The sequence below is a fragment of the Bacillus sp. WC2503 genome, assembly GCF_052682895.1.
In genome coordinates, this window is sequence record NZ_JBQYMD010000001.1 from 5,192,501 (window position 1) to 5,250,171 (window position 57,671).

Sequence of the window (57,671 nt, forward strand, 5' to 3'; positions counted from 1 at the left end):
AGGTTAAGGAGAGGGGTTAGCGTAAGCGAAGCTCTGAACTGAAGCCCCAGTAAACGGCGGCCGTAACTATAACGGTCCTAAGGTAGCGAAATTCCTTGTCGGGTAAGTTCCGACCCGCACGAAAGGTGTAACGATTTGGGCACTGTCTCAACCAGAGACTCGGTGAAATTATAGTACCTGTGAAGATGCAGGTTACCCGCGACAGGACGGAAAGACCCCGTGGAGCTTTACTGTAGCCTGATATTGAATTTTGGTACAGTTTGTACAGGATAGGCGGGAGCCATTGAAACCGGAGCGCTAGCTTCGGTGGAGGCGCTGGTGGGATACCGCCCTGACTGTATTGAAATTCTAACCTACGGGTCTTATCGACCCGGGAGACAGTGTCAGGTGGGCAGTTTGACTGGGGCGGTCGCCTCCTAAAGTGTAACGGAGGCGCCCAAAGGTTCCCTCAGAATGGTTGGAAATCATTCGTAGAGTGCAAAGGCATAAGGGAGCTTGACTGCGAGACCTACAAGTCGAGCAGGGACGAAAGTCGGGCTTAGTGATCCGGTGGTTCCGCATGGAAGGGCCATCGCTCAACGGATAAAAGCTACCCCGGGGATAACAGGCTTATCTCCCCCAAGAGTCCACATCGACGGGGAGGTTTGGCACCTCGATGTCGGCTCATCGCATCCTGGGGCTGTAGTCGGTCCCAAGGGTTGGGCTGTTCGCCCATTAAAGCGGTACGCGAGCTGGGTTCAGAACGTCGTGAGACAGTTCGGTCCCTATCCGTCGTGGGCGTAGGAAATTTGAGAGGAGCTGTCCTTAGTACGAGAGGACCGGGATGGACGCACCGCTGGTGTACCAGTTGTTCTGCCAAGGGCATAGCTGGGTAGCTATGTGCGGAAGGGATAAGTGCTGAAAGCATCTAAGCATGAAGCCCCCCTCAAGATGAGATTTCCCATAGCGTAAGCTAGTAAGATCCCTGAAAGATGATCAGGTTGATAGGTTCGAGGTGGAAGCATGGTGACATGTGGAGCTGACGAATACTAATAGATCGAGGACTTAACCATATAATATGTAGCAAATGTTATCTAGTTTTGAGAGAACATAAAAAAACTTGTTGACTTTTAAAGTGAATAAGTTATAATAATGATTGTCTCAAAAGAATAATGTCTGGTAATGATGGCAGAGAGGTCACACCCGTTCCCATACCGAACACGGAAGTTAAGCTCTCTAGCGCCGATGGTAGTTGGGACCTTGTCCCTGTGAGAGTAGGACGTTGCCAGGCAATATTATTCCGCAGTAGCTCAGCGGTAGAGCTATCGGCTGTTAACCGATCGGTCGTAGGTTCGATTCCTACCTGCGGAGCCATTGGAGAGCTGTCCGAGTTGGCCGAAGGAGCACGATTGGAAATCGTGTATACGTCACAAGCGTATCAAGGGTTCGAATCCCTTGCTCTCCGCCATAAGGATTTATAATATTTGGCCCGTTGGTCAAGTGGTTAAGACACCGCCCTTTCACGGCGGTAACACGGGTTCGAATCCCGTACGGGTCACCACTTTGGAGGATTAGCTCAGCTGGGAGAGCACCTGCCTTACAAGCAGGGGGTCGGCGGTTCGATCCCGTCATCCTCCACCATATAAATTTTATATGAATAGTATTATCGCGGGGTGGAGCAGCACGGTAGCTCGTCGGGCTCATAACCCGAAGGTCGCAGGTTCAAATCCTGTCCCCGCAACCAAATGGTCCCGTGGTGTAGTGGTTAACATGCCTGCCTGTCACGCAGGAGATCGCCGGTTCGACCCCGGTCGGGACCGCCATTTTTTTAATAAGGCTCGGTAGCTCAGTCGGTAGAGCAGAGGACTGAAAATCCTCGTGTCGGCGGTTCGATTCCGTCCCGAGCCACCATTTATCTTAATACAATACGCCGGCTTAGCTCAATTGGTAGAGCAACTGACTTGTAATCAGTAGGTTGGGGGTTCAAGTCCTCTAGCCGGCACCATGTAAGTTTCGGAGGGGTAGCGAAGTGGCTAAACGCGGCGGACTGTAAATCCGCTCCTTCGGGTTCGGCAGTTCGAATCTGCCCCCCTCCACCATTTACATAGGGGCATAGTTTAAAGGTAGAACTGAGGTCTCCAAAACCTCCAGTGTGGGTTCGATTCCTACTGCCCCTGCCAAATATATTTACACAACATGGCGGTTGTGGCGAAGTGGTTAACGCACCGGATTGTGGCTCCGGCATTCGTGGGTTCGATTCCCATCAGTCGCCCCATTTTTATTTTAAAAATTACAAATAATCTAATTGATACTTACATATAATTAAGTAAGAATTCGATGGGCTATAGCCAAGCGGTAAGGCAACGGACTTTGACTCCGTCATGCGCTGGTTCGAATCCAGCTAGCCCAGCCATTTTTGCGGAAGTAGTTCAGTGGTAGAATACAACCTTGCCAAGGTTGGGGTCGCGGGTTCGAATCCCGTCTTCCGCTCCAATTAAATTAAATATGGCGGCATAGCCAAGTGGTAAGGCAGAGGTCTGCAAAACCTTTATCACCGGTTCAAATCCGGTTGCCGCCTTTATTATTGTGCCGATGTGGCGGAATTGGCAGACGCGCACGACTCAAAATCGTGTTCCTTCGGGAGTGTCGGTTCGACCCCGACCATCGGTATCACGAACGGCGTAACATCAAGGCTCTACACTAGTTGTGTAGAGTTTTTTTGTGTTTTCATCGCACTACAAAATAAGGACTAATACTATCAAAGCTCATGCTATACAGTTAAAGCAAACTGTGAAACACTAAAGGGATAAAAATGAACATTCATTTTTATCCCTTTAGTGTTTCATTTTATAGAGAATCTCTCCACCCTGGTGACATGAAGTTAAATCCGACACCACCAGTAGATATTAGCACATTATCAACTGTTAACTTTGTAATTTCTAAAAACTTCTTTTCAAACTCTTCTCTGTTGTACTTGTACATAGTTGAGTGGCACGACCACATTTGCGTTGAAGTACTCAACCATTCCCCTAATTCCTTTAATTTAGGGAATGACTCAAATTGAATTGGTTCATCTAATTTCATGAATCTCACTTGATAGATAGTTGGGTTTAGCTTTTCTCCTATCCCTTTAAGACCATGTGCTTTTTTTTCATTTAAATGTGTCATAATTCTCTCCCATCCTTCAAATCTTTGAATTCCAAAATTATTTTCCTGTTTTAATTATACAGCAATAAAAAGTAATTAGGGGGAGGTTGTGGTAATTTTTCCCTTTTCTTTATTGTTTAGCGGGAAATAAAGTAATAAATGAAATATGATAATTTTAATCAAGAGAGAAATGAAAGTAAAAAGTATCAGTTATTTATTGTGATTCCATTTTGGCTTCGTTTCATTTTAATTCATCATGTTTAAAGAAGCTCAAAATTTTTAAAATACTTTAAAATAAAGGATTTTAGGGGGAACACTCTATATAACTATATAAATGTCACCTAGAAAGACTCAAAATCGTGTTCCTTCGGGAGTGTCGGTGCGGCCCGGACAATCGGTATCGACGATGTAAAAAGACTCTAACAGAAATGTTAGAGTCTTTTTTGTTAAATTATATTATGTGATGCTAAAATTCGTAATAAACGTAAAAATTCATGTATAATATAACTTGTCGAAAGAACAAAATGATAATGATTTATATTATGTCTGTAATATGAATCAAAAGTGAACTTTTTATATTTCTTTTAAAAATGTGTTGAATACACATTATATTTCATATTAATATTTTTATGTAGATTTAAAACGAGAAAGAGAGTGGAAAGTATGGGCCGTAAATGGAACAACATTAAAGACAAAAAAGCATCAAAAGATGCAAATACAAGCCGTATATACGCGAAATTTGGACGTGAAATTTATGTGGCAGCAAAACAAGGCGAGCCAGATCCTGAATCAAACCAAACGTTAAGAGTTGTATTAGAGCGTGCGAAAACATACAATGTACCAAGAACAATTATTGATCGTGCAATTGAAAAAGCAAAAGGCGGTTCAGAAGAAAACTATGATGAGCTTCGTTACGAAGGATTTGGACCAAATGGATCTATGGTAATTGTAGATACACTTACAAATAACGTAAACCGTACTGCAGCAGATGTACGAGCTGCATTTAGCAAAAACAGTGGTAACATGGGCGTAAATGGTTCTGTAGCTTACATGTTCGATGCGACAGCTGTTATCGGTCTTGAAGGTAAAACATCAGATGAAGTTCTTGAAATTTTAATGGAAGCAGATGTAGATGCACGTGACATTCTAGAAGAAGAAGATTCTGTTATCGTTTATGCTGAACCTGATCAATTCCACTCAGTACAATCTGCACTTAAAGATGCTGGTATTGAAGAATTTACAGTTGCAGAATTAACAATGCTTGCACAAAATGATGTAGAACTTCCTGAAGATGCTCAAGTACAATTTGAAAAAATGGTTGATGCATTAGAAGATTTAGAAGATGTACAACAAGTTTACCATAACGTAGACTTAGGCGAATAATAAAAAAGGACCCTTTCGTTTAACGAACTGGGTCTTTTTTATTGAAATAATTAAGATGATAAGGTTTTAAAGGTGTTTTGTTATAGTTATGGAATAGGATCATAGATAGTATTTTAAATGATTGTATTTCTAGGAGGTATTTCTATGGAGCATAAAACACCAAAGCATATCGTTGCTGTAGCAGGCTATTTAACAAATGAAAAGAATGAGGTGCTTTTAACAAAAGTACATTGGCGAGCGGATACGTGGGAAATGCCTGGGGGACAGGTAGAAGAAGGAGAAGCACTCGATCAAGCTGTTTGTAGGGAAATAAAAGAGGAAACAGGATTATCGGTGAAGCCTATCGGAATTACAGGGGTCTATTATAATGCTTCTATGCATATTTTAGCTGTTGTGTTTAAAGTGGCATATGTGAGTGGTGATATAAAAATTCAACCTGAAGAAATACAAGAGGCTAAATTTATTGCTTTAAATGAAGAGAACATCGATGAGTATATAACGCGTCCTCATATGAAATCAAGAACAGTTGATGCGATGAGAGCAACGCATTTCATCCCATACGAAACGTGGGAAGTACAGCCATATAACCTTATAGGCAGGTTGTAAGAAAAGGGTAGCTATTTGAGTGTATCTCAAATAGCTACCCTTTTCTTATGTATATTACTTCAGAAAAAGGTCAAAATGATAATAAAGCTAGTATTGATTTCGAGAACATTAGTTCTGTATAATTATGATATATCATATATAATTAGATTACTAGATGTTTAAAAATAGAAATTTATAGATGATATAATAAAAGAATAAAGTGGAATCAAGGAAGTATAACGCTCTTAATTTCTACGCTGCTGTTTGTTATGAATGTTTTAAAATAATGTATATTCAATATTTCAGATGAATAGTAGATAAAAAAAGACTGTGATACAATACATTTTTATACCTTACAATGATGTAAGGTAGGTGTAAGAGAAATCGATGGGATATTTTTTTACAACAAGGTATTCTTAAGTTAAGAGATATATATGCTGTGTGGAAAAGAGGTGTTCAAGATGAAAGAACGAGTATTATCTAGAGTGAACTATCATCAAAAAGTTGCATTAAATCCAATGACTAAATTCTTTTATAAAGCCATTATTTTATTATTATTGTTAAGTTGTACGTTATTATTCGTTGGAAATATAATGATCGAGAAAAGTGATATTAGTAAATTACATGTACCGCCTAAGTTAGAGGTGCCAGAATCATTAACACATGCATTTATCGCGACAGAAGATAAAAGGTTTTATCATCATAATGGTTTAGATTATATAGCAATTATTAGGGCGTCTGTTGAGAATATAAAAGCTGGTGGTGTTGTGCAAGGAGGAAGCACAATTACACAGCAATTATCGAAAAATGCTTTTTTAACGAATGAACGTACATTTTCTCGTAAGTGGAAAGAGATTTTTTATACAAAAAAAATTGAACGTACATTTACGAAGGATGAAATTTTAAAATTGTATGTAAGTAATATTTATTACGGAGAAGGAGCATGGGGAATTGAAAAAGCAGCCAACCTTTACTTCGGTAAAACGGTGAACCAATTAACGTTGGCTGAAAGTGCGATGATGGCTGCTGTAGTGAAAGCACCTGCTTATTACTCACCTGCGCAAAATTATGATAAAGCGGTCGAGAGACGAAATGTAGTTTTGAGATTAATGGAAAAAGAAGGATATATCAATCATGATGAGTATGTGCAAGCAGTTAGTGAGAAATTAGTAATTCGCCATGATATAAAAACAGAGCAGTCGATGTTAAATAATGCGCGTGAAAAAGCAGTAAGTTAAGAGAAGCTCTTGCATAGGAGCTTCTTTTTTTGAATAAATTGTGACAAATTGTGACACAATATCGTCACAATTATTGTGTTTTTGTAATTTATGTGAGCGTGTTCATTGCGTGACGTATATAAGTGTTGATATTATGTGTATTGTGTACAATGCTGTATACAGAATATGAATTTAAAGAGGAATGTATATGAAATCAAATAAACTCATGGCTCTTGGTGTAGTTTTTTCTATCGCAGTATTGATTGTAATCGGAACAATTGCGTATAGCATCATAAATGACAAAAAAGATAAAGGGAATGAGATGTTTGCTTATTCTACGCAACAATCTTTAGGTAAAGATGATGCTCCGGTTAAGGTAGTTGAATTTGGAGACTTCAAATGCCCAGCATGTCGTACTTGGGATGTAACGGTATTACCACGATTAAAAGAAGAATATATTGATAAAGGTAAAGTGCAGTTATATTTTATTAACTTCCCATTTATTGGAAAAGACTCTGATTTAGGCGCAGCAGCTGGTGAAGCAATTTATAAACAAGATAAAGATTCATTCTGGACTTTCTATGATGAGATTTATCAAAGTCAAAAGAAAGATACGGAAGAATGGATTACAGAAGAATTACTTCTTAGCATTGTGAAAGAGAAACTTCCAAAAGTTGATGTAGAACAGTTTAAAAAAGATTTACACAGTAAAGAAATAAAAGAAAAAGTACGTAAAGATTCAGATCGTGCTCAAAAATTAAAAGTTCAAGGTGCTCCTTCAGTATATATAAACGGGAATCTTGCAAATCCTGATTTCGATAGTATGAAGAAGGCGATTGATAAAGAATTGAAAAAGTGATGAGGTCTCTCATCACTTTTTCGACTTTTTTCGATAAAATTCTTGCTTCCGTTTTTTTTACATGCTATACTACTTTACATAAGTTATTCTAATATCTTATATGTATTTCATATTTGCGGGTGTAGTTTAGTGGTAAAACAAGAGCCTTCCAAGCTCTGGTCGAGAGTTCGATTCTCTTCACCCGCTCCAAATTTTATTTAATGTTTTTCTAATAAATTGTGATCAACGCAGTGTTTCGTTTCTGAGATAAACGAGGCATTGCGTTTTTTAATGTTTGAAAAGCGTAATAGTATGCGAAAATAGAAGTAAAGAATAGTATTCCAAAAGTGAATTGCTAATCAATATAGTCGTTACATAAGGGATGGGTTCATCTGAGGAGGCGATTAAGAATGGATTTTGAACAATTAAAGCAAGATGTAATTGCATATAGTAAAACAATTGGTATAGATAAAATAGGCTTTGCGAGTGCTTCCCCATTTGAGGAGCTAAAGCAGCGGTTAATCCAGCAGCAACAATTAAATTATCAATCTGGATTTGAAGAGTCTGATATAGAAAAAAGAACGAATCCACAGCTTTTATTACCAGGTGCGAAATCAATTATTGCGATTGCTTTAGCGTATCCTTCAAAATTAAAAAACGCACCATTAAGTAAACGTGGAGAACGCCGTGGGATTTTTTGTCGTGCCTCTTGGGGACAAGATTACCATCTTGTTTTACGAGATCGTTTGCAAAAGTTAGAGGCATATTTAATTGAAAAGCTTCCAGATATAGAAGTGAAGTCAATGGTTGATACAGGTGAGTTAAGCGATCGTGCTGTATCAGAACGTGCAGGTATCGGATGGAGTGGTAAGAACTGCGCTATTATTACACCTGAATTTGGTTCGTATGTATACTTGGGAGAAATAATTACAAACGTTCCATTTCCACCAGATCAGCCGATAGAAGATCAATGTGGAAGCTGTACAAAATGTATTGATGTTTGTCCTACAGGTGCTTTAATACAGGGTGGGCAGTTAGATTCGAAGAAATGTATTGCCTTTTTAACACAGACGAAAGGGTTCCTACCTGAAGAATATCGCGATAAAATAGGAAATCGTATATATGGATGTGACACATGTCAGACTGTTTGTCCAAAAAATAAAGGAATGGATTTTCATAATCATCCTGAGATGGAGCCAGATCCTGAATTAGTTAAACCGCTCTTAACACCACTTTTAACAATTAGTAATCGTGATTTTAAAGAGAAATATGGGATTATGTCAGGGTCATGGAGAGGTAAAAAGCCATTGCAACGAAATGCGATTTTAGCATTGGCGCATTTTAAAGAAGCATCAGCAATTCCTGATCTAATCGGTGTTATGAAAGATGATCCAAGACCAGTGCTACGCGGAACAGCAGCGTGGGCACTTGGGAAAATTGGTGGAGATGGAGTAGGCGAAGCCATTGAGAAAGCGATGGAACGTGAAAAGGATGAAGAAGTTCTTCATGAAATGAATCGCGGGCTTGCATTGTTAGCGCAGAAAAAAGAGTAGATAATATCTCCCTTTTTCATATTGTAATATGGGAGGGAGATGAAATGGTTGTAAAAGAAAATATTGAAACACAAGTACAACAGTTTTTAGCATATGTAACAGAGAAACGAACAAATGTGGATGGTATTGCTAAAGATTTATTACAACTAGCACAAAGAAAGAAACAATTGTTTCAAAAACGTAGTGCAGATATAGTGAAAGCAACAGCAGATGTTTCTTTCATTAGACAGCTAAATAGTAGTGATTATCAAGAAATTGATTATCAAGTACATTTTAAATATTTAATTAAGCATAAAGAATTATTTTATATCGAAGAGGAACAATTAAAACGAAGAGTTTGTTTAAATAATAGCCGGATAATAGGTGATTATGCTATTGAAGTGCCAGAAGAGATTGGAATAGGTGAGACATTAGAAAGAGAAGTTACGAAAGAGAAATACGGTTCTTATCAGTATAATCGTTTAGAGGCAGTAAAATATGCAGAGCGTTGGTGGGATGATCGAAACCCAGTGTATCGCAATTTTCCTGATAATTGTACAAATTTTATTTCTCAATGTCTTCATACTGGAGAAGTACCAATGAACGGATATCCTAATATTCGTAAAGGTTGGTGGCAAAGGGAGAACCAGTGGAGTTGGAGCTGGGCTGTCGCACACTCTTTTTACTGGTACTTGTCAGGTTCTACAGTTGGCCTGCGAGGAGAAGCTGTAGAAAAGCCGGAAGACCTTATTCTTGGTGATGTCATTGCTTACGATTTCGAAGATGACGGTAGGTGGAATCATACGACGATTGTAGTAGCAAAAGACGCAGATGGTATGCCACTTGTAAATGCACATTCAGCAAATAGCCGGCGGCGTTATTGGAGTTATGAGGACTCTAGTAAATACACACCACAAATGAAATATAAATTCTTTCATATTATTAATGGGTAGAGATTTTTCGTTCAAGTGGTATAATACGTAGTAGACAAAAAACAGAGGTGAATATCGCGTGGGTGTACATGTTGTTTTATATCAACCAGAAATTCCAGCAAATACAGGAAATATTGCACGTACTTGTGCAGCAACTGGAACAGAATTACATTTGATTAGACCGCTTGGGTTTTCAACGGATGACAAAATGTTAAAGCGTGCAGGATTAGATTATTGGCAGCACGTAAAAGTTACGTATTACGATTCAATTGAAGAGTTTTATGAGAAAAATAAAGACGGTGAATTCTTCTATTTAACAAAGTATGGTGAGAAAGCTCATACAGCATTTGATTATAGCAAACGTGAGAAGGATTATTATTTCGTGTTTGGAAGAGAAACAAATGGCTTACCAGCTAATGTAATCGAAGAAAACTTCGATCATTGTTTACGTATTCCAATGACGGATAAAGTACGTTCATTAAATTTATCTAATACAGCAGCAATTTTAATTTATGAAGCGTTTCGTCAACAAAATTATCCAGGATTAGATTTAGAAATCGTTTATTAAAAGTCGCCATTAGGCGGCTTTTTTTTATAAATAAAAATAATATGTAGTCATACATTTTAAAAAAGGTACATATTCATATAGAATGGGATATATGATTAAAAATAGATAAGACGGGTTGAGATAAATATGAAGGAACAATATAACAATCAAAATACCTTTTTAAGTATGATAGATATGGATTTAATAAGACAAGGACTATTACATGCTATTCAAGATTTAGTATTTATTGTGAAAGTTATTGATGATGAGATCTTTAAATATATTTATATAAATAAAATAGGGATGGATTATGCTGGATTAAGTGAAGAATGTTACGGAAAAACATTTGCAGAAGTGTTATCAGGAGAAAAGGTGAAAATATTACAAGAGCAATATACAAAAGTGGTGAGAGAGGCGAGAGCACACACATTTTGTGATGTAATCAGTTTCCCAACTGGTAATTTACATTATGAGTCTTCAGTTAATCCTGTATACGACGAAGAAGGGGTATGTCAATTTATTATTTGTATTACAAGGGATATTACAGCTCAGATTGAGGAGAAAGCAGAGATAGAGGAAAAACAAATGTTATTTAAGTCATTACTAGAATATAATAATGACTCCATTATATCTATAGATTCTATAGGTATAATTACATATGCTAATCCGGCAACGTATGAAATATTTGGATACCGATATGAAGAGTTAAATAATAACTTTATTTTTAACTTTATTATTAAAGAATATGAAAAAGACTTTCAAATTATATTTAAGGAAGCTTTACAGGGGAGAGCAAAACAAATTGTTTCAAAGAAATATGTTCATAAAGAAGGATATGAACTATATATTTCTTTGAGAACGATCCCGATTATTGTGAACGGTGAAATTGTTGGGGTGTATATTGTTACGAGGGATGTTACAAGGCAAGTATTAAATGAGATGAAGACGGAATACTTAGCTTATTATGACCAATTAACAGGTTTAATGAATAGAATTTCATGCACAAACAAGCTAAATGAGTTTTTAAATGAAAATAAAGAGCTTGCACTAGTTTTCATGGATTTGGATGAATTTCATCTTATTAATGATACATTTGGTCATAAAGAAGGAGATAAAGTATTACAAAAAGTTACAGAATGTTTAAGCAATCTAGAAATAGAAGGTATGCATTTATTTAGAGAACATGATGACCAATTTGTTATGTTAATAGAAAATATAACGAAAGAATATGTAGAGGAAGTTGCAAAAAACATATTAGAAAAGATTAGTGAACATTTTGTAATTGAAGAAGAGGACGTGTATTTAAGTGCATCAATTGGAATTGTAATGGCACCAACAGATGGAGCCGATGAAAAAATACTTTTTCAAAGAGTTGATGCTGCTTTGGAAAAAGCAAAGGAAAAAGGAAAAGGGCATTATCATTTTTATTGTAAAGGATTAGATTGTGAACGTGAGAAAAGGTTTGTAATGGAAAATCAGTTACATCGTGCTATAGAGAAAAATGAATTTTTCTTATATTACCAGCCGCAGGTTAATATTGAAACGAAAAAAATAGCTAGTATGGAAGCTTTAATAAGATGGGAGAATAAAGAATTAGGATTTGTCCCTCCCAATCAATTTATTCCACTGGCAGAAAGAACAGGTTTTATTATTAAGCTTGATGAGTGGGTAGTAGATCAAGTGTGTCAGCAAATACGTGAATGGTTAAATAAAGGGTATGAAGTGGTTCCGATTGCAGTTAATATTTCAGCTAGACATTTTCGATCTATTACATTAATAGAGATGATTACACGTGCTTTAAATAAGTACAATGTACCAGCTCATCTATTAGCGATAGAGGTGACAGAAGGAGCCCTTATACATAAAGACATATCAAAGAGAGTGTTGCTACAATTAAAAGAACAAAATTTAAAGATTCATTTAGATGATTTTGGAACAGGGTATTCGTCTTTAAGTTATTTGAAAACATATCCAATTGATACTTTGAAAATTGATCGCTCTTTTATGGAAGGTATACATGTAGATGAACGTGATACGAATATTACGGCTGCAATTATTCATTTAGCTCATACATTAGAATTGAATGTAATTGCAGAAGGAGTAGAAAAAGCAGAACAAATACAGTTTTTGAAGGAAAAAAATGTAGAAATTGTACAAGGTTATTATTATAGTCGCCCTTTATCAAAATATGATGTGGAAAATATGTATTATACATGATGTATAAAGAAAAAAGTGATGTGCTAAAAGCACATCACTTTTTATGTGTACCTGGTTTATCGTTGTAACCAGATGTGAAAATAGCTGTAAGAAATGTGAGTGATACACCTAAAATTAATAATAATTTCATATTAATACTCCCCCTACTTTTTCGATTTACGAATTCTATTTATGAATTGAAATGTATGTAAGGTTCTTAGAAGAAAAGAATTTATTTATAATGAATAGCAGTGTGAAAACTTTAATACCTATATTATACAGAATTTTCTTTGAATTTTGGAGAGAATTTTATAGCACTACTATATATTTCGTTTTGATTTAAAGAATGTTTAAGGACATCCTAGCATACCTTTTATAATAATCCGATTGAACAAGGAGATGGGGGAGGAGCTATAATGGATATTCTAAAAAAGATTGAACAGCATCGAGCAGCAGAAGAACGTTTACAATGGGAAGGTACGTTTGCGGAGTATTTGGAGCTTGTGAAAGAAAGACCATGGGTGGCTCAAACAGCACACTCTCGCATTTACAATATGATAAAAGATGCCGGAATCGAAGAAGTTGATGGTAGAAGAAAATATAATTTCTTTAGTAATCAGCTGTTTGGACTAGAGGATGCACTAGAGCGTCTTGTTGAAGAATATTTTCATCCGTCTGCAAAAAGATTAGATGTTAGAAAACGTATTTTATTATTAATGGGTCCTGTTAGTGGAGGGAAATCAACATTAGTTACGATGTTGAAACGAGGATTAGAAACATACTCACGTACAGATCGTGGAGCGATTTTTGCAATTAAAGGCTGCCCGATGCACGAAGATCCACTGCATTTAATTCCACATCATTTACGGGATGATTTCTTTGATGAGTATGGAGTGAGAATTGAAGGGAATTTATCACCATTAAATGTAATGCGTCTAGAGCAAGAATATGGGTCAAGAATTGAGGATGTAGTTGTAGAGCGTATTTTCTTCTCGGAAGATCGTCGTACAGGGATTGGTACATTTAGCCCGTCTGATCCAAAATCACAAGATATTGCCGATTTAACAGGTAGTCTAGACTTTTCAACAATTGCAGAATATGGTTCAGAATCAGATCCTCGTGCGTATCGATTTGATGGAGAATTAAATAAGGCGAACCGAGGGATGATGGAATTCCAAGAGATGTTAAAATGCGATGAGAAGTTTTTATGGCATTTATTATCGCTTACGCAAGAAGGTAATTTCAAAGCGGGAAGGTTTGCGCTTATTTCAGCAGATGAATTAATTGTAGCGCATACGAACGAAACAGAGTATCGCTCATTTATAGCAAATAAGAAAAATGAAGCATTGCATTCAAGAATTATTGTAATGCCAGTTCCATACAATTTACGAGTGAGTGAAGAGGAACATATTTATGAGAAGATGATTCATGAAAGTGATGTATCGAATGTGCATATTGCACCACACACACTTCGTGTTGCAGCGATGTTTACAATTTTAACTCGCTTAAAAGATCCGAAGCGTCCAGATATTGATTTAAACAAAAAGATGCGTTTATATGATGGTGAAATGGTAGAGGGTTATAATGCGATTGATGTAGAAGAATTGCAACGGGAATACCAAGATGAAGGTATGAGCGGTATTGACCCACGTTATGTTATTAACCGAATTTCTTCTACAATTATTAGAAAAGAAGTACCATCTATTAATGCACTAGACGTACTTCGTTCTTTAAAAGATGGATTAGACCAGCATCCATCCATTAGTAATGAAGATCGTGAGCGCTATATGAACTTCATTTCATTAGCAAGAAAAGAATATGATGAAATTGCTAAGAAAGAAGTACAAAAAGCATTCGTATATTCATACGAAGAATCGGCTAAGACACTTATGGATAATTACTTAGATAACGTTGAAGCATATTGCAATAAATCGAAATTACGTGATCCATTAACAGGTGAAGAAATGAGCCCAGATGAAAAACTAATGCGCTCAATTGAGGAACAAATTGGAATTTCAGAAAACGCGAAGAAAGCATTCCGTGAAGAAATTTTAATTCGCATCTCTGCTTATGCGCGTAAAGGAAAACGTTTCGATTATAACTCGCATGAACGTCTTCGCGAAGCGATTCAGAAGAAGCTATTTGCTGATTTAAAAGATGTCGTGAAAATCACAACATCAACGAAAACACCAGATGAAAATCAGCTTAAGAAAATCAACGATGTTGTTGCACGTTTAATTGATGAGCATGGCTATAATTCTTCTTCGGCAAATGAATTATTACGCTATGTAGGTAGCTTGCTAAATCGATAGTTTGATAACAAAACGCTGTCTCTTGTTTTTTGCGGGACAGCGTTTTATTATCCATTCATATGTGTAAAGTGTCATACCTTGTCCAAATATAATAAATTAAGATGCAATTTCATGAATTTATTGTCAATTATTTTTACAATATGCATATGATAGAGTAACCAACCATTCATACGAAAAAAGCCAACACAATACAATATGTTGCAAAGTGAAAATGTGTGCAACAATGCATTGTGTTTCTTTCTTATCAGAGGCTGAATATTTCTTTCTATTATGTGAGTGGCAAAATTTTGTTTAGGATGCTCGGAGTATTGTATGTAAAACGTTATATATGTTTATGGGGTGATTTTCGATGGGCAGTTACCTTTCAAATATTTTAGCTTGAACATTATAGAACAAAATTTATAGATTGCTGTTCATAGAGAAAGACAATTACAGTAAGGAGGGAAAGGAATGAGCGAAGAAAATCAACCAAATTATACGATTTCACAGGAAAACTGGTCCCTCCATCGCAAAGGATATGACGACCAACAGCGCCATCAAGAAAAAGTACAAGAGGCAATTAAGAATAATTTACCCGATCTTGTAACAGAAGAAAGCATTGTTATGTCTAATGGCAAGGATGTTGTAAAAATACCAATTCGTTCTTTAGATGAATATAAGATTCGGTACAATTATGATAAAAACAAACACGTTGGGCAAGGAACTGGTGATAGCAAAGTTGGTGATGTCGTTGCGAGAGATGGATCAGGTGGTCAAAAGCAAAAAGGCCCAGGAAAAGGTCAAGGTGCAGGAGATGCAGCTGGAGAAGATTATTATGAAGCTGAAGTCTCTATTTTAGAATTAGAGCAAGCGTTTTTCAAAGAGCTAGAGCTTCCTAATTTAAAGAGAAAAGAAATGGATGAAAACCGGATTGAACATATTGAATTTAATGACATTAGAAAAACAGGACTATGGGGAAATATTGATAAGAAACGAACGATGATATCTGCATATAAACGAAATGCAATGCGTGGTAAAGCATCTTTCCATCCAATTCACCAAGAGGATTTAAAGTTCCGTACTTGGAATGAAGTGTTAAAGCCAGATTCAAAAGCTGTTGTATTAGCGATGATGGATACGAGTGGATCGATGGGAATATGGGAGAAGTATATGGCACGTAGCTTCTTTTTCTGGATGACAAGATTTTTACGTACAAAGTATGAAACAGTTGATATTGAATTTATTGCTCATCATACAGAAGCGAAAGTTGTTACAGAAGAAGAATTTTTCTCAAAAGGAGAAAGTGGCGGAACGATATGTTCTTCCGTGTATAAAAAGGCATTAGAGCTTATCGATAATAAATATTCACCAGACCGCTATAATATTTATCCATTCCATTTTTCAGACGGTGATAATTTAACATCAGATAATGCGAGATGTGTAAAGCTTGTTGAGGAGCTGATGAAGAAATGTAATATGTTTGGGTATGGGGAAGTGAATCAGTACAACCGCCATAGTACGCTTATGTCAGCCTATAAAAATATTAAAGATGAGAACTTTAGATATTATATTTTAAAGCAAAAAGCAGACGTATTCCATGCGATGAAGAGCTTTTTTAAAGAAGAATCAGGAGAGAAAATGGCATAATCCCTTTTAAAAGGGATTATTTTTTTAGTTGACAATGATAATGAAAATCATTATCATTTATTCAAGAAATGATTACATTTTGAATTATATATATTGGAGGAGATGTAAAGTTGAAAAAAAATAAAAAAAAACATATAAATGCAATGATTATAGCGGCGGCGTTATCACTTCCATTTGCTGTGTATTCGAAACCTGCTTTAGCGGCGGTAGCAATTGAGGCGAATAAAACGGGACAAGGTTTAGAAGATGGTACATATGACGCTGTTATTAAAGCATATAAAGATAAAACGAATGAAGAGTCTATGGCAGCTGTTTATATAAAGGATCCGAAATTAACAATTGAGAATGGAAAGAAAATTGTAACAGCAACGTTAAGTGATAGCGATTTCTTCCAATACTTGAAAACAGAGGATATTCATACTCCTGGTGTGTTTCATGATGTAAAGGTTATATCAGAAGACAAAAAGAAAAATGGAACGAAGGTTATTCAATTTGAAGTTGGGGAATTGGGAAAAAGATATAATATGAAAATGCATATTTATATTCCAACGATGGCCTATGATAATAAATATCAAGTGCAGTTTGAAGTAAATGCTTTAAATTTAGAAAACAATGCTCCAGAAAAGGAAAATAAAGAGCATAAAGTGGAACAACAAGATGAAAGCGGAAATGTAATATTAGATAAGCAATTACAAAGGCATATTAATAAACATAATTTAAATAGAGAAAATATAAATGATCCAATAACTAAGGAAGATTTATTAAAGATTAAAACATTATCCATTTATTCAGGTGAAGGAATAAATGAAATAGCTGGTTTAGAACATATGACAAATTTAGAGAAGTTGACGTTAAGAGAATCTAATGTAACAGATATATCAGCCATCTCGAAACTGAGAGATTTGAAGTACGTAGATTTAACTTCTAATCCAATTAAAAATATTCATCCAATTGAGCAGTTAGAGAATATTAATATGCTTTTTTTAAGAGATAATAAAATTTCTGATCTTACACCATTAAGTAAAATGAAAAAAATTAAAACATTAGATTTAGTTGGTAATAACATTGAAGACATCCAGCCATTATTTACATTATCAACTATGAAACAGTTATACTTAGCCAATAATCAAATCAGTGATCTTACTGGAATTAACCAATTAAGTAATGTGGAACTATTATGGATAGGGAACAATAAAATTAGTAATGTTGAATCTATTAGTAAAATGAGTAATCTTATTGAACTAGAAATTGCTGATAGTGAAATAAAAGATATATCACCATTATCTAAATTAGGAAAATTACAAGTACTGAATTTAGAAGAGAATTATATCTCTGATATATCACCGCTGAGTAATTTAACAGATTTACATGAGATGAACCTAGGAGCGAATGAAATTGCTGACGTAAGGCCTGTTGAGGAATTGGGTAAGCGAATTTCAATTGATATTCAACGACAAAAAATCTTTTTAGGTGAAGCAAGCGTAGATGAAGAAATACAAATTCCAATATACAATCTTAAAGGGGAGCCACTTCAAAATATCAATTTAAAAAGTGAGGGGGCCATTCTGAATAATGGATTTATAAAATGGAATAGTCCTGGAGAAAAAACATATGAATTTAGATTAGATACAAGCTCTGGTGAAAGTAAAATAAGATTTAATGGGATGGTTGTCCAGAAAATAGTTGAAAAACAAAAAGAAAGTCAAAATGTAATCCTGGATAAACATTTACAACAACATATTAATAAAGAGAATTTAGGTAGAGAGAATTTAAACGCTCCTATAACAAAAGAAGATTTATTACAGATTAAAACATTAGAGATACTTAAAGAAAAAGGAAAAGAGATAAAAGATGTAACAGGTTTAGAGTACATGACGAACTTAGAAAACCTCACTTTAGAAGGAGTAGGCTTGAAAAATATTGAGTTCATCTCAAATTTGAAACAATTAAATATTGTGAATGTATCTCATAATCAAATTGAAGATATAACACCGTTATCTTCATTAAAAAACTTACAGTGGTTAAATCTTGCAGACAATCATATTAAAGATGTAACGGTTATTGGTTCAATGCTGGACTTACTTAGCTTGAATTTAGCAGGGAATGAGATTTGTGATGTAAGACCGCTAATACAATTAGGGCAGTGGTTTTCAATTGATGTCGGGAGACAAACAATCATTTTAGATGAAGCAAAAGTAAATGAAGAAATTCAAGTTCCTGTATATGACTTAGAAGGAGAAGCTATTGACAATATCAAAATGACAGGTGAGGGCGGAACGCTTAATAACGGAGTAATAAAATGGAGTACCCCAGGTGAAAAGGTATATAAATTTGATTTAGATTCTGATGAAATTAGTATAAGTTTTAACGGAACGGTAATCCAAAATATAGTTGAAAAAGAAGAAGTGACAGAACCGGTAAAAGAAGTTGAAGAAACGAAAGAAGAAGTAAAAGAACCGGTAAAAGAAGTTGAAGAAACGAAAGAAGAAGTAAAAGAGCCAGTAAAAGAAGTTGAAGAAACGAAAGAAGAAGTAAAAGAGCCGGTAAAAGAAGTTGAAGAAACGAAAGAAGAAGTAAAAGAGCCGGTAAAAGAAGTTGAAGAAACGAAAGAAGAAGTAAAAGAACCGGTAAAAGAAGTTGAAGGTACAAAAGAAGAAGTGAAAGAACCAGTAAAAGAAGTTGAAGGTACAAAAGAAGAAGTGAAAGAACCAGTAAAAGAAGTTGAAGAAACAAAAGAAGAAGTAAAAGAGCCAGTAAAAGAAGTTGAAGAAACAAAAGAAGAAGTAAAAGAGCCGATAAAAGAAGTTGAAGAAACGAAAGAAGAAGTAAAAGAGCCAGTAAAAGAAGTTGAAGGTACAAAAGAAGAAGTGAAAGAACCAGTAAAAGAAGTTGAAGGTACAAAAGAAGAGGTAAAAGAATCAACAACTGGATTGAATCAAGAGCCAAAAGGGGATAATCAAGTTGGGCCGGTGAAGGTGGTAGGACAAGAGAGTACGCAAGAAAAAGTTTCAAATAAGCAACAAGTTAATAAGCAAGAGGAAAATCAGAAGTCTTTAGCAGCAACTGGTAGTCAAGCTAACACATCGAGTTTACTTTCTGGATTAGCATTTGTTCTTTCAGCATTAAGTATGTTTGTATTTAGAAAGAGAGTATTTAAGAAATAAATAACGTTTTATCTTATTATTACAAAAAATATATAATTATTTGAGAAGACCTTATCATAGCAATTTCATGTTGAAATATGCTTATGATAAGGTCTTTTTGAATAGGGGAAGGATATGGATACGAGGATGTTTTAATCAATAAAATAATGGAGAAGCTGTAGCGAAAATTGTAAGTACTTTTCGTTCATGATACGTTCAAATTGTATCAAGAAATAATATGAAATATTGCATTTTATATCTTTTTATCCGGATAATATGTTAATTTCGTGGATGGAATATATAAATAGGGGGCAATGATATGAACAAGAAATCAAAAATTAATAAAATGATGCTTAGTATTAGTACAATGGCGCTATCGTTAGGGGCAATTCAAACGAATGTATCAGCAGAAGAAAAGGTGCCATATAATGTATTGCATTCGAAACCAGTTGGAATTGAAAAACCAGTAGATGAGATCGGACACGTTTCTAAAGCCGAAGAAACATTATCATTTCAAGAACGTTTAAAAGTAGGAGATTTTTCACAGCGACCAGCATCTATTACGAGGAACTTGGCAGTAAAGCAAGCTAAAGACAGCTATTCAATGGCTGATTTAAACAAAATGAATGATCAAGAGTTAGTTGAAACGTTAGGCAGTATTAAGTGGCATCAAATTACAGACTTATTCCAGTTTAATGAAGATGCAAAAGCCTTTTATAAAGATAACGGAAAAATGCAAGTCATTATAGATGAATTAGCTCATAGAGGTAGTACATTTACGAAAGATGATTCAAAAGGAATTCAAACGTTTACTGAAGTGTTACGTTCAGCTTTTTATCTTGCATTTTATAATAATGAATTAAGCGCTTTAAATGAAAGAAGCTTCCAGGACAAATGCTTACCGGCTTTAAAAGCAATCGCAAAAAATCCAAACTTTAAGCTTGGAACAAATGAGCAAGATACAGTAGTATCTGCATACGGTAAATTAATTAGTAATGCATCAAGTGATGTTGAAACAGTGCAATACGCATCGAATATTTTAAAACAATATAATGATAATTTTAATGCATATGTAGACGATCGTATGAAAGGACAAGCTGTATACGATATGATGCAAGGCATTGATTATGATATACAGTCTTACTTAAATGAGGCCCGTAAAGAAGCGAATGAAACGATGTGGTATGGAAAAGTAGATGGGTTTATTAATGAAATAAATCGTATTGCTCTTCTAAATGAAGTAACGTCAGAAAATAAATGGCTCGTTAATAATGGAATTTATTTTGCTAGCCGTTTAGGGAAGTTTCATAGCAATCCAAATAAAGGACTAGAGGTTGTTACACAAGCGATGCATATGTATCCGCGTTTAAGTGAACCGTATTTTGTTGCGGTAGAACAAATTACAACAAATTATAATGGGAAAGATTATAGCGGGAATACGGTAGATTTAGAGAAAATACGTAAAGAAGGAAAAGAGCAATACTTACCAAAAACGTATACATTCGACGATGGATCAATTGTGTTCAAAACAGGAGATAAAGTATCAGAAGAAAAAATTAAGAGACTATATTGGGCTGCGAAGGAAGTAAAGGCACAGTATCATCGTGTAATTGGAAATGACAAAGCGTTAGAGCCAGGAAATGCGGATGATGTATTAACGATTGTAATTTATAATAGTCCAGATGAATATCAGTTAAATAGACAATTGTATGGATATGAAACAAACAATGGTGGAATTTATATTGAAGAGACAGGTACATTCTTTACATATGAGCGTACACCAGAGCAAAGTATTTATAGTTTAGAAGAGTTATTCCGTCATGAATTTACTCATTACCTGCAAGGAAGATATGAAGTACCAGGTCTATTTGGAAGAGGAGATATGTATCAAAATGAAAGGTTAACTTGGTTCCAAGAAGGAAATGCAGAGTTTTTCGCAGGATCTACTCGTACGAATAACGTTGTACCAAGAAAGAGCATCATTAGCGGATTATCATCTGATCCTGCAAGCCGTTATACAGCAGAGCGCACACTATTTGCTAAATATGGTTCTTGGGATTTCTATAACTACTCGTTCGCATTGCAGTCTTACTTATATACGCATCAGTTTGAAACATTTGATAAAATTCAAGATTTAATTCGTGCGAATGACGTGAAAAATTATGATGCATATCGTGAAAACCTAAGTAAAGATTCTAAGCTAAATAAAGAGTATCAAGAGTATATGCAGCAGTTAATTAATAATCAAGATAAGTACACTGTACCGGAAGTAGCAGATGATTATTTAGCTGAACATGCACCAAAGTCGTTAACAGAAGTGAAGAAAGAAATTAGTGAGACGTTGTCTATGAAAGATGCAAAAATGACAAAACACGAGTCTCAATTCTTTAATACATTTACATTAGAAGGTACGTTTACAGGTAGTGTAACAAAAGGTGAATCAGAAGACTGGAATGCAATGGGTAAAAGAGTAAATGAAGCTTTAGAACAATTGGCGCAAAAAGAATGGAGCGGCTACAAAACGGTTACAGCATATTTCGTCAATTACCGTGTGAATAGTTCCAATGAATTTGAATATGACGTAGTCTTCCATGGTATCGCAAAAGATGACGGAGAAAATAAAGCTCCGACAGTTCATATAAACGGTCCTTATAATGGGCTTGTAAAAGAAGGAATTCAATTCAAAAGTGATGGATCAAACGACGAAGATGGAAAAATCGTTTCTTATTCATGGGAGTTTGGAGACGGAAGAACAAGTACAGAAGTTAATCCAGTACATGCATATGAAAAAGAAGGAACTTATAAAGTAGTGTTAAGAGTAAAAGATGATAAAGGAAAAGAGAGTAGAAGTGAAACAACTGTTACGATTAAAGATGGAAGTTTAACAGAATCTGAACCAAATAATCGTAAAGAGGAAGCAAATCGTATCGGACTAAACACTACTATAAAAGGTAGCCTTATCGGCGGGGATCACACCGATGTTTATACATTTAATGTAGCATCAGCGAAAGATATCGATATTTCTGTTTTAAATGAGTATGGAATTGGGATGACGTGGGTACTTCACCATGAATCAGATATGCAAAATTATGCTGCTTACGGTCAAGCTAATGGAAATCATATAGAAGCAAAATTAAATGCAAAACCAGGTAAGTATTACTTGTATGTATATAAATATGATAATGGCGATGGAACGTACTCATTATCACTAAAATAAGTGCTTTTCCAATGTATGTTTAACTTTACTTTTTGTGGAAAATAGTGTATTATATAGATATATAATATATCGGTTATTTTCTAGGAGGAGCCTGTCACAATAGGTTTCTCCTGTTCTTTTTTAGAGACCTGTCTTACAGGTTTTTCTTTAAAGGGTAAATAACTGAAAATTGAGATTAATAATCTTTGAAAGAGGTGAGGCATACACATAACAAAAAAGGGATTGTTTAAGAAAGGGGGATAAGAAATGTTCTTGTTTGGTTATCCACTTGAAACAATTTATTTATATGGATTTATTATTGCTACTATACTCACTGTTATTTATATTTTCTTTGGAGATATATTTGAATCAATATTTAGTTTTGGGGGCGGATCTGTATCCGTTGTTACTTTACTACTTAGTTTCTTCGCTATGTTATGTGGACTTAGTTATATAGGAGAATATTTATTTTCCTTTAATAGTACTATTATTTTCGCTGGTTCATTTGCTATATCTTTTATCGGTGTTTTCATAATGAAAATATTAATTTTAAAACCGATTGCAGAAGCAGAACAAAATACCGTACAACGTATGGATGAATTCATTGGTTGCAAGGGAGAAGTCATTACGACAATTCCTACAGAAGGATTTGGTGAAGTATTAATCTCCTCCCAATTTGGAAGTAATGCAATCCCAGCTAAAACAATTGGAAAGAAAGATATTTCACAAGGAACTGAAGTTATTATCGAGGGAGTTCAAGATGGTGTTTTGCTTGTACAAAACATCGCTTATTCTTTAAAGAAACCAAAATTATAAGGGGGAATTTACATGACGATTCCATTAATTGTCGGTGGAGTTTTACTCGCAATTTTAATTCTACTCATTTTAGTATTCATTACGAAGTATCGAACAGTTGGTCCAGATGAAGCGTTAATTGTTACAGGGAACTGGCTTGGTGGTGGGAAAAATGTTGTTACCACTGATGATGGAAAGAAGATTAAGATTATTCGCGGTGGCGGTACTTTTGTAGTTCCAATTATGCAAAGAGCAGAGCCTTTAAGTCTATTAAACTACAAATTAGAAGTTGGTACACGTGATACGTATACGAAACAAGGTGTACCAATTACAGTAAATGGTGTTTCTATTATTAAAGTAGGATCGACAATTGAAGAAGTTTCTACAGCAGCTGAACAATATTTAGGAAAAGAAACGGAAGAGTTAAAAATAGAAGCAAAAGAAGTTTTAGAAGGGCATCTCCGTGCTATCTTATCTTCTATGACAGTAGAAGATGCGTATAGTAATAGAGAGCAATTTGCTCAAAAGGTGCATGAAGTAGCTTCTACAGATTTAAAGAAGATGGGTCTTCGCATCGTTTCTTTTACAATTAAAGAAATAATGGACAAAAACGGATACTTAGATGCGCTTGGACAGCCGCAAATTGCAATGGTTAAGCGTGATGCAACAGTTGCAAATGCAGAGCGTGAAAAAGAGGCACGAATTGAAAAAGCTCGTGCTGAGAAAGAAGCAAAAGAAGCAGAATATCAACGTGATGCACAAATCGCTGAAGCTGAAAAACATAAGGAATTAAAAGTGCAGTCCTATAAGAGAGATCAAGAACAAGCTCGTGCAGATGCGGACCTTTCTTACGAATTACAACAAGCGAAAGCGCAACAAGGTGTTACAGAAGAGCAAATGCGCGTTAAAATCATTGAGCGTGAAAAGCAAATTGAATTAGAAGAAAAAGAGATTGCACGTCGTGAAAAGCAATATGATGCAGAAGTGAAGAAAAAAGCAGATGCAGATCGCTATGCTGTCGAACAATCAGCAGAAGCGGAAAAAGTAAAACAAATGAAAAAGGCAGATGCGGATCAATATAAGATTGAAGCAGAAGCAAGAGCACGTGCAGAAGAAGTTCGTGTAGAAGGTTTAGCGAAAGCAGAGATTGAGAAAGCACAAGGTCAAGCGAAAGCGGAAGTACAAAAAGCACAAGGTACAGCAGAGGCAGATGTTATTAGGTTAAAAGGTTTAGCAGAAGCAGAAGCGAAACAAAAAATTGCAGAAGCATTTGAATTATATGGTCAAGCGGCAATTATGGATATGGTTCTTAAAATGCTTCCAAGTTATGCGAAGGAACTTGCAAGTCCGCTTAGTAACATTGATAAAATCACAGTTGTCGATACAGGCGGCGGTGGTAAAAATAGCGGGGCCGGAAAAGTTGCGGGCTATGCGACCGATTTAATGGCAACGATGCAAGAAACTTTAAAAGCTTCTTCTGGAATTGACTTAAAAGAGCTATTAGAAGGATTTGCAGGAAAAGGAGCGGTACAACAATTATCAAGTGATAAACCGGTTGTATCTGTAGTAGAAGATAAGAAAAAAGAAGTAGAAAAAGATAAAGAATAGTAAGGTAGGCAGGACCTCTAGCATGTGCTAGAGGTTCTTCTGTGAATCATAATATTTCGAATAATATACATTTTTATACATTGTTTTAATTATTTAATTTTTATAGAATGAAGTAAGTATGCAATAATCCTTTAAATTTAGAATGATGAGTAAAAAGAAATAGAGAGTCTCGTCAATTTATTTATATCTTATAATTTTTATAAATAGATTAATTGTAATTTATTGCATGTAAAACGGTATGGAGGGGTAGAAATATGTTTCAAAGGAAGTTAAGGAGTAGTAGTTTAAAAACAAAGTTACTTGTGTCATTTATTATCATTTTAATTCTTCCAAGTATTGTAATTGGTTGGACGTCTTATCAGCAGGCGAAAACAAATTTTAATGAAACGATTTTAAACTCGGCGAAAGATAATATAAAAATTTTGGATAATGTAATTAATAAGGAATTGGATAGTAAAAAAGTAGATGCAACTTATTTTACGAAATTATTTACACAATCAAGTTACCAAGCGGATCAAATACAAAATATCCAAAATAAACTAGAAGAATATAATAAGTTACATCCGGAAATGGAAGCTATCTATACTGGGTCTAGCAACGGGCAATTTATTCAATCACCGGCAATTCAAATGCCGGAAGGATATAATCCTACAGAAAGAGATTGGTATAAAGAGGCAGTGAAAAAAAGCGGAGAAGTAATTGTAACTGCTCCATATAAGTCAAAAACGACAGGGAATACTGTTATCACACTGGCAAAACAAAATGAGGATAAAAGTGGCGTTCTTGGGATTGACTTAATTATCAATAATATTGTAACTACTTCCAAGATGGTTAATATCGGTAAGGAAGGTTATGTAGCGATATTTGATCAAGATAAAAATGTAGTCGCACACCCGACACTGAAGCCGGGTGTGAAGTTAGAAGAGAAACTTAGTAAGGAATTTTATAAACAGGAAGCTGGTGATTTTCATTATTCATTAGATGGTGAAGATCGTAACATTACTTTTAAAACGAATAAGAAAACTGGATGGAAAATAGCGGGGATAATGCCTTCAAAAGAAATTATTCAAGCGGCTGAACCTATTTTCTATAAAACGATAACTGTTATTGGGATTTCATTAATGATTGGTGGGGTTTTAATTTACTTCATAATTGCTTCTATTATTAAACCGTTAAAACAACTTGTTCTATCATCTAGGAAAATTAGTGAAGGTGATTTAACAGAATCTATTACAGTTCATTCTAAAGATGAAATCGGGCAGTTAGGAGAAAGTTTTAATGAGATGGCATCATCATTACATAATGTCATTTCCAATATAAATATTTCAGCAAGTCATGTAGCAGCATCTTCAGAAGAATTAACAGCTAGCATGAAGCAGACAAGTGAAGCGACAGAACAAATTACACAAGCTATAGAGCAAGTGTCGAGTGGGGCTGAAATACAAACGAGAGAAGTTGAAGAAGGAGCGACGTTATTAGAAGAAGTTACAGAAGGAGTTCAGCGTGTTGCTGATAGTTCTTCATTAGTATCAACAGCTTCTATGTATACGAAGAAAAAAGCTGAAGATGGTGGGAAGTTAGTTGAGCAAACTGTGAATCAAATGCAATTAATTCATGAGTCAGTTTCAAATTCAGATAAAGTCATTGCTTTATTAGATGATAAGTCGAAACAAATCGGAGCAATTCTGGAAGTGATTCAACATATTGCAGAGCAGACAAATTTATTAGCATTAAATGCTGCAATTGAGGCTGCAAGAGCTGGGGAGCAAGGAAGAGGATTTGCAATTGTAGCGGATGAAGTGCGAAAATTAGCTGAACAATCAGGACAGTCTTCTACGGAAATTGGAAAACTAGTGAAAGAGATTCAATTTGATATAAAAGAAACGGTAAGCTCTATGAATCAAGTTGGAACAGAAGTACAATCAGGTCTTGTAGTTGCAAATGAAACGAAGCAAAGCTTTGCTGAAATATTGAAATCTACAAATGATACAGTTGTGCAAATTGATAGTATGGTAGAAGTAGCGAAACAAATGACGGTAGATGCCAAACAAGTAAGTGCATCTATTAATGAAATTGCAGCTACGATTGAAGAAAATGCAGCAAGTGTTCAAAATATTGCTGGCTCTTCTGAAGAGCAATTAGCTTCAGTAGATGAAATTAATGGAGCAGCAGTTCACTTATCACAAATGGCAGAAGAATTGCAAGAGATGATTGGCAAGTTTAAAGTGTAATAAAAAATATTAAGAAACGAGGTAGTAATTTTACTTCGTTTCTTTTTTTATGGAGATAAAAATAAAGAAATGTGTAGTAACCGTGTTATGATTAAGTTTAACAATTGAAAAAACTGTATTTTCTTTAAATTCTATCTTTATCCATGTTAGGGGAATGGTTTTGAAATTTAAAAAATTAAAACTACAACCGAGAATTACATTAACTATTAGTACACTTATTCTTGTTGTGCTTTTGTTAACAAGTTATTTGTTTTACTACATATTATCTGAAACAGTAGAAGAGCAAATTGGTAAAAGAGCTTTGCATGTTGCGAAAACAGTTGCAGCTATACCGGAAATCGCGGAAGCTTTTCAAAAAGAAAATCCAGCTTCTATTATTCAACCGATTGCAGAAAAAATTCGAATTGATACAGATGCTGATTTTATTGTGGTTGGAAATAAAGAAGGGATTCGTTATGCACACCCCAAGAAAGACAAAATAGGAGAAGTAATGGTTGGTGGAGATAATAAAGGAGTGCTATTAGAAGGGAAATCTTACGTTTCGAAAGCAACGGGATCATTAGGACCTTCCTTACGCGGAAAAGTTCCAATCCGTAATCAGGATAATAAAATTATTGGTGTAGTATCTGTTGGATTTTCAATGGATGATATTCATGGAGCGGTAGAAGTGTATGGAAAGCGTGTATTTTGGATTACAATAATCGGTTTGTTAATGGGAATAATCGGTTCCATATATTTAGCTGCAAGTATAAAAAGAATGATGTTTGGGATGGAACCAGAAGAAATTTCATCTTTATATGAAGAGCATAGTACAGTGATTCAATCTGTACGAGAAGGGATTATCGTAATTGATAAAAAGGGCATGATTAGTTTAGTCAATCAAGCAGCCTACGATATTCTTTCACTAGACAACCGAAAAAATATCATTGGATCATTTATTTTAAATATAATTCCTAATTCATCCATACTAGATGTACTTCAAACTGGTGAAGAACAGTTTGATCGTCAATTAAATATAAAAGGGCAGGCTGTTATTGCTAATCGTCTACCTATTAAAGTAAATAATAAAGTAACCGGCGTCGTATCGAGCTTACGTTTGAAATCTGAAATGGACCAGTTAACAGCAGAATTATCTCAGACGAAGCAATATACAGAGGCGTTACGAGCACAAACCCATGAATACAACAATTTATTGTATACGCTTTCAGGTCTTATCCAATTAGAGTCATATGAAGATGCTCTAGAGCTCATTCATAAGGAGACGGCGGTATATCAAGATTTTGTTCAATTTATTATGAAGCGAATTCAAAATCCATGGCTAGGTGGAATTTTAATTGGATTTTATAATAGGGCAAGAGAGTTGAAGATTGATTTTGTACTAGATCGAGAAAGTAGTTTAGAAACATTAAGTCCGCATATTGAGAGTAATTATGTCGTTTCGATTTTAGGGAATTTAATTACGAATGCATTTGAAGCAATTGAAAAAAATCAAGAGCATGATAAGAAAGTTAGAATGTTTGTAACAGATATCGGAGAAGAAATATTAATTGAAGTGGAAGATTCGGGGCAAGGGATTCATGATGAAATAATTACTAGCATATTTTATAAAGGCTTTTCAACGAAAGAAGGAGAGAAGCGAGGATATGGATTAGCAAAAGTGAAAGAGTTAGTAGAAGATTTAAATGGAAGCATTGCAATTGAAAAAGGGGATTTAGGTGGTGCGTTGTTCATTATTGCATTACCGAAAGAGAGAGGCGAGTTGTAATGGGTGAGGAGATTGAAGTATTAATTGTAGAAGATGATATTCGGATTGCGGACATTCATCGGCGTTTTACTGAAAAAATTGAAGGATTTAAAGTAATTGGAACAGCAACGACTGGGGAACAAGCGAAGGAATGGCTAGAGCTTGTGAAGCCACAACTCGTTTTATTAGACGTGTACTTACCTGATATACAAGGAACAGAACTTGTCACATATATTAGGCATAATTTGCATGATACAGATATTATTATGATTACAGCTGCATCGGAAACTGATGTAGTAAGGCATGCTTTACGTGGTGGAGTAACTGATTATATCGTAAAACCACTTATGTTTGACCGTTTTAAAGCGAGTTTAGAAAGTTATCAAAAAAAGATTAGGCAGTTAAAGAAAAGCAATCAATTATCTACAGAACAAATTGAACACTTATGGTCTCAAAGAGGTGTGAAGGGAAATACAGTTGAATATGCTCCAAAAGGAATAGATCCTTTAACTTTAGCGAAAATAAAAAAGCATATGTTAACAGTTAATGAAGAAGGAATTACCGCAGAAGTGTTAAGCTCGATGGTTGGAGTAAGTCGATCAACAGCGAGACGCTATTTAGAGTATTTAATATCTGGGAAGAAAGTACATGCAGAGCTTATATATGGAAGTGTAGGGAGACCAGAGAGAAGGTATTTTCTCGTTTCTTCATAACAAAAACAGTAGAGGGTTTATTTCTTCTACTGTTTTTTGCGTCTTATATTGGAATAATCCCAATTACAATTCCAGTAATCAACATCACCATTGTCGTTCCAACGGCCCACAATAAAGTGAAGCGTTGATGTTCACCAAAATCAACTTTAGCCATTCCGACCAATAAATAAGTGGAAGCGACAAGAGGACTTAATAAGTGAACGGGTTGACCGAGTAAGGAAGCGCGTCCCATTTCAGCTGCACTAATTCCATAAGTAGCAGCAGCCTTCGTTAAAATAGGTAATACCCCGAAGTAAAATGCATCATTGGACATGAAAAATGTGAACGGCATACTAAGAAGAGCTGTAATAATTGGCAACTGTGGTCCAAGTGCATCTGGTATAAGAGTTACTACACTTTGAGCCATTGCATCTACCATTTTTGTTCCAGATAAAATACCAGTGAAAATTCCAGCAGCAAATACGAGTGAAACAACAGCTAATACGTTTCCTGCATGAGAGGCAATACGTTCTTTTTGTTGTTCTAAGTTTGGATAGTTAATCATAACAGCAATAGCGAAAGCAACTGTAAAGAGAACAGGTAACGGCATAACTTCTAGTATGAGACAGACAAGTAATGTAGCGGTCAATAAAAAGTTAATCCATAGAAGTTTAGGGCGTTTATGCACGGCAGCTTCTACTGTGGCAGCTTGCTCATCCATTGTTTGCATTTGTTTTAAATATTGCACATCCATAATGCCTAAACGTTTTCTTTCTTTTTTTCCAAGATAGTAGGCAACGAAAACTACCCAAATTGCACCAGCAATCATTCCTGGTATAAGTGGTGTAAAGAGCTCTGATGCATCTAGTCCAAGTGCACTCATAACTCGAGCAGTTGGTCCACCCCAAGGTGTAAGATTTGTCACACCTGCCCCTAACATAACAACCCCAGCTAATATAAGTGGATTCATTCCGAGACGTTTATATAATGGGTACATTGCGGAAACAGTAATCATATACGTTGTTGTTCCATCCCCATCTAATGAAACAATAATAGTAAGAATGGCTGTACCAACAACAATTTTTAAAGGATCCCCTTTTACAAATTTTAATATTTTACTAATGACAGGATCGAATAAACCGCTATCGATCATAATTCCAAAATATAAAATGGCAAACATAAGCATAATACCGGTAGGTGCTAATTTTTGAATGCCCTCTAACATCATAGGACCCATGTCTGCATAAAATCCGCCAATTAATGCGAAAGTAATTGGAATTAATATTAATGCTACTAATGCTGACATACGTTTCGTCATGATTAAAAACATAAAGACAAATACCATTGCAAATCCAAGTAGAGCTAACATCCGATCTCCCCCTTAAAAAAATGATTGCGCTTTCAAAACAAAGTAAAAATTCAGAACAATGTTTTTTGTTTATCATAAAAGCATCTATCCAAATGGTAAATAATTTGAAAAATAACACCATTAGAAGCATAATTTTTATTTTGGTCATATTGTTCACGAAGGTAATTTTGAATTTTTAAAAATATAATTTACTTCTAACAAGAGTGATAGAATAAGGTGAAAATAGTGAAGTGCGAAGTAGGGAGTAGATTTTGAATGGAAACGAGAATAGAAGAAGTTTATAGTTCTTATGAGGGGAAGATAGAAGAGATTTTTGTTAATGAATCTTCTTATGTATATGAGTGGGAAAAATTAATGATGGTCCGAAAAAATAATGGTGAGCTTGAAAAAGTCGCGGTCGGTATCAGTGGAAATATAAGATTAGTAAATGTAGAAGTTGGGCAGAAAATTAATACAGATACATTATTAGTTAAGTTAGAAGATGATTTATTAATTACAGGCTGTGAATGATGAAAGATGTGTAGAAATAGCTACACATCTTTTTTGTTTTCTATATTACAAAAAGCACATTGTTTTTTCACAAATCCCACACAAGTTTTTGATATTCTCCTTGTGGAGTATACGGTTTTTAGGGAGGAATAGTGATGAGAATAAAGTATGTTGTGCTTGCTATATGTTTATGTTTCTTATTTACGATAGTGGGGTGTGGGAAAAAGGGAACAACAGCTGTGGCAATTGATGAGAAACATGATAAGTGTGATATTTGCCAAATTGGGGTAACGGATAATCAATTTGCAACAGAAATCATTTTAGAAAATGGAAAAGCGTTAAAGTTTGATGATATTGGTTGTATGTATAAATGGATGGAGATTAATCCAGGCGAAAAGACGAAAGAAAAATTTGTTCGAGATTATGATTCGAAAGATTGGGTTTCGTTAGAAGACGCTACTTACGTATATGATAAAACAATAACGACACCAATGGCTTATAATGTCATTTCATTTAAAAATAAAAAAGATGCAGAGAGCTTTGTATCTAACTATAAGGGTAAGGTTCTTTCGTATAAAGAGCTAGCAGAGCATAAATGGGAAATGAATAAAGAAATGATGGGGAAACCGAAAACAGGGAATCACGGTGGGCATCATTAATACTAGAAAAAGACAACTATATAGTTGTCTTTTTCTAGCATTACTCAGGTGCAAATATAGAAAAGGTGTAAAATTTTTAGAAGAACGGTTACAATGGAGTATAGTGACCTAAAGCAATCATTTATCCCGCATTAACGGGCAGTAAGATCCCCACCTCAAAATTTAGTGAAAGCAAAGAAGTTAGGTGGAGATCAACTGCCCGTAAAAGCCCGATTGGTTCAACTAATAATTAGTGGTAGATGAACAAAACCCCCACTAATTAAAGTTTCACTTTATGTACTTTTTAGAAATGTATACAAATGCGGTTAAAACGTGCTAAACTAATTGCTTCATAATGTTAATGATGAGGCCATCAGGCGTATCATTCCAATAGGTTGAGAAACATAGGATAAGCTTAAGATAATCCGATTAAAGAAGGAATATAAAGGGCTTATGGATAAATGTACTCAAGAAGAGTTATTGTATGTGATGGAGGAATGGTTAAGAAAACATTATCTTTCATAGGAGCTGTAGTTGTGAGAAAACAAAAAATTTTATTATGTATGTTATTAGGACTTTTAATGACGGTAGTGGCTTGCGATAAGCAAGAGGAACCAGAATCGAAACCGGTTCATGTGAAAAACGAAAAGAAAAAAGAAAAGCATAAAGAACAAGAAGAAGTTAAAGAAGAAAAAAGTATAAATTTACTGGACAAACAGTTGTTACTTTCAGCGACTCTTGGAGACACAGAGACAGCTATGAAGTTGATTCAGGATGGAGCGAATATAAACGTAGAAGGTGACAACCGAGAAACCCCTATCCTTGCAGCAACGTACCAAAATCATGTAGAGACAGTTAAAGCATTAATTGGTGCAGGTGCAAATATTGAAGTCAAAGATGAGAAACAAAGCAATCCATTCCTTTATGCAAGTAGAGAAGGGTATACGGATATTGTAAAAGTATTAATTAATGCAGGAGTTAATACGAAAGAAACGACTAAGTCAGGTGGCACAGCACTCATTTCTGCATCTGAGCGTGGTCATGTAGAGGTTGTTAAAGAATTATTAGAGCATACAGATATTGATGTGAATTATAAAAATGAACGTGGTGGTACAGCTTTAATAGAAGCAATTGTATTGGGAAATGGTAGTGAAAGCCATAAGAAAGTAATTCAAATGCTTATTGACCACGGGGCAGATGTAAATATGGCCAATAAGGAAAATATTACGCCGCTGCAATATGCTGAAAAAAGAGGTTTTAAAGATATTGCGAATGTGTTGAGAATAGCTGGTGCGAATGAAGTAGTGCAGCCGCAACCACAACCGGTGGAATAATAAGAAAAAGACATAAAGAGTACGAAATAATCCCATTTAGATAGACAGAATGAAGAAGTCATTTTAGTATGATTGATTCAGTAATGTGTATTTAAATGGGATTTTTGTTTTGAACATCAGAAAATAGAGTATGAATGGATGGTATATGGAGGCTACACAGGGTAATGAAGGAGGGCATAAATGCGATTTTCAGAACTTGAGTTAATAGTAATTCAGGCAGAGGTTTTATTTGTTCATAATCAAGTGGGAAGAATAAAGAGTGTAAATGAACAGGGAAATCCGAAAGCACCACGTTTTTTTCTTAGCAAAACTCGTGAAGGGAATATAACGAGATATCATTGTAATTTGGATGGTGAAATAATAAGTAAGATTGAGAAATTAATTCGAGAACGTTCAAATCACATAGAGATAGCAAAGATCATGAAAGTATTAAATGAAGAGAGAACGGTAGAGAATATTTGGATGGGTCCTGCTTACATGTTTCCAAATAATTCAAATGAGCCGACTAGGGTGATACAAATAACAGAGAAGAATAAAGAGCTCATGCGAGAAAATTTTCCTAATCTAATAGAACAGATGGAATGGAGGCAACCTTATTTTGCAATTGTTGAAAATGAACAAGTCGTTTCTATATGCTGCAGTGCAAGAAGTACGCCTATAGCTACTGAGGCAAGTGTGGAAACTGTAGAGGGCTTCCAGGGAAAGGGATATGGTGCTGATGTCGTTAAAGCTTGGGAAATGTCAATAACAGAAGAAAAACGTATTCCGCTTTATAGTACCTCTTGGGATAATTGTGCTTCACAAGCAGTGGCGAGAAAACTAAAACTTATTAACTATGGAATGAATTTACATATTGATTGAAATGTAAATATTGTTGTGTTCTGTTAGAGTTTATTCGTATATCTGGATTATTGTAAAAAACAATATGGTGAATATTAACATTCGATTAACACCTAATTAACAATTTATCAAAACTGACTTAATAAATGCGTAATATAGTAAAGGTAACAAAATAACTAGGGTAGAGAACATTTGAGAACACCCGCTTACATATAACGTGCCACTTTCTTAGGTGTGCTCTATTCCCTAGAGTTCAAATAAGGAGAAGGGTGTTCTATGTAAGTAGGTGTTTTTAGTTTGGATAAAAATAGAAAAGCTAGGTGGAATAAATGTTTAAAGAACCTCATATCGCGATGATAAAGGATTGGAAAGGGTATAAAGCGTACAAAAAATTACCGAAAACAGTTTTTCTTATGACTGGTTCAATGCTGGAGTTACCAGAGCGTGTATACGAATTACAGAAACATGGACATGATGTATTTCTTCATTGTGATTTTATACAAGGCTTAAATACGAACACAGAGGAAGCCCTTTTGTATATTCAAGATGTTATCGGAGCACAAGGTATTATTTCAACAAAAGGTTCGACAATTCGAAATGCCAATAAAATTGGATTAAAAACGATTCAACGAATTTTTATTGTCGATACTTTATCTCTTACAAAATCAATTGAAAATTGTAAAACGACTAAACCAAATGCGGTAGAGATTATGCCTGGAATTATGCCTTCTATTATAAAACAGCTAGCAGAGAAAATAGAGTTTCCTATTATTGCAGGTGGATTGATTCAAACGCGGGAAGATGCGGAAATTGCCATTCGTGCGGGAGCAAGTGCGATTTCAACGAGTCATTATGAAGTATGGATACAAGAAGAAAAAAGGAGTGCAACCTTGTGATCGAATTGAAAGATGTTTCAAAGATATATATAAATGCGGAAGAGACAGCGGTTAAAGATGTATCGGTTCATATTAAGAAGGGAGAATTTTTCGTTTTAGTTGGACCTTCGGGATGTGGAAAAAGTACATTACTACGAATGATCGCTGGCTTAGAAGAAATCTCTTCGGGAGATTTAATGATTAATGAACGTGTTGCAAATAATTTAGAGCCGAAAGACCGTAATTTATCAATGGTATTTCAAAATTATGCATTATATCCACACCTAACTGTAGAAGAAAATATTTTATTTGGACTTAAGGTAAGGAAGGTACAAAAAGAAGAGCGACAAAAACGATTAATAGAAGCTATTGAAATGGTAGGGCTGAAAGAGTATGTGAAAATGAAACCGGGCCAATTATCAGGCGGACAAAGACAGCGTGTTGCGCTTGCCAGGGCGATCGTGAGTCAAGCACCGATTTGTTTAATGGATGAACCACTTTCGAATTTAGATGCGAAATTACGTGCGCAAATGAGGATTGAAATTAGAGAAATTCAGCAACGACTCGGAATTACGATGATTTACGTTACTCACGATCAAATAGAAGCGATGACTATGGGAGATCGTATCATGGTCTTGAATAAAGGAAGTATACAACAAGTTGGAACACCTCTTGATATATACAACGAACCAGCAAATGAATTTGTTGCAAGTTTTATAGGTTCTCCTTCTATGAATATAAATGATGGAGAAGTGGATAAAGAAAAAGGCGTATTACATATAGGGCAATTGCAAATTCCATTATCTATTGGACAGTTAAAGCAATTACCAGCAGGGACAATTCGAATAGGTATGCGTCCTGAGCATATTGCATTGTCTGAGGCAGGACAAGAAGTTACGCTGCAATCTGTAGAAGTATTAGGGAATGAGTCTATATTAAACTTTGCGGTAAATGGAACAACTTGGAGTGCGAAAGTCATCGGACAGTTAATCCTGAACAAAGGTGACAAAGTAAAATTATTATTCTCGCAAGAAAAACTATGTTTCTTTCACCAAAATAAGAATGAACGATTAAAAGTGGTGGCTGAAGAAGAGTTGAAAGTGGTGGCGAAATAATGATTGAAGTAGGGAAGCTACCAGTTCAAACAGCAGTGTCAAAAAAGAAGAGTTTATGGGGCAGAACGAAAGATTTAAGAATAGGATTATTGTTTTTGGCTCCATCTATTTTGTTATTTTCAATTTTTCTTTTCTATCCATTGTTTAGGACGATTTACTATAGCTTTTATTTAACAGATATACACGGAGAAGCCAATCTTTTCGTTGGCTTAGAAAATTATCAATATTTATTTTCTGATCCTGCTTTCTACAAAAGTATAAAGTCAACTTTATTATTTGTTTTATATACAGTGCCTACTAGTATTGTATTCGCCTTATTTCTTGCATTAATTGCAAATGAAAAAGTAAGAGGTATTGGATTGTTCCGTGTTCTCTTTTCTTCAACGATGGGAATATCAGTAGCTGCTAGCGCAGTGATTTGGCTATTTTTATTTCATCCAAGTGTAGGGTTATTTAATAATATATTAGCCGCTATGAATCTTCCGGCAATCGCATGGTTAACGAGTCCGGACTGGGCACTGTTTTCTGTATCGGTTACAACGGTTTGGGTGAATACAGGATTTGCATTTTTAGTTATATTAGGTGGTTTGCAAAATATTGATACGTCTTTATATGAGAGTGCATCTATAGATGGTGCTAGTTATTTATATAAGCTTCGCCGCGTTACATTACCGATGCTATCACCAACTTTATTCTTTATCGTGACAGTAACGTTAATTAGTGCATTCCAAAGTTTTGGACAAATTGATATTTTAACGCACGGTGGACCGAATGATGAAACGAATTTAATTGTGTATTCGATTTATAAAGAGGCATTTGTGAATCATCAATTTGGAACAGCAAGTGCACAAGCGATGGTATTATTTGTTTTCATTTTTATTGCTACATTACTTCAATTTAAGTTTGCTGAGAGAAAGGTGCATTATAAATGATCGTTAAACAGTGGAAACAAAATTTCCTATTATACATGCTGCTCATTATTAGTGCAGTAATGGTGTTTTTTCCTGTACTCTATGCGTTTTTAATAAGCTTTATGACACCAGATGATATTCAAATGAGAAGGTTATTTCCGACCCAATTTACTTTCGATAATTTTATGAATATCTTTCGAAAAGTACCGCTTTTTACATACTTGTACAACAGTTTAATTGTATCGACGATTGTTATGATTGGACAACTTATCGTATCCAGTTTAGCAGCTTATGCTTTTGTTTTTCTTCAGTTTAAAGGGAGAAACGTAATTTTCTTCTTGTTTATTTCAACGATGCTTATTCCGTGGGAAGCAACGATGGTACCGAACTTTTTAACGATTCAAAACTTTGGTTGGATCAATAGCTTTGCTGGGATGACAGTGCCATTTTTTGCAACAGCTTTCGGTATTTTCTTATTACGCCAACATTTTATGACGCTTCCGAATGAATTGAAAGAAGCTGCTTTTATTGAAGGGATTGGAAATGTAAGGTTTTTATTCAGCGTTGTAATTCCGTATTGTAAAACGAGTTTTATTACGCTTGGAGTATATAGCTTTTTAACAACATGGAATATGTACTTGTGGCCGCTCTTAGTGACCACTGATGAAAAAGTCAGAACAGTTCAAATTGGTGTGAAGCAACTTCAATCTCAAGAAGTTGCAACTGATTGGGGAAGCGTAATGGCCGGTGTTACGGTTATCGTCATTCCAACGTTGATTTTACTATTTTTAGGGCAAAAGCAATTACAACAAGGATTAACAAAAGGTGCAATTAAATAAGCATACATAGGAAAAGGTGGGATTGAGATGAGTTTATTGAAAAAAAGTGCTGCTCTTTTAATGGCAGCCACAATGGCATTAACTGGGGCTGCTTGTTCAAATAGTAAAACAGAGGGGAAACCTGAAGCGCAGGCAAAAGTAGCACCAGTTGAAAAAAATGGTGATAAAACTGTAATTCGTTTTTGGCATGCGATGGGTGGAAAAACACAAGGTGTACTAGATGGGCTTGTTGCAGACTATAATAAATCGCAGAATAAGTACGAGATAAAGGCAGAGTTTCAAGGAACATACGAAGAGTCTTTAACGAAGTTTAAAACGATGTCTGCTACGAAAGAAGCTCCAGCTCTTGTTCAATCGAGTGAAATTACAACGAAATATATGATTGATAGCAAAAAGATTACGCCTATCGATAGTTGGATTAAAAAAGATAAGTACGATACATCAAAATTAGAAAAAGCAATTACAAATTATTATTCAGTTGATGGAAAAATGTATTCTATGCCATTTAATTCATCTACGCCAGTATTAATTTATAATAAAGATGCTTTTGCAAAGGCTGGGTTAGATCCAGAGAAAGCTCCACAAACATATGCTGAATTAAAAGAAGCCGCGAAAAAGTTAACGTTTAAAGAAGGCGGAAATGTAAAACAATATGGATTTTCTATGCTCAATTATGGTTGGTTCTTTGAAGAATTGTTAGCGACACAAGGGGCTTTATATGTAGATAATGAAAATGGCCGTAAAGATGCTGCAAAGAAAGCGGTATTTAACGGTAAAGAAGGACAGAAAGTATTTGGAATGTTAGATGAATTGAATAAAGCTGGTGCACTAGGAAAGTATGGAGCAAGTTGGGATGATATTCGTGCCGCGTTCCAATCTGGACAAGTTGCTATGTATTTAGATTCTTCAGCAGGTGTTCGTGATTTAATTGATGCATCTAAGTTTAATGTAGGTGTTTCGTATATTCCGTATCCAGAAGATTCAAAGCGAAATGGTGTTGTTATTGGCGGTGCATCATTATGGATGACGAATATGGTTTCAGAAGAAACGCAGCAAGGTGCATGGGACTTTATGAAATATTTAACGAAGCCAGACGTACAAGCAAAATGGCATACTGCAACAGGATATTTCTCAATTAATCCAGATGCATATAATGAATCGTTAGTAAAAGAGCAATATGAAAAATATCCACAGTTAAAAGTAACAGTAGAACAATTACAAGCGACGAAGCAATCTCCAGCAACTCAAGGTGCATTAATTAGTGTATTCCCAGAATCACGAGATGCAGTTGTAAAAGCATTAGAAGCAATGTATGACGGAAAGAATAGTAAAGAAGCGTTGGATGAAGCTGCAAAAGCAACAGATAGAGCGATTAGCATTTCAGCTCGTACGAGCCAAAAATAAAAGAAAGCCGTATCCTAAAGGGATACGGCTTTCTTTATAGGGAGATAAGGGATCAAAGAAATGATGAACTCTTATCTCTTTTATATGAGTAAAGGGTCTAGAATGAATATTGTCCTTTTCATTATTTATTTAACTCCATTGCAACTTGCTTACCATTTACGAAAACCTCTACCACCGCTACTACAACTTCCATCACTTTTTTCATATCTCATCTCTCCTTGTTTTTTGTTTCATTTCTTACTTTTAGTATAAGGAAATATAGTAATTACAACTATCGAATTGAATGACAAGAGACTTACAGTGTTGTAAGGAAATTAGCTGCATTTGTAATAATAATACTTTCTAGTAGTTGAGTTCAGAAAATTCCTTTAAATAAAGTTATAATTAGAAATAACTTTATTTAGAAAGAAGGAGAAAAATGAATAGGATACTTGTCATTAGTGATATTCATGGAGAGATTGATAAATTTAAAAAGTTACTTGAGGAAATACAATACAACGCAAAACAAGATCAATTAATTCTATTAGGGGATTATGTGGATCGTGGTCCGAATGCACGTGCTGTACTTGAAAAGGTGAAAGAGCTAAAAGAAGAAGGAGCATTCGTTTTAAAGGGAAATCATGAAGATATGATGATTAAAGCGCTAACGACAGATGAGGAACGCTCATGGAACCATTGGGTAAAAAGAAATGGTGGAGATAAAACGTTATATAGCTATGGATTTGTAGAAGAAGATATTGCAGTTAATGAAGGGGACTTCCAAAAGCCAATTTTACAATCTCACGTATTAGAGGAACATGTAAAATTTATTCAAGAATTAGATCATTACATTGAAACAGAAGAGTATATATTTGTACATGCTGGTGTTGAGCCAATGAAACGAGTTTCTGAATCTGAACCATATACGTTAATGTGGATCCGTAATGAATTTCATAGTGGATATAGTGGCGAAAAGGTTGTTGTATTTGGCCATACGGAAACAAAAACGCTTCATGGTAGTGAGAATTGCGGAGTATATTTTGGTAGTAATCGTATTATTGGAATTGATGGCGGGGCTGTGTATGGCGGTCAATTAAATTGTTTGGAGTTGCCGAGTAAAAAGGTGTACGTAGTAAAAAATTGAAAGAGATAAGGGGAATCTTATTTCTTTCAATTTTTTATTAAGCAAAATTTAAGAAAGAGTTTTTATAATAAAGGCTCAAAATTTTATATCTAGCAAAAACTTAGAAGGAAATAGTTGAAAATGAAATTACATAATAGGATTACATTCTTTCGTTATGAAGAGCAGAAATGTAATAATAAATAGAATTGAACTATAGTATGGAAGGTGAGAATATGCGCTTACTTGTAGTAGAAGATAATGCTTCGTTATTAGAGTCTATCGTACAAATTTTGCGTGATGAATTTGAAGTAGATACAGCGTTAAATGGAGAAGATGGATTGTTTTTGGCAATGCAAAACATTTATGATGCAATTTTACTTGATGTGATGATGCCAGGAATGGACGGGTTTGAAGTAATTCAAAAAATACGTGATGAAAGAATTGAAACGCCAGTCCTGTTTTTAACAGCGAGAGATTCTTTAGAAGATCGAGTGAAAGGATTGGATTTTGGCGGAGACGACTATATCGTAAAGCCGTTTCAAGCACCAGAACTAAAGGCGAGAATTCGTGCTTTATTACGCAGAAGTGGTAGTTTAACAACAAAGCAGACAATTCGATATAAAGGAATTGAATTGTTTGGAAAAGATAAAGATGTTCAAGTAGAGGGACAAGATATTAAGCTGACATTAAAACAATATGAGCTTTTAGAGTATCTCATTCAAAATAGCGGAAAGATTTTAATGCGTGAACAAATTTTCGATCGTGTTTGGGGATTTGATTCAGATACGACAGTAGCAATTGTAGAAGTGTATGTGCATCATTTACGTAAAAAATTAGAGCCATTCGGTTATCAGAAAGATATTCAAACTGTTCGTGGTATTGGATATATATTAAAAGAGAAATGAAAAAAGGAAGTATGTTTCAAAAAACACGCATTCGTCTGACTATAGTGAACTCATTAGTATTTATCCTATTAATAGGAGTATTAGGTAGTATTGTTTATTCGTACACATATAAGCGTATTTATAATGAAGTGGATCAATCTATAAAAATGATGGCTCAGTATGGAGAAAAACTAGATGTTAAAATACCACCAAGAAAACGCATGGAGAAAATCCAAATTGGAGATCCGCGGGTAACTAGAATAACTTGGAATGGGAAAATAGTGAAAATAGAGGGCGATAATCGTAAATTCCGTTCTATTTTTGAAGAGAATTTGGAAAAGTTTTCTCCAAAAAAGTTAGAGGATTTGCAAGATATTGAAGTGCAAGGACGATATTTTAGAGCATTTTCGCTTCAAAAAGATGGAGAAATAGTTCAAATCGTGCGAGATATAACAGCGGAAGAAGGAATGTTAAATACTTTATTTTTAATTCTCGTGATAGGTTGTAGTATAGGAAGTCTCTGTGCAATAGGTATCGGCTTTTTCCTAGCTGGCAGAGCACTCATACCGATTCAAAATTCATGGGAGAAACAGCAGCAGTTCGTTTCCGATGCATCGCATGAATTAAGAACGCCACTTGCAGTTATTCAATCAAAGACGGATGTGTTATTTCAGTCCCCCTCCGCTACGATAGAAGAAAAAGCGATGGACATTTCTACAATATCTAAAGAATGCAGGCGGTTATCGAAACTAGTTAGCAACTTATTGTTGTTAGCACGTTCGGATTCAAATCAAATTGAGATGGATAAAAAAACATTTGAAATGGGTAAATTGTTAGAAGAAATAGTAGATCCATATAAAGAAATTGCTTCTTATCAAGAAAAAGAGATGATATTAAAAGTAGAACGTAACATGTCTTTTATGGGTGATAGAGAACGGATTCATCAAATGATGGTCATATTGTTAGATAATGCGATGAAATATACGAATGAAGGCGGTCATATTCGAATTGATTGCACGCAAACGAGCAGCTCGATTTGTATACAGGTGAAAGATGATGGGATAGGCGTGAAAGTAGAGGATATCCCAAAATTATTTGATCGTTTTTATCAAGGGGATAAAGCAAGGAGTACATCAGAGGGAGCTGGATTAGGTCTTTCAATCGCCAAGTGGATTGTAGAAAAGCATTACGGAAAAATATTAGTAGAGAGCAAATGGGGAGAGGGTACTTGTTTTGAAGTAGTTCTCCCTAAAAATCAAAAAATATAAGTAAGAAGACGATCTTGTTTTTACAAGGTCGTCTTTTTTTAAGGGAAAGTTAAGAAACTATTTATATTATGTATTGCATAAAGAAAAATTGTTACATGAAGAAGAGATTATAGAGGTGTATGTGAGTAAATTTTCTCGATCATAATGTTATCTCAGGCAGTGATGAGATGTATGTATAGTATTTAAAAAATGATCCCGCTATTTTGTGGACAGTAAAACTCGGCTGGAGTCGGGCTGTCCGGAAATACTCGATTGGTGAAGGCTAATATTCAGTGGAAGATGAAGCTTCCCATTGAGTATAGTTTCACTTTATGGGAATGATGGGAAAGAAAGTATAAGAGGGAGGAATTAATTTTGAAAAAGAAAATGATGATGGTATTCACTATTGGAGTAATGAGTTTAAGTATATTAGGCGGTGCCTCTCCTTCTGAAACATCGAAAGGAAAGACAGACTATGCGCAGCGCAGTAAAGAGCAATTAAACAATGGAAAGATACATGTAATAAATACAGAAGAAAAAGCAGAGAAATTAGGTATTGAAACGGAAGGAAAAGAACAAATTACGCTAGAAAAAGAAATTCATGAAACAGAAGTAGGCAGAGAAGCAGAACAGTTAGGAATTTCGATTGAAGGAAAAGATGTTGGAATTCTTTCAGAAGAAATCTATGAAACAAAAGTGAAGCAAGAAGCGTTAAACTTAGGGATATCTGTAGAGAACAAATCGATTGTGGATTTAATAAGCCAAATCAATGCAATCAAAATTAATAAGGAAGCAGAGAAATTAGGCGTTTCGACTGAAGGAAAAGAAATAGAAGAGGTTGCGGAAGAAATTTATGGAACGAAAGTAAGAGAAGAAGCAGGAAAGTTAGATATTTCTCAAAAAGGAAAAGAGATAGAAGAGTTAGCGCAAGAAGTGTACGAACAAAAAGTACAGGCAGAAGCAAAAAAATATCATATTGATTTGTATGGTAAAGATATATATCAAGTATTAAGAGAAATTAATGAACAAAAAGTGCTACAATTGGCAGATGAGCTTAATATGGACAAAATGAATATGAACATTCAAGAATTAGCAGAAAAAATAAAAAGAGATCAGCCTGAAAAAGGAAAAGAACTAAATTTTGTACCGATGGTTCGAACGGATGCTGACGCGTTTTATTCTTATTTAACGAATTAAAAAGGGCGTGAGAGTGATACGAAAATTGAAGTGGTATATATGCATAGCTTTACTTGGCGTAGCAGTATGGAGTGTATATACAAATGGAATCACAAAGTATATGGAGAAATTAACATCCTTCATACAAAGCGGAAAAAGAACGGAGTTTAGTAATAATGATGAAAAGATCCTCTTATCAAATGTGCCTTTAATTCAGCAGTTACCAGAGCTGGATAGAGGGTGTGAAGTGACAAGTTTAGCAATGATGTTACAATACGCAGGCGTTTCAGTAGATAAGATGAAATTAGCAAATGAAATAAAAAAAGTTGATTTTATGGTTGATGGTGTACGCGGAAATCCGAATGAAGGGTTTGTAGGAAATATTTATACCTTTTCTGAATCCGGTTATGGTGTATATCATGGGCCACTTTTTCAGTTAGCGAAAAAATATTTATCTAATAAAGCTGTGGATTTAACAGGAAAGAGTATAGAGGAAATATATAAGAGTGTAAAAGCAGGGCAACCGGTAGTCATGATTACAAATGCAACATATGCTCCTTTAGATGAAGATGAATTTACTACATGGAAAACAAATAGTGGGGATGTTTCTATTACATATAATGAACATTGTGTTGTACTTATTGGGTACGATAAGGAATCTGTATATATTCGAGACCCGCTTGATGATAGCTTAGATGTGAAAGTACCAAGAGAAAACTTTGAACAGGCATGGGTGCAAATGGGGAGTCAGGCAATTAGTTATGTAAAGAGCTCTAAATAAATTAGGATGGAGAGTTTTAACAATATAGCTATAAGGTGAAGGATAGAGGTTTAAGGAATTATAAGAAAAGTTTTGTAGGGTGTTTTGTTTAGAATAGAAGCTGTTAAGAAATAAGAGAACTTTAGCATATATAATGCTAAAGTTCTCTTATTTTTATGATTAAAATGCTTAGAAGTAGTGAATATGTAAAAATGCATAATCGACGAAAAAAATACAATTTATCATTATATATTGTTTTATGTATGTTGATTGTATAAAATTACACAAGTATTCACATTACATAAAGGAGGCTTATTATGCAAAATATATTTAACTGGGTTAAATGTATGAGTATCAAGAAAAAATTAATCATTTCATTTTTTATTATTTTAACTATACCAGGACTTATTATCGGTGGTGTTTCATATCAAACTGCCAAAACAAATTTTGAACATCAAATGACAGATAAAGCAAAGGAGAATATTTCAGTTTTAAATACTGTTATTTCTCAAAATATAGAAGAGAAATTTGTTGATGCGACGTACTTTGCAGACATCTTAACAGAGGATACATATCCAAATGGACAAGAAGAAATAGTAAGAACGAAGTTAGCACAATATATAAAGCTTCATCCAGAAGTAGAAGGTATTTATATTGGAGCGCAGACGGGGAAGTTTATAAGAGAACCATTTATTCAAATGTCTGATGGCTATAATCCAACAGATAGATCATGGTATAAAGAAGCGCAGGAAAATAAAGGAAAGGTAATTGTTACTGCACCGTATCAATCGGCATCTACAAAAAATATGGTAGTAACAATTGCTAAAGAAGTAAAAGATGGTAAAGGTGTTATAGGTATTAACTTGAATTTGGATAACATCCTAAAGATTTCAAAAATGATTAATATTGGTGAAAAAGGCTATGCAGTTATTTTAGATCAAAATAAGCAAATTGTTAGTCATCCGTCTAGAAAGCCTGGTTCAAAGGTTACTGATCCTTGGATTAAACCAATTTATGAAGACAAACAAGGAAATGTATCTTATACAGAACAAGATGATAAAAAGAATTTAATCTTTGCAACAAATGAGAAAACAGGATGGAAAATAGTTGGAGTTATGTTTGACGAAGAAATTATGCAAGCTGCCAGTCCAGTGTTTTATAAGACTTTGATTGTCATAGCTATCGCTATTGCATTTGGTAGTGTATTAATTTATTTCATTACAAATTCTATTACAAGGCCATTACGAAAAATAGCTGAATCGGCACATAAAATTAGTAAGGGAGATTTAACCGAGAAAATTACAATCCACTCCAAGGATGATATAGGGAAACTAGGGAATTCATTTAATGAAATGTCTACGTCTTTACAAGATGTGATTACCCAAATTAGCTTTTCGGCAGAGCATGTTGCAGCATCGGCAGAAGAGTTAACAGCGAGCGTACAGCAAGCGAATGATGCGACAGATCAAATTACAATTGCAATGGAACAAGTATCAGGTGGGGCTGAGTCACAAAGCCAAGGTGTTGAAGAAGGCGCGGCTACATTACAACAAGTAAATACAGCAATTCAAGATGTAACTGGAAGCGCAGAGTCAATTTCTATTTCCTCATTACATGCGCGAGAAAGAGCTGAAGAGGGAGAAGATTTAGTTGAACAAACCGCAAAACAAATGCAGTCTATTTCTAGATCGGTATCCGATTCAGATGCTATTATTAAACTTCTTGATGAGAAGTCAAAGCAAGTAGGAGCTATTTCTGAAGCAATTCAAAACATTGCAACTCAAACAAACTTATTAGCTTTAAATGCGGCTATTGAAGCAGCAAGAGCAGGTGAACAGGGACGAGGATTTGCTATTGTAGCCGATGAAGTTAGAAAATTAGCAGAGCAATCAGGAGAATCATCTGGAGAGATTGCAAATTTAATTGCAGAAATTAAGGCTGATATTGAACATACTGTTAAGGCAATGGATAATGTGAGTGGGGAAGTTCAACAAGGCTTAGATGTTGTAACAAAAACGAAAGTAAGTTTTACAGAAATTTTAAGTTCTACTACTCATATTGTTTCTCAAGTTAATCAAATGGTAGAAACAACGAGGAGAATCGCTGGAGATGCAAATGAAGTGACAAATGCTATTGATGAAATTGCAGCGGCTGCAGAAGAAAATACAGCTAGTATGCAAAGTGTTGCAGCGTCAACAGAAGAACAAGTAAATTCGATGGAAGAAATTAGTTCAGCTTCGCAAAACTTAGCTGAGATGGCCGAAGAACTACAAGCAATGACTAGTAAATTTAAAGTATAATAACAGCAAATAAGTAAGGTGAAAATAATATCACCTTACTTATTTTTCTATTCAGCAATTAGGGGAGTCATTAGTGGGATGAAAAAAAGAAAAAAACTATGGAATTTATGGAAAACGATTACATTGCTAGTTTGTACAGTTGTAATTTTTTCTTTACTTGTTACAGATATATTAATTAGTCATAATGTAGAGCGGACAACGGAGGATAGCCAGGCAGAGAAAGCAAAAACGATTGCCCATATTGTGGCAAATGATTCGATTGTAATCGATGGTTTGATTGGAAAAGCAGATACTTCTGCAATTCAAACGTATACAAATAGAATATTAAAAAACACAGGTGTTCAATTTATTGTAGTTATGGATATGAATGGAATAAGAAAATCACATCCAAACCCTCAAAAAATAGGTCATCATTTTATTGGAGGAGATGAAGGGCCTGCATTGAAAGGAAAGGAACATGTATCGCTAGCAGAAGGAACGTTAGGTATTTCAATGCGAGTGTTTGTACCTATATTTTCTGAAACAGGTGAACAACTTGGAGCGGTAGCCGTTGGTATCTCGGCAGATAATGTAAAAGAGAGAGTTAAGGAAAGTAGACATATTATTTATATCGGTGTCGGAGTTGGAGTACTAGTCGGAATTATAGGAGCAATATTGCTAGCTAGACATATAAAGAAAAGTTTATTCGGTCTTGAGCCGCACAGGATAGCGAAAATTCTTGAAGAAAGAAATACGATGTTACAATCTGTAAAGGAAGGCATTATTGCTGTAGATAAAGAGGCGAGAGTAACGTTAATTAATAATGAAGCGAAACGTCTATTTAAAAAAAGTGGACTTGAAGAAGATTTTATAGGTAAAGACGTTGAGCTATATATGCCGAATTCGCGTATAAAAGAAGTATTGCAAACGGGAGAGGTACAATTAAACGAAGAACAAAATATTTACGGAATTACGATTGTGACGAATCGTGTTCCTTTATATGTAAAAGGAGAAATAGTTGGCGCAATTGCAACATTTCGTGATAAAACAGAGATTAGAAAACTAGCAGAGGAACTAACTGGTATTAGGCTATATGCGGAAGCATTACGGGCACAATCTCATGAGTTTATGAATAAAATGCATGTTGTATTAGGGCTTACACATATGAAACAATATGAAGAATTACAAAAATATATAAGTGGCATGGTATCAGAGCATCAATATGAAATTGGTGGAGTTATGAAAAGAATAAAAAGTCCAGTATTTGCTGGTTTTTTACTAGGTAAACTTAGCTATGCTAGGGAGAAAAATATTAAGTTAATTATAAGTGAAGATTCTTACTTGCCGGAAATATATGATGAAAGTATTACTCATGAACTTATTACGATTGTAGGGAACTTAATAGATAATGCATTAGAGGCAGTGATACATTGCAAAAAGAAACAAGTTGAAATTGGGGTGCAATATCAGAATACATTAACTATTACAGTGCAAGATACGGGGAAAGGTATAGAAGAAGACGAAGTGGATGCATTATTTACAAAAGGTTATTCCACAAAAGGGGATAATCGCGGTTATGGTTTGTATCTTGTAAAAGAAAGTATACAGCGAATAAATGGGGAGATTCACATTTCCTCCTTATTAGGAGAGGGAACAACGATAACAATTGAAATACCTAAAGGTAGGGATGAGAAGCAAATATGATTAAAGTTTTAATTGTAGAAGATGACCCGATGGTAGCAATGTTAAATACACATTATTTAGAGCAAGTAGGAGGATTCGAACTTGTTCAAGCAGTTAACTCAGTAAAATCGGCGATAGAAGTATTAGAGAAATCACGAATAGATTTAGTCTTACTTGATATTTTTATGCCTGAAGAGACTGGATTTGAGCTTTTAATGTATATTCGGAACCAAGAAAAAGAAATCGATATTATGATGATTTCAGCTGTACATGATATGGGGAGTATTAAAAAAGCATTACAATATGGCGTAGTAGATTATTTAATTAAACCATTTACATTTGAACGATTTAAAGATGCATTAACTATATATCGAGAAAAACTTACTTTCATGAAAGAACAACAAAAAATTAGTCAATCGGAATTAGATTCGTTAATTTTACAAAAAGAAAAAAGAGAGCCTACTGTCAATAAAGAGCTCCCGAAAGGATTAACGAAGCAAACGTTGCAATTAATTTGGCAGAAGATCGAGTCGCTGAATGGACGAGCGTTTACAACAGATGAAATGGCACAATTAGTAGGAATTTCAAGAGTTTCTATTCGAAAGTATGTAATGTTTTTGACTGAAATTGGAGTGTTAGAAAACGAAATGGTGTATCAGCATGTGGGAAGACCTGTAAGTAAATTAAGATGTGTTGATCAAAATAAAATAGGTTTTTACGTATAAGCGACTTATTATAAGTCGCTTATACTTTTTTTAATTACAAAACCAATTACAAAACTTACAAAAACTATTTTTACTATTGAAAGCGTTTTAATATTGTTATTAAGAAAACAAGGGGGTGCCATATGGGAATTCAAAAGAATGTGGAAGCGGTATCATTTGCTGAAGGAAATGAATTGAAAAATGAATCTTTCGCTTCTAAAATTATGAACGTTAAAATCGGTGTTATACCTTTACCGTTATATGTAGTATTGGCTGCTATTATTTATGGGGCATCTGTATATAATAAATTGCCAGCAGACATGATTGGTGGTTTTGCAGTTATTATGATCATGGGTATTTTCTTAGGTGACATTGGGATGAGAATTCCAATTTTAAAAAATATCGGTGGTCCAGCAATTCTCTCATTATTTATTCCATCATTACTTGTATTTTTTAACTGGATGAATCCAGCTTCAATGGAAGCTGCGACTATGTTAATGAAAAAATCGAACTTTTTATATTTATATATTTCTTGTTTAGTAGTCGGAAGTATTTTAGGAATGAATCGTAAAGTGTTAGTGCAAGGTTTCGTTCGTATGTTTATTCCTTTAGTAGTAGGAACATTAGCTTCTGTAGCAGTAGGATTATTGGTCGGTTCACTATTCGGGTTTGAAATGAAGCATACATTCTTCTTTATTATCGTACCAATTGTGAGCGGTGGTATTGGAGAAGGGATTTTACCATTGTCATTAGCATACAGTGACATTTTAAATGAATCATCAGCAACATTCGTATCACAGCTTATTCCGGCAGCTATTATTGGGAATATGTTTGCAATCGTGAGTGCAGGGTATATGAAGCGTTTAGGCGAGAAGAGACCTGAGCTTAGTGGTAATGGTGTATTAGTGAAAACAGACAATCAAGCAGAATTATTAAAAGAACAAAATACAGAGAAGCCAATTGATTTCTCATTAATGGGAGCAGGTTTATTAATTGCATGTACGTTCTTTATCTTCGGAGGGTTTGCTTCTAAGTTCATCGGTATTCCTGGGGCAATCATTATGATTTTCTCAGCAGCACTTGTGAAATACTTTAAACTAATGCCAGCAAAAATGGAGCAAGGAGCATTCCATTTATATAAATTTATTTCAAAGAATTTAACTTGGCCGTTAATGGTCGGATTAGGATTGCTATATATTCCGTTAAAAGACGTAGCGGCAGTTCTTTCAGTGGGATATGTTGTTGTTTGTGCATCGGTTGTTCTTACAATGGTAGCATCAGGTTTTCTTATAGGAAAAGTGATGAAAATGTATCCAGTTGAATCAGCAATTGTAACTGGATGTCATAGCGGTTTAGGCGGAACTGGAGATGTTGCTATTTTATCAGCTTCAAATCGTATGGAATTAATGCCTTTCGCACAAATTTCGACGCGTTTAGGCGGGGCAGCAATGGTTGTAACAGCGACAATCTTATTAACAATGTTTTCATGATCAAACAAGCTAGCTATATTCATATAGCTAGCTTGTCAAATTAAGGGGAGATTATAAGTATGTTAGAAAATCAAATTAATGAAAGATCATTGTTATTGCATAAAGAGTTGGTAGGGAAAATTGAGATTACAAGTAAGGTAGAAGTTAATACAGCGGATGATTTAAGCCTGACTTATACACCAGGTGTAGCGGAGTCTTGTAAAGCAATTGCAGCAGATGAAGAAACAGCGTATGACTATACAGCAAGAGGGAATATGGTTGCAGTTGTTTCAGATGGAACAGCAGTACTTGGTTTAGGGAATATTGGACCGAAAGCGGCTATGCCTGTTATGGAAGGGAAAAGTATTTTATTTAAAAAGTTTGCGAATGTAGATGCTTTCCCGTTATGTTTAGGGACGACGAATGTGGATGAAATCGTTACCCTTGTGAAAAATTTAGAACCTACATTTGCAGGTATTAATTTAGAAGATATTGCAGCACCACGTTGCTTTGAAATTGAAAAACGATTAAAAGAAGAAACGAATATCCCTGTATTCCATGATGATCAACATGGAACAGCTATTGTCGTCTTAGCAGCTGTTATTAATGCATTAAAAGTTGTAAGTAAACAAATGGATAATGTGAAAATTGTTATTAACGGTGCGGGTTCGGCAGGAATTGCAATTGGAAAATTATTATTAAAAGCTGGTGCAAAACACATTACGTTAGTTAGCTTAGAAGGTATTGTTTGTGAAGGTGAAACATGGATGAACGAAGCGCAAATTGAAGTTTCAAAGAAGACAAATCGAGAATATGTGCGTGGAACATTAAAAGAAGCGATTCATCAGGCTGATATCTTTATTGGCGTATCTGCGCCTAACGTATTAACGAAAGAATTTGTAAAGACGATGAATGAGAAAGCGATTGTGTTTGCAATGGCAAATCCAATTCCAGAAATATTCCCAGAAGATGCATTAGAAGCTGGAGCTGCTGTAGTTGGAACTGGTCGTTCTGATTATTCAAATCAAGTAAATAATGTATTAGCGTTCCCTGGTATATTCCGTGGTGCTTTAGATGTACGCGCGACTGATATTACAGAAGAGATGAAATTAGCGGCAGCATATGGGATCGCTAACATAATTACGGACGAAGAGCGTAGTGCGAACTATGTAATTCCAAATCCATTAGATAAAAGAGTTGTTCCGAATGTTGCAGAAGCAGTAGCGAAAGCAGCCATAGATTCAGGTGTGGCACAAATTACGAAAATGCCAAGTTATAAATAGTAAAAAGCAGTGCCTTCAAGGCACTGCTTTTTTGAGGTAAGAAATCAAAATAATGAAGAAGTGTAGAGTTATTCGTGCTCCCGCATTATTTATCCCGCCCAAAATTCAGTGGATGCAAGGAAGTAGATTAGTTTTGACAACTTACTCAACAGTGATTACAAATTGATCATAATATTTTTCATTCACATATATATTTAATACCCATAATCCGGATGAAGGTAGCGATATAGTGAGAGGGAGTTCGTTTGTAGTAGAATCGATTGTATTTGAAGTAGTCCAAGTTTGTTTGGAAGTTTCTTGTTGATAGAGTATTGGTGTTGGAGTTACAGATCCCTGTTTTAGCGCGATAATAGATACATTTCCAGTTGGTATTTCAGGATCTAGAAAGTACCACATAATTTCATTTTGTTCATTTGCGACAATAGATGTATCAGCAATTGCAATTCTTCTTTCAATCCCCTTTAAAGGTATCTTTCCGTCTACGAAGGAGGGCGCTTCTTCCCAATTTACATCTTTTAAAACACTAAGATGAAAAAAGGAAGGTGCGTTAACCTGAGATGATGATGTTACTATGGCTTCTTTTTTTAGTGCTTTTGAATCAGGTTGAGCCTGTGTGCATCCAGTGATGAGAAAGGAGAAAAGTAGCATAGTTCCGATTTTTTTCATGGTGCCACGCTCCTAATTATTATTGTTAGTGTAATTGTATTTGCTAGATAGCGGGACAATTCCTTTAAAGTATAAAAAGAGGTCGTAAGTTTTGTACGACCTCTTTTGACATTTTTTTATATTTGTTCAGTTGTGTAGGTTGGCTCGGTCTCTTTTTGAGGCATCGTCAAAAAAATAACAGACAGAACGATACATACGCCGCCTAATAATTGATATGATCCAAACGATTCATTTAGCCAAGTGATTGAAACGATGGCTGCTACAAGTGGTTCAATACTAGATAAAATACTTGTTTCTGTTGCTGCTAAATATTTAAGACTACCAATATAAAGAAGGAAAGAAAGGGTCCCACTAATAATGATAAGAATAAGCATAGAAAAAGTTTTTAGTGTAAGAGTTTGTGAAAATTGATTCCATCCAAATGAACGATTATAAATAAGTAGTGCAATTCCTCCGATTAACATCCCCCAACCAATTACTACAGTTGTTCCGCATTCTTTAATGAGAGAAGCTGGATGAAGGGTATAAAATGCAAATCCAATTGCCGTTAATAGTCCGAAAATAATGGCTGATTTAGATAAAACAATATTTTCGATTGAGCCATTTGTAATAATAAAGTATGTTCCTGTTAGCGCAGTTATAATTGCAAGTAGTTGTATAGAAGCAGGGAATTTTCTTTTCTGAAATGCAACATACATTGTAATAAGAACAGGGCCTAGAAATTGAAAGAGTGTTGCTGTGACAGCATTACTAATATGAACTGTTTCGATAAAGGCATATTGCGCGCCGAGCATGCCAAGAATAGAGAAAATAATAAGCTGTATAGAATGTCTAGGATGTTTCCAAATTTGAAATATGTTTTGTTTCTTTATTAGTAAGATAGACAAAATAAATACTCCTGCAAGCAACAAGCGAATTGTTAAAAAATCAATTGATGATACGTTCGTATGTTGAAATAGCCATTGAATCATCGGTCCAGATAATCCCCATAATGTGGCTCCTGTAATAATCATAATGAGTCCAATACGTCTATTTTTGTTCATGATCATGCATCTCCTCTTTAGTATTTGATTTTTTTTGTGTGACATGATAAAAGGAATTATATATAAAATCTGGTACTGTAAAAAGTATCAGATTTTAGTTTTATTAAGGGGTCAGATATTATGTTAGAATTAACGCCTAATTTAAATATGAATAGTAAGAAGGCATTGTATGTGCAGTTGTATGAGTATATAAAAAAAGAAATTAAAAATGGAACGATTCTATCTTTTACGAAGTTACCGGCTAAGCGAAAGTTAGCAACACATTTACAAGTAAGTAAAAATACAGTAGAGGCAGCTTACGAGCAATTACTTGCAGAAGGTTATATTGAATCAATTTCGAGAAAAGGTTATTTTGTATGTAAGATTGAGCAAATGGTTCATGTAGAAGAAAACGAAGAGAGAATAGAAGAAGTACCCTTTCAGGAGAGGGATTATAAATTTGATTTCACACAAACAGGAGTCGATACAAATGCTTTTCCGTTCAACATGTATCGGAAAATTATAAATGATGTATGGCAGCCTCATAATAATGAGTTGCTCTTTCTTGGTCACCCACAAGGAGAATGGAGCTTAAGAGAAGAAATTGCGAACTATTTGTATGAATCTAGAGGTGTGCGTTGTGCAGCTAGTCAAATCGTATTAGGAGCGGGAACACAAATATTAGTGAAATTACTGTTTCAATTATTAAAAGGAAGTAATTATGCAGTTGAAAACCCAGGTTATCATAGGAAAATGGTTGTTTTTGAACAGGGAGAAGAGAAGGTTCAAATGTTGTCTTTAGACAGGGACGGAATTTGTATGGCAGATTTAGAAAATAGCGATGCAAATATTGTATTTGTAACTCCATCCCATCAATTCCCATGCGGAATGATTATGCCTATCACGAGAAGGATGCAGCTTTTACAATGGGCGAAGAAAGAAGAAGGTAGGTATATTATTGAAGATGATTACGATAGTGAATTTCGCTATTCGGGAAAACCTATACCGGCACTGCAAGGGTTAGATACAGACGGGAAAGTTATTTATATGGGGACGCTATCGAAAGCATTGTTGCCATCATTACGGATGAGCTATATGGTGTTACCAAAGAAATTGATTAAAAAGTATCAACAACAATATTTATTTTATACACAAAGTGTTTCAAGAATGGACCAAGAAGTGATTAGAAGGTTTTTAAATGAAGGATATTGGGAAAAACATATTCATAAAATGCGTGTCGTCTATCGAAAGAAGAGAGATCGACTTGTTTTTGAACTAGAAAAGTACTTCTCAAATCGTGTTGAAGTGATAGGAGAAGATTCAGGATTGCACATTTTATTAAAGGTGCATAATGGAATGCGGGAAAAAGAATTAATTAAAGAAGCTGCGAAACATAGTATCAAAATATACCCTGTGTCTACGTACTATAAAGACGGTACTGCACCTGAAAATATAGTACTACTTGGATTTGCGATTTTATCAGAAGAAGAAATTGCGAAAGCGATTCAATTATTAAATAAGGCATGGTTTATAAAAAAGTAAAAAAACATCCTCATATATGAGAGGATGTTTTTTATTATTTATTTTCATCTAGGAATAAGACCATATGCTCTTCATCCCAATATTGTCCGTTATATTTCAGTGAACGTTCTTGTACACCAAACGTTTTAAAGCCTAATGACTCATAAAGTTTCTTCGCACCATCGTTTCCGACAACAACATCAAGCATAACTTGTTCTACGTCTAAAGATTTAGCAAGCTCAAGACATTCTTTAATAAGTGCTTTTCCTGCTCCAAGTCCGCGTGCTTTTGGAGACACATATACGGAACCAATTTTTGCTTTATGTTCTTGTTTTACATATGGTTTCGTTTCCAGTGTAGCAACTCCGATTAATTTTCCGTCTTTAAATGCACCTAGTGTATAGTTTTCGTCTTGTGCTAGTTTTTGTGCTTTATATTCAATAGCACACTCTTTATTAATAATATCTTCATAAGAAGAGCTGAAAGCTTCAGGGTTTTGCTTTAATCCTTCTACGCGAAGTTCTAAGTAAATTTCTGCTTCGTCTTTTGTTAATACATGGATATCCAATTATATCACCCTCCAGATCTTTGACAAATGTACCTTTACTACGCTATTCGCGGGCAGTAAGGCTCCAATTTTAAAATTCGGCGAATGCGCGGAAGTTAGGTGGGAGGTAACTGCCCGTAAATGCCCGATTGGTTCAACTAATAATCCATGGAGTGAACCTTTCCATGGATTAAAGTTTCACTTTATTTTATATTGAAATAAGAATAATTTCAAAAGCTTAGCTTCTAAGGGCAGATTTTATGAACAAAATAACACCAGTAGTGTTTACTACTACTGGTGTTTTCACACGCATCTTATTCAAAAGGAATCTCGATTATAAAGTTTGTTCCCACTCCTAATTGGCTTGTTACTAGAATGGAACCGTTATGCAATTCTACAATTTCCTTTGCAACAGCCAGTCCGATACCTTTTCCTCCAGTAGCCCTTGTTCTGGATTTATCAACACGGTAAAAGCGATCGAAAATATGCGGGATATCTTCTTCTGGAATACCTTCACCTTCATCTTGTACACTGATTGTAAAATAATCTGCTTCCGTTAGTACACGTATTGTTATAGTAGTGTTTTCTGGTGAATGCTGATAAGCATTATGCAATAAATTTAACATAACTTGTTCCATGCGTCTTTCGTCTATGCAAACTTCTAAATCGTTTTTACAATATACATGAAGTTGCATTTGTTTGTTCGTTAATGTTGTTTTTGTTTTTTCAACCATTCTTTCTAAAAATGGTTGAAGAAGCATCGTTTGTTTTTTAATAACAAATTGGTGTTGTTCTAATTGTACAAGCATAAATAAATCTTGTACGAGATCGGTTACACTATCCGTTTCGTCCTCAATGATTTGTAAATATTCTTCGCGTTCTTCTTTCGTTAAAGAGTCTCTCTTTGCTACCTTTGCATAACCTTTCATATAGGTTAATGGAGTTAATAATTCGTGAGCAACACTAGCGAGGAATTCATTTCGTTCTTTTTTCATATACGTAAGTTCACTCGATAAATCTTCAATCGTTTTTGCTAAACTTCCAAGTTCATCATTTCGTTTAATTCCTAATTGAATTGGCTTATTTAATTTTGAAATTTTTTCGGTCGCTCTTTTCATTTTTATAAGCGGCTCTGTAATAACTCGAGAAAAAACAAAAACAGAAATCGTTGTTAAAATAATTGTTAAAATACTGATGATAAGAAATTGGTCCATGAGTTTAATTAACATATTTTCTAAAAAAGATGTCTTTAATAACATATGTAAGTTACCTTGAAATCCAGTTATTTCAAGTGGGCTTACTGTAGAGATGAATTTCGATTTTTTCCAGTTTTTTTCTACGATCACCCCGTTTTGGGGGATATTTTTCGTTTTGCAAATAAGTTGTTTTTGCATTTCCTTTGTTACGGGTTCTGAGGTGGAAATAATTTTGCCGTTCTTGTCAGTTATAATGATAGTGGTATCGGTGTTAGCAATTAATTCTGAGCCAATTAATTCTTCAGCTGCATGCTCGATAGTGAACTCTTGATACCAAGGGCGTTTAGGTCGTTCGGTGTTTGGTTTTTGTTTAGAATATTCATTCCATTTTGCGCGGTTTACAATTTTGTCACGATACCGATTGCCTTTTTCTAATAGAGCACCTGTTTCTTCTGTAATCCGCATTTTTGAAATACTTTTGTAAAAGGATACGAAAGCAATTGTTTCAATACATAAAGCTAATATTAAAAAGTATGTCCCAATTTTAAGTGAAAGTTTACTCATTTTCCCACCATACCTTATTCATAATAAAGGGTCAGTGGTATGATATTTCCA

General features: G+C 34.9%; 43 protein-coding genes, 16 tRNA genes, 2 rRNA genes and 2 pseudogenes (1 of these 63 cut by a window edge). 57 read left to right on the forward strand and 6 right to left on the reverse strand.

Annotation, left to right across the window (positions count from 1 at the left end; all coding sequences use genetic code 11):
- From ACUN26_RS26705 to ACUN26_RS26785, 17 genes are all read left to right on the forward strand, one after another.
- A 23S ribosomal RNA gene (locus ACUN26_RS26705) occupies positions 1-1,052 on the forward strand (it extends 1,870 nt beyond the left edge of the window).
- A 102-nt stretch (positions 1,053-1,154) separates the two neighbouring features.
- Positions 1,155-1,270 (forward strand): 5S ribosomal RNA (gene rrf, locus ACUN26_RS26710).
- 8 nt (positions 1,271-1,278) lie between these two features.
- Positions 1,279-1,353 (forward strand) — tRNA-Asn (locus ACUN26_RS26715).
- Between the two features lie 2 nt (positions 1,354-1,355).
- Positions 1,356-1,447: transfer RNA gene (locus tag ACUN26_RS26720), tRNA-Ser, on the forward strand.
- Between the two features lie 18 nt (positions 1,448-1,465).
- A tRNA-Glu gene (locus ACUN26_RS26725) sits at positions 1,466-1,540 on the forward strand.
- A 4-nt stretch (positions 1,541-1,544) separates the two neighbouring features.
- A tRNA-Val gene (locus ACUN26_RS26730) sits at positions 1,545-1,620 on the forward strand.
- A gap of 26 nt (positions 1,621-1,646) precedes the next feature.
- Positions 1,647-1,723: transfer RNA gene (locus ACUN26_RS26735), tRNA-Met, on the forward strand.
- A 3-nt stretch (positions 1,724-1,726) separates the two neighbouring features.
- Positions 1,727-1,802, forward strand: a tRNA-Asp gene (locus tag ACUN26_RS26740).
- A 12-nt stretch (positions 1,803-1,814) separates the two neighbouring features.
- A tRNA-Phe gene (locus ACUN26_RS26745) sits at positions 1,815-1,890 on the forward strand.
- Positions 1,891-1,908: 18 nt separating this feature from the next.
- Positions 1,909-1,984, forward strand: a tRNA-Thr gene (locus ACUN26_RS26750).
- Between the two features lie 10 nt (positions 1,985-1,994).
- Positions 1,995-2,078: transfer RNA gene (locus ACUN26_RS26755), tRNA-Tyr, on the forward strand.
- 7 nt (positions 2,079-2,085) lie between these two features.
- A tRNA-Trp gene (locus tag ACUN26_RS26760) sits at positions 2,086-2,159 on the forward strand.
- Between the two features lie 19 nt (positions 2,160-2,178).
- Positions 2,179-2,254, forward strand: a tRNA-His gene (locus ACUN26_RS26765).
- Positions 2,255-2,317: 63 nt separating this feature from the next.
- Positions 2,318-2,392: transfer RNA gene (locus ACUN26_RS26770), tRNA-Gln, on the forward strand.
- 5 nt (positions 2,393-2,397) lie between these two features.
- A tRNA-Gly gene (locus tag ACUN26_RS26775) sits at positions 2,398-2,472 on the forward strand.
- Positions 2,473-2,486: 14 nt separating this feature from the next.
- Positions 2,487-2,557, forward strand: a tRNA-Cys gene (locus ACUN26_RS26780).
- A gap of 10 nt (positions 2,558-2,567) precedes the next feature.
- Positions 2,568-2,649 (forward strand) — tRNA-Leu (locus tag ACUN26_RS26785).
- Between the two features lie 177 nt (positions 2,650-2,826).
- On the opposite strand, the gene ACUN26_RS26790 is transcribed toward ACUN26_RS26785, so the two are convergent.
- The gene (locus ACUN26_RS26790; RefSeq protein ID WP_000149352.1) at positions 2,827-3,147 is read right to left on the reverse strand and encodes a DUF3884 family protein; all 321 of its coding nucleotides are present in this window, start codon (positions 3,145-3,147) and stop codon (positions 2,827-2,829) included.
- Positions 3,148-3,789: 642 nt separating this feature from the next.
- Here ACUN26_RS26790 and ACUN26_RS26795 point away from each other — a divergent pair.
- The 19 genes and pseudogenes from ACUN26_RS26795 to ACUN26_RS26885 all read left to right on the forward strand — a co-directional run bounded on the left by ACUN26_RS26795 (position 3,790) and on the right by ACUN26_RS26885 (position 29,724).
- The gene (locus ACUN26_RS26795; RefSeq protein WP_000532958.1) at positions 3,790-4,509 is read left to right on the forward strand and encodes a YebC/PmpR family DNA-binding transcriptional regulator; all 720 of its coding nucleotides are present in this window, start codon (positions 3,790-3,792) and stop codon (positions 4,507-4,509) included.
- Between the two features lie 144 nt (positions 4,510-4,653).
- The gene (locus ACUN26_RS26800; protein WP_000400461.1) at positions 4,654-5,115 is read left to right on the forward strand and encodes an NUDIX hydrolase; all 462 of its coding nucleotides are present in this window, start codon (positions 4,654-4,656) and stop codon (positions 5,113-5,115) included.
- 440 nt (positions 5,116-5,555) lie between these two features.
- Positions 5,556-6,332, forward strand: a complete 777-nt coding sequence (locus ACUN26_RS26805) for a transglycosylase domain-containing protein (protein WP_000664700.1) — start codon at positions 5,556-5,558, stop codon at positions 6,330-6,332.
- A gap of 187 nt (positions 6,333-6,519) precedes the next feature.
- Positions 6,520-7,170: a DsbA family protein gene (locus ACUN26_RS26810; RefSeq protein WP_000841321.1), complete on the forward strand. Its 651-nt coding sequence runs from the start codon at positions 6,520-6,522 to the stop codon at positions 7,168-7,170.
- A 115-nt stretch (positions 7,171-7,285) separates the two neighbouring features.
- Positions 7,286-7,359 (forward strand) — tRNA-Gly (locus ACUN26_RS26815).
- 200 nt (positions 7,360-7,559) lie between these two features.
- On the forward strand, positions 7,560-8,702 hold the full coding sequence (gene queG / locus ACUN26_RS26820) for a tRNA epoxyqueuosine(34) reductase QueG (protein WP_000345226.1): 1,143 nt from the start codon (positions 7,560-7,562) through the stop codon (positions 8,700-8,702).
- Positions 8,703-8,746: 44 nt separating this feature from the next.
- On the forward strand, positions 8,747-9,634 hold the full coding sequence (locus ACUN26_RS26825) for an amidase domain-containing protein (RefSeq protein ID WP_000260518.1): 888 nt from the start codon (positions 8,747-8,749) through the stop codon (positions 9,632-9,634).
- Between the two features lie 58 nt (positions 9,635-9,692).
- On the forward strand, positions 9,693-10,181 hold the full coding sequence (trmL, locus tag ACUN26_RS26830; protein WP_000538149.1) for a tRNA (uridine(34)/cytosine(34)/5-carboxymethylaminomethyluridine(34)-2'-O)-methyltransferase TrmL: 489 nt from the start codon (positions 9,693-9,695) through the stop codon (positions 10,179-10,181).
- A 126-nt stretch (positions 10,182-10,307) separates the two neighbouring features.
- A complete protein-coding gene (locus ACUN26_RS26835) occupies positions 10,308-12,377 on the forward strand; it encodes a sensor domain-containing protein (protein ID WP_000664281.1) in 2,070 nt (689 codons plus the stop codon).
- Positions 12,378-12,772: 395 nt separating this feature from the next.
- Entirely contained in the window at positions 12,773-14,668 is a 1,896-nt protein-coding gene (locus ACUN26_RS26840; protein ID WP_000353271.1) for a PrkA family serine protein kinase, read from the forward strand.
- Positions 14,669-15,118: 450 nt separating this feature from the next.
- Positions 15,119-16,294, forward strand: coding sequence for a sporulation protein YhbH (gene yhbH, locus ACUN26_RS26845; protein ID WP_001288242.1), 1,176 nt, complete (start codon positions 15,119-15,121; stop codon positions 16,292-16,294).
- Between the two features lie 110 nt (positions 16,295-16,404).
- Positions 16,405-19,458, forward strand: coding sequence for a leucine-rich repeat domain-containing protein (locus ACUN26_RS26850; protein WP_053082648.1), 3,054 nt, complete (start codon positions 16,405-16,407; stop codon positions 19,456-19,458).
- Between the two features lie 298 nt (positions 19,459-19,756).
- Positions 19,757-22,654, forward strand: coding sequence for a collagenase ColA (colA, locus tag ACUN26_RS26855; RefSeq protein WP_001036363.1), 2,898 nt, complete (start codon positions 19,757-19,759; stop codon positions 22,652-22,654).
- A 246-nt stretch (positions 22,655-22,900) separates the two neighbouring features.
- A complete protein-coding gene (locus ACUN26_RS26860) occupies positions 22,901-23,449 on the forward strand; it encodes an NfeD family protein (RefSeq protein WP_000478273.1) in 549 nt (182 codons plus the stop codon).
- A 12-nt stretch (positions 23,450-23,461) separates the two neighbouring features.
- Positions 23,462-25,036, forward strand: coding sequence for a flotillin family protein (locus ACUN26_RS26865; protein ID WP_000155031.1), 1,575 nt, complete (start codon positions 23,462-23,464; stop codon positions 25,034-25,036).
- Positions 25,037-25,290: 254 nt separating this feature from the next.
- A pseudogene (locus ACUN26_RS26870) lies at positions 25,291-26,325 on the forward strand (HAMP domain-containing protein); the annotation flags it as partial.
- A gap of 81 nt (positions 26,326-26,406) precedes the next feature.
- The gene (locus ACUN26_RS26875) at positions 26,407-27,267 is read left to right on the forward strand and encodes a methyl-accepting chemotaxis protein (RefSeq protein ID WP_370512681.1); all 861 of its coding nucleotides are present in this window, start codon (positions 26,407-26,409) and stop codon (positions 27,265-27,267) included.
- Positions 27,268-27,427: 160 nt separating this feature from the next.
- On the forward strand, positions 27,428-29,032 hold the full coding sequence (locus ACUN26_RS26880; protein WP_000669467.1) for an ATP-binding protein: 1,605 nt from the start codon (positions 27,428-27,430) through the stop codon (positions 29,030-29,032).
- Positions 29,032-29,724 (forward strand): response regulator, encoded by a 693-nt coding sequence (locus ACUN26_RS26885; RefSeq protein WP_000503458.1) that lies wholly within the window; start codon positions 29,032-29,034, stop codon positions 29,722-29,724. The genes ACUN26_RS26880 and ACUN26_RS26885 overlap by 1 nt, the downstream gene beginning before the upstream one ends.
- Before the next feature lie 43 nt (positions 29,725-29,767).
- Here ACUN26_RS26885 and ACUN26_RS26890 read toward each other — a convergent pair whose 3' ends face one another.
- Positions 29,768-31,072: a CitMHS family transporter gene (locus tag ACUN26_RS26890; RefSeq protein WP_000880435.1), complete on the reverse strand. Its 1,305-nt coding sequence runs from the start codon at positions 31,070-31,072 to the stop codon at positions 29,768-29,770.
- 255 nt (positions 31,073-31,327) lie between these two features.
- Here ACUN26_RS26890 and ACUN26_RS26895 point away from each other — a divergent pair, with 255 nt between their 5' ends.
- The 20 genes and pseudogenes from ACUN26_RS26895 to ACUN26_RS26990 all read left to right on the forward strand — a co-directional run bounded on the left by ACUN26_RS26895 (position 31,328) and on the right by ACUN26_RS26990 (position 52,104).
- Positions 31,328-31,582 (forward strand): hypothetical protein, encoded by a 255-nt coding sequence (locus tag ACUN26_RS26895; RefSeq protein ID WP_000450026.1) that lies wholly within the window; start codon positions 31,328-31,330, stop codon positions 31,580-31,582.
- A 134-nt stretch (positions 31,583-31,716) separates the two neighbouring features.
- Positions 31,717-32,220, forward strand: coding sequence for a nitrous oxide reductase accessory protein NosL (locus ACUN26_RS26900; protein WP_001220934.1), 504 nt, complete (start codon positions 31,717-31,719; stop codon positions 32,218-32,220).
- 440 nt (positions 32,221-32,660) lie between these two features.
- Positions 32,661-33,533, forward strand: coding sequence for an ankyrin repeat domain-containing protein (locus tag ACUN26_RS26905; RefSeq protein ID WP_000287349.1), 873 nt, complete (start codon positions 32,661-32,663; stop codon positions 33,531-33,533).
- 180 nt (positions 33,534-33,713) lie between these two features.
- Positions 33,714-34,394: a GNAT family N-acetyltransferase gene (locus tag ACUN26_RS26910; protein WP_001212343.1), complete on the forward strand. Its 681-nt coding sequence runs from the start codon at positions 33,714-33,716 to the stop codon at positions 34,392-34,394.
- Positions 34,395-34,702: 308 nt separating this feature from the next.
- The gene (locus tag ACUN26_RS26915) at positions 34,703-35,269 is read left to right on the forward strand and encodes a glycerol-3-phosphate responsive antiterminator (protein ID WP_000471996.1); all 567 of its coding nucleotides are present in this window, start codon (positions 34,703-34,705) and stop codon (positions 35,267-35,269) included.
- Positions 35,266-36,363, forward strand: a complete 1,098-nt coding sequence (locus ACUN26_RS26920; RefSeq protein ID WP_000571195.1) for an ABC transporter ATP-binding protein — start codon at positions 35,266-35,268, stop codon at positions 36,361-36,363. The genes ACUN26_RS26915 and ACUN26_RS26920 overlap by 4 nt, the downstream gene beginning before the upstream one ends.
- Positions 36,363-37,295, forward strand: a complete 933-nt coding sequence (locus tag ACUN26_RS26925) for a carbohydrate ABC transporter permease (RefSeq protein WP_000573573.1) — start codon at positions 36,363-36,365, stop codon at positions 37,293-37,295. The genes ACUN26_RS26920 and ACUN26_RS26925 overlap by 1 nt, the downstream gene beginning before the upstream one ends.
- The gene (locus tag ACUN26_RS26930) at positions 37,292-38,113 is read left to right on the forward strand and encodes a carbohydrate ABC transporter permease (protein ID WP_000635953.1); all 822 of its coding nucleotides are present in this window, start codon (positions 37,292-37,294) and stop codon (positions 38,111-38,113) included. Before ACUN26_RS26925 ends, ACUN26_RS26930 begins: the two co-directional genes overlap by 4 nt.
- 27 nt (positions 38,114-38,140) lie before the next feature.
- Positions 38,141-39,517, forward strand: a complete 1,377-nt coding sequence (locus ACUN26_RS26935) for an ABC transporter substrate-binding protein (protein ID WP_000054808.1) — start codon at positions 38,141-38,143, stop codon at positions 39,515-39,517.
- A 418-nt stretch (positions 39,518-39,935) separates the two neighbouring features.
- Positions 39,936-40,640, forward strand: coding sequence for a metallophosphoesterase family protein (locus ACUN26_RS26940; RefSeq protein WP_001079919.1), 705 nt, complete (start codon positions 39,936-39,938; stop codon positions 40,638-40,640).
- Positions 40,641-40,852: 212 nt separating this feature from the next.
- On the forward strand, positions 40,853-41,524 hold the full coding sequence (locus ACUN26_RS26945; protein ID WP_001238627.1) for a response regulator transcription factor: 672 nt from the start codon (positions 40,853-40,855) through the stop codon (positions 41,522-41,524).
- Between the two features lie 11 nt (positions 41,525-41,535).
- A complete protein-coding gene (locus ACUN26_RS26950) occupies positions 41,536-42,771 on the forward strand; it encodes a sensor histidine kinase (protein WP_033657392.1) in 1,236 nt (411 codons plus the stop codon).
- 354 nt (positions 42,772-43,125) lie between these two features.
- Positions 43,126-43,947, forward strand: coding sequence for a hypothetical protein (locus tag ACUN26_RS26955; protein WP_000728558.1), 822 nt, complete (start codon positions 43,126-43,128; stop codon positions 43,945-43,947).
- A 13-nt stretch (positions 43,948-43,960) separates the two neighbouring features.
- A complete protein-coding gene (locus ACUN26_RS26960; protein ID WP_000619781.1) occupies positions 43,961-44,707 on the forward strand; it encodes a C39 family peptidase in 747 nt (248 codons plus the stop codon).
- A gap of 437 nt (positions 44,708-45,144) precedes the next feature.
- Positions 45,145-46,047 (forward strand): annotated as a pseudogene (locus ACUN26_RS26965) (HAMP domain-containing protein); the annotation flags it as partial.
- Positions 46,048-46,167: 120 nt separating this feature from the next.
- Complete coding sequence (locus ACUN26_RS26970; RefSeq protein ID WP_434087846.1) at positions 46,168-46,986, forward strand: methyl-accepting chemotaxis protein; 819 nt, start codon at positions 46,168-46,170, stop codon at positions 46,984-46,986.
- Between the two features lie 78 nt (positions 46,987-47,064).
- Positions 47,065-48,669 (forward strand): sensor histidine kinase, encoded by a 1,605-nt coding sequence (locus ACUN26_RS26975; RefSeq protein ID WP_000746368.1) that lies wholly within the window; start codon positions 47,065-47,067, stop codon positions 48,667-48,669.
- Positions 48,666-49,373 carry a response regulator gene (locus tag ACUN26_RS26980; protein WP_000598683.1) on the forward strand — a complete coding sequence of 236 codons (708 nt, stop codon included), beginning with the start codon at positions 48,666-48,668 and terminating at the stop codon, positions 49,371-49,373. Before ACUN26_RS26975 ends, ACUN26_RS26980 begins: the two co-directional genes overlap by 4 nt.
- Positions 49,374-49,495: 122 nt before the next feature.
- A complete protein-coding gene (locus tag ACUN26_RS26985; RefSeq protein ID WP_000512713.1) occupies positions 49,496-50,842 on the forward strand; it encodes a 2-hydroxycarboxylate transporter family protein in 1,347 nt (448 codons plus the stop codon).
- A 59-nt stretch (positions 50,843-50,901) separates the two neighbouring features.
- Entirely contained in the window at positions 50,902-52,104 is a 1,203-nt protein-coding gene (locus tag ACUN26_RS26990) for an NAD(P)-dependent malic enzyme (protein WP_000892430.1), read from the forward strand.
- A gap of 141 nt (positions 52,105-52,245) precedes the next feature.
- Here the strand turns inward: ACUN26_RS26990 and ACUN26_RS26995 are convergent, their stop codons facing one another.
- Together ACUN26_RS26995 and ACUN26_RS27000 are read right to left on the reverse strand one after the other, a co-directional pair.
- Entirely contained in the window at positions 52,246-52,770 is a 525-nt protein-coding gene (locus ACUN26_RS26995; RefSeq protein ID WP_000719667.1) for a DUF4871 domain-containing protein, read from the reverse strand.
- Positions 52,771-52,886: 116 nt separating this feature from the next.
- Positions 52,887-53,813 carry a DMT family transporter gene (locus ACUN26_RS27000; protein WP_001039212.1) on the reverse strand — a complete coding sequence of 309 codons (927 nt, stop codon included), beginning with the start codon at positions 53,811-53,813 and terminating at the stop codon, positions 52,887-52,889.
- A 120-nt stretch (positions 53,814-53,933) separates the two neighbouring features.
- Here ACUN26_RS27000 and pdxR point away from each other — a divergent pair, with 120 nt between their 5' ends.
- Entirely contained in the window at positions 53,934-55,334 is a 1,401-nt protein-coding gene (pdxR, locus tag ACUN26_RS27005) for a MocR-like pyridoxine biosynthesis transcription factor PdxR (RefSeq protein ID WP_000891910.1), read from the forward strand.
- Positions 55,335-55,368: 34 nt separating this feature from the next.
- Here pdxR and ACUN26_RS27010 read toward each other — a convergent pair whose 3' ends face one another.
- Entirely contained in the window at positions 55,369-55,881 is a 513-nt protein-coding gene (locus ACUN26_RS27010) for a GNAT family N-acetyltransferase (RefSeq protein WP_000351211.1), read from the reverse strand.
- 293 nt (positions 55,882-56,174) lie between these two features.
- On the reverse strand, positions 56,175-57,620 hold the full coding sequence (locus ACUN26_RS27015; protein ID WP_000041010.1) for a HAMP domain-containing sensor histidine kinase: 1,446 nt from the start codon (positions 57,618-57,620) through the stop codon (positions 56,175-56,177).
- Positions 57,621-57,671: the final 51 nt, after the last annotated feature.

Excerpts from the sequence above, each read along its gene's own strand:
- ACUN26_RS26790 (WP_000149352.1), bottom strand. The coding sequence starts at position 3,147 with ATGACACATTTAAATGAAAAAAAAGCACATGGTCTTAAAGGGATAGGA.
- ACUN26_RS26795 (WP_000532958.1), top strand. The coding sequence starts at position 3,790 with ATGGGCCGTAAATGGAACAACATTAAAGACAAAAAAGCATCAAAAGAT.
- ACUN26_RS26800 (WP_000400461.1), top strand. The coding sequence starts at position 4,654 with ATGGAGCATAAAACACCAAAGCATATCGTTGCTGTAGCAGGCTATTTA.
- ACUN26_RS26805 (WP_000664700.1), top strand. The coding sequence starts at position 5,556 with ATGAAAGAACGAGTATTATCTAGAGTGAACTATCATCAAAAAGTTGCA.
- ACUN26_RS26810 (WP_000841321.1), top strand. The coding sequence starts at position 6,520 with ATGAAATCAAATAAACTCATGGCTCTTGGTGTAGTTTTTTCTATCGCA.
- queG (WP_000345226.1), top strand. The coding sequence starts at position 7,560 with ATGGATTTTGAACAATTAAAGCAAGATGTAATTGCATATAGTAAAACA.
- ACUN26_RS26825 (WP_000260518.1), top strand. The coding sequence starts at position 8,747 with ATGGTTGTAAAAGAAAATATTGAAACACAAGTACAACAGTTTTTAGCA.
- ACUN26_RS26835 (WP_000664281.1), top strand. The coding sequence starts at position 10,308 with ATGAAGGAACAATATAACAATCAAAATACCTTTTTAAGTATGATAGAT.
- ACUN26_RS26840 (WP_000353271.1), top strand. The coding sequence starts at position 12,773 with ATGGATATTCTAAAAAAGATTGAACAGCATCGAGCAGCAGAAGAACGT.
- yhbH (WP_001288242.1), top strand. The coding sequence starts at position 15,119 with ATGAGCGAAGAAAATCAACCAAATTATACGATTTCACAGGAAAACTGG.
- colA (WP_001036363.1), top strand. The coding sequence starts at position 19,757 with ATGAACAAGAAATCAAAAATTAATAAAATGATGCTTAGTATTAGTACA.
- ACUN26_RS26860 (WP_000478273.1), top strand. The coding sequence starts at position 22,901 with ATGTTCTTGTTTGGTTATCCACTTGAAACAATTTATTTATATGGATTT.
- ACUN26_RS26865 (WP_000155031.1), top strand. The coding sequence starts at position 23,462 with ATGACGATTCCATTAATTGTCGGTGGAGTTTTACTCGCAATTTTAATT.
- ACUN26_RS26875 (WP_370512681.1), top strand. The coding sequence starts at position 26,407 with ATGAAGCAGACAAGTGAAGCGACAGAACAAATTACACAAGCTATAGAG.
- ACUN26_RS26885 (WP_000503458.1), top strand. The coding sequence starts at position 29,032 with ATGGGTGAGGAGATTGAAGTATTAATTGTAGAAGATGATATTCGGATT.
- ACUN26_RS26890 (WP_000880435.1), bottom strand. The coding sequence starts at position 31,072 with ATGTTAGCTCTACTTGGATTTGCAATGGTATTTGTCTTTATGTTTTTA.
- ACUN26_RS26895 (WP_000450026.1), top strand. The coding sequence starts at position 31,328 with ATGGAAACGAGAATAGAAGAAGTTTATAGTTCTTATGAGGGGAAGATA.
- ACUN26_RS26900 (WP_001220934.1), top strand. The coding sequence starts at position 31,717 with ATGAGAATAAAGTATGTTGTGCTTGCTATATGTTTATGTTTCTTATTT.
- ACUN26_RS26905 (WP_000287349.1), top strand. The coding sequence starts at position 32,661 with ATGTACTCAAGAAGAGTTATTGTATGTGATGGAGGAATGGTTAAGAAA.
- ACUN26_RS26910 (WP_001212343.1), top strand. The coding sequence starts at position 33,714 with ATGCGATTTTCAGAACTTGAGTTAATAGTAATTCAGGCAGAGGTTTTA.
- ACUN26_RS26915 (WP_000471996.1), top strand. The coding sequence starts at position 34,703 with ATGTTTAAAGAACCTCATATCGCGATGATAAAGGATTGGAAAGGGTAT.
- ACUN26_RS26925 (WP_000573573.1), top strand. The coding sequence starts at position 36,363 with ATGATTGAAGTAGGGAAGCTACCAGTTCAAACAGCAGTGTCAAAAAAG.
- ACUN26_RS26930 (WP_000635953.1), top strand. The coding sequence starts at position 37,292 with ATGATCGTTAAACAGTGGAAACAAAATTTCCTATTATACATGCTGCTC.
- ACUN26_RS26935 (WP_000054808.1), top strand. The coding sequence starts at position 38,141 with ATGAGTTTATTGAAAAAAAGTGCTGCTCTTTTAATGGCAGCCACAATG.
- ACUN26_RS26940 (WP_001079919.1), top strand. The coding sequence starts at position 39,936 with ATGAATAGGATACTTGTCATTAGTGATATTCATGGAGAGATTGATAAA.
- ACUN26_RS26945 (WP_001238627.1), top strand. The coding sequence starts at position 40,853 with ATGCGCTTACTTGTAGTAGAAGATAATGCTTCGTTATTAGAGTCTATC.
- ACUN26_RS26950 (WP_033657392.1), top strand. The coding sequence starts at position 41,536 with ATGTTTCAAAAAACACGCATTCGTCTGACTATAGTGAACTCATTAGTA.
- ACUN26_RS26970 (WP_434087846.1), top strand. The coding sequence starts at position 46,168 with ATGGAACAAGTATCAGGTGGGGCTGAGTCACAAAGCCAAGGTGTTGAA.
- ACUN26_RS26975 (WP_000746368.1), top strand. The coding sequence starts at position 47,065 with ATGAAAAAAAGAAAAAAACTATGGAATTTATGGAAAACGATTACATTG.
- ACUN26_RS26980 (WP_000598683.1), top strand. The coding sequence starts at position 48,666 with ATGATTAAAGTTTTAATTGTAGAAGATGACCCGATGGTAGCAATGTTA.
- ACUN26_RS26985 (WP_000512713.1), top strand. The coding sequence starts at position 49,496 with ATGGGAATTCAAAAGAATGTGGAAGCGGTATCATTTGCTGAAGGAAAT.
- ACUN26_RS26990 (WP_000892430.1), top strand. The coding sequence starts at position 50,902 with ATGTTAGAAAATCAAATTAATGAAAGATCATTGTTATTGCATAAAGAG.
- ACUN26_RS26995 (WP_000719667.1), bottom strand. The coding sequence starts at position 52,770 with ATGAAAAAAATCGGAACTATGCTACTTTTCTCCTTTCTCATCACTGGA.
- ACUN26_RS27000 (WP_001039212.1), bottom strand. The coding sequence starts at position 53,813 with ATGAACAAAAATAGACGTATTGGACTCATTATGATTATTACAGGAGCC.
- pdxR (WP_000891910.1), top strand. The coding sequence starts at position 53,934 with ATGTTAGAATTAACGCCTAATTTAAATATGAATAGTAAGAAGGCATTG.
- ACUN26_RS27015 (WP_000041010.1), bottom strand. The coding sequence starts at position 57,620 with ATGAGTAAACTTTCACTTAAAATTGGGACATACTTTTTAATATTAGCT.